Here is a 55,507-nt window from a genome sequence, read left to right on the forward strand (position 1 = left end):
GCAGGTATGCCCCACAAAAATGGCCGTGGCATGGGCCGACTCGATGGTGGCCAAAAAGCTCTCGGCAAAATCGACCTTGCACCGAAAGCGTCGCACAAATTCAGGGTCAGCTTCTTGCACGGCGTAATACTCGTCACCCGAAGCGACCAAAACAATCTTGACATGGACATCCACCGCCTCGGGCTCCAATGACACCGCGGCCATGGGGGCATACATCATGCCGGGCTCCTCGATCTGCAAGCGGCCATTGCGCATGAAGCGGCGCAGTTTTTCCCACACATGGGGATCCCCCAGCAAATCACGCAAATGCAACATGAGAAATCCCCCATGCGCCTTCAGCAAACTACCGGCGCGAATGCGGGAAAAATCCGTCACCAACTCGCCGTTGTCCGACTCGTATTCAATGCTGCCAAACAACATTCTGAACAAGGGGTTGTCCTCGCGAATGACAGGCGCACCCTGCAAAGCGTGGTTGTCCACCACCAGATTGACACGAAACAAGGACAACACCGCCGCCAACGCGTCGAGCCGCACATCCTCTTCTTCCCCTGGCTCAAAAAGTTCCAGGTTTTCAAGCACGCTGTTTTGAATCTGTTCCAGAAACGCACTCAGCTTGACCAGCTCCTGCACGGGCTGGTTCAGTGCAGATCGGATCAACTGCAACTCATGGTCCAGCATGGGCTTGAGTGTTTGCCTGCGCAACGCAGACAAGCCCTCATTCATCACCCGCTCCATGGCCCGCATTTTTTCGAGATAACGGCTGATTTCCTCCCGGAGAGACGCTTCTACGAGATCGATTTCGGCGCGCTGCTCAGGCCCCAAGGCCAAAGCCTTGCCCGCCGTGACCGGCTCACCCTGGTCGTCTTTCAAGGTAAACACCATGTGCCCCTGATCGCGCATCAAGGAAAAGCGGTGTGCCTCGGCATAGGCACTGAGCGCCAGATAACCGCGGTCTTCTTCGGTTTTGTAAGCGGCTTCGATCCGCTTGCTTTCAGCCTTGAAGTCGTCTTGCCCCAAACGCTTGGGCACCTCGACCTGCAAGCGCTTGGCCAACTGGATCATGGCTTGGCGCAGCACACGCCCCTGCCCCGCCTTGAGGCGCAAAGCACGCGGGCGTTCTGGCTCTTCAAAGTTGTGCAAATAACAAAGATCTGGGGGGACCGGGCACTTTTCGGCATGCCTGTGCATCATCTGGCTGAGCAATGTTGTGCGCCCGCTGCCGACCTCCCCCAATACAAACAAGTTGTAATCCGGCTCGGTCATGCCCATGCCAAACTCGGCCGCTTGTTTGGCGCGTTCCTGCCCGATCCAGGGCAAGGGTTCATGCAGCAACTCGGACGTGTCCAAAAAACCCAACGTCTGAGGCGCTACCGTTCTGCGCAGTTGGTCGGCCGTCAACTCAAAGCATTGGCCCATTGGCGCTGTCGCGGTCAGGTTCATGTCAAACGCTTTCATCGGTTACACCCAAGCCAAGATGCTGGTTTGCACGGGTGCCAATTTAGGACTGAACAGCACATCTTTCTGTTGGCTGCATCACCCAATCCAAACAAGGGACAATGACGGCATGCAACCTTCATCCCCTGACACCAAGCAAGTGCGCAACCCATTGCATGGCCTGACCCTTGAAGCCATCGTGACCCAGCTGGCCGACCATTACGGCTGGGACGACCTGGGCACGCGCATCCCGATCCGCTGCTTCACGCACGATCCCAGCGTGGGCTCCAGCCTGAAATTTTTGCGCAAAACGCCTTGGGCGCGCGACAAGGTGGAAAGCCTTTACCTGTTCATGCTGCGCGACCAAAAGCGCCAGCAACGCACAGACGACTGAGCGCTGGTGCGCCAGCCAACAGACGCACCCGTCTGTCGCTTTTATGGTGGATGCCTGTCTTTCATCCTCAACCCCCATTCAAGCGAGTTCACATGACCCAAGCACCATCCACCCAGGAAAAACTGAGCACGGTTGCCGCAGGCATCACAGGCACATTGCACGACGCCGCACAAGACGCCAAGCCGGTTTTTGAACGCACCGTTGATCGTCTTTCTGACAGCATCAGCGACATGGCCCATCACAGCCGAGATGCTGCCGTGGAAGCCAAAAAACTGCTGGAGAAAAAAACACAAAGAGTCACATCGACCGCAGAGCATTACATCCATTGCGCGCCGTTCAAGTCGGTGCTGATCGCCGCAGGCGTGGGTGCAGCGGCAGCCACAATCGTGAATTGGTTGACACGTTCACGCCCTCACTGATGTCCAGGCTTTTGCTCAAGCTGTTGCTGCTGCCACCGGCCCTGCTCAAAATGCATGTTCATGGTTATGCCGATCTGGCCTCGGAGGAATGGGAGCGGCAGCGCTGCATCTGGAAAACCCGGCTGCTGATCGGCGTCATGGCCACGGTCAGCGGGGTCCTAGGGCTCTTGCTGGCCGGGGTTTCCTTGCTGCTCTGGAGCGCATTGCCCGTGGTCGATGGTCGCAGCGCATGGGTCATGTGGTTTTTGCCTTTGACGTTGGGTCTGTTATCGCTGGTGTGTTGGGCGTGGGCCAGGCGCATCAAGATGTCACCCCCGTTTGACAAACTCAAAGCGCAAATCGCGCTGGACATTCTGGCCTTGCGGCAAAGCCAAGAAACATGAGCACACCACCGTCTCCCGAACAACGACTGGAGGTCTCGCGTGCGCTGTGCCTTCAGGCCTTGCGGCAACCCGCATGGCTTTTGCTGGTGCAGCGCGTGTGTGCCAAACCGGCACACAGCGCCAGCAACGCACCCGGCGACACACCTGGGCAAAGCCTTGCTGAGACACTTTTAAGTCAATGCGTAAAAGCGTTTCTTGACCAGCTCGACAACAAACACATACGCCAAGGTCAAAGCGATCATGCCCAGCATCAAGGGCCCCGGTAAAGGCACAAACCCGAAAACCACACTGAAGGGCAAATAAGGCAATGCCAGTGCCACCACCAGCACCACCAGCGTGCTGACCCACAACAGCCGGCCTGGCCGGCTTTGGTAAAACGGACGCCGGGTCCGCACCACCAGGGCAATGACCAACTCGGTCATGAGCGATTCGACAAACCAGCCCGTTTGAAACTCTGGCGCAGCGGCTTTGAATATCCACAACAAAGCCCCAAAGGTCAAGAAATCAAACACCGAACTGAGCAAGCCAAAAACCACCATGTAGTTGCGAATGAACCGGGTGTTCCAGTGCCGGGGTTTGGCCACCCACTCGGGGTCCACGCGATCGCCCGCAATGGTGGCGGCGGGAATGTCCGACAAAAAGTTGTTGAGCAAAATCTGGGAAGCCAGCAGCGGCAAAAACGGCAAGAAAACAGAAGCCACCGCCATGCTGACCATGTTGCCAAAATTGGCACTGATGGTGGTCAGGATGTATTTGAGTGTGTTGGCAAAGGTCACCCGCCCCTCGTCAATGCCCTGGCTCAAGATGCCCAGGTCCTTGCGCAACAGCACAAAGTCTGCGGCATCCTTGGCCACATCCACAGCCGTGTCGACCGAGATGCCCACATCGGCTGCATGCAGCGCCAGCGCATCGTTGATGCCATCGCCCATGTAACCCACCACATGCCCGGTTTTTTGCAAAGCGAGAATGATCCGCTCTTTCTGGTTCGGATCGACTTCGGCAAAAACAAGCGTGTTTTTTGCGGCATGCATGAGCGCGTCATCGGCCATGTCATTGAGCTCTCGCCCCGTCAAAATACTCCCCTCAGGGAACCCCACCACCTGCACCAAGTGCTTGGCCACCTGCCGGTTGTCGCCTGTGATGACCTTGAGCTGAACACCCCGCTGCGCCAAATCCTGCAGGGTCTGGCGCACATCGGGCTTTGGCGGGTCCATGAACAACAAGAACCCGTCAAAATTCAAGCCCGATTCATCCGTGCGCACATAAGGCGTGACGCGCTCGTCAATGGGTCGAGACGCCACACCCAGGACGCGATAACCCTGAGCGCTCCAGGCTTCAAACAAGGTGACCAAACGGGCGCGCTGGTCATCGTCCAGCGGGCTGCGGTCTTCACCCTGCGTGGTGCACAAAGACAGCACTTTCTCAAAGGCCCCTTTGGTGATCAGGGTGCACCGGCCAGGCCCTTCCGACACCACCACCGACAAACACTTGCGCACAAAGTCATAGGGAATTTCATCCACCTTGGTAACGACTGCAATATCCACCTGAGCTTGGCGCACCGCCACACCAATGGCATCGTCCAGCGCATTGGCCAAGCCCGACTGGTGCTGGGCATTGATCCCTGACAGACGCAACACTTTGGCCGATGCCACGCCCTGGGTGTCCAATGCCCCATCAAGGGCCACCACGCCAGCGGTCAAGGTGCCTGTTTTATCGGTACACAGCACATCCATGGCGCCCAGATTTTCAATCGCATTCAGCCGGCGCACGATCACCCCCAGCTTGGCCATGCGGTTGGCACCATGCGACAAGGTGATGCTGACAATCGCGGGCAGCAGCTCCGGGGTCAACCCGACCGCCAAAGCCAGCGCAAACAACAAAGAATCAATGGGAGGCTTGTTCAAAAAAACATTGATCGCCAAAACAAGCACGACCATCACCAGCATGACGCGGGTCAACAAATAGCCAAAACGATGAACACCCCGTTCAAAATCGGTCATGGGTGGACGCAAAGCCAGTTTGAGTGCGATTTTTCCGAACACACTGGCCTTGCCCGTCTGCACCACCAAAGCACGCGCTGTGCCGCTGCTGACACTGGTGCCCATGAACACGCAGTTGCTGCGCTCACTCAAACTGGCTGACTCCGCCACCACACCCGGCTTTTTCTCGACCGGAAAGGTTTCACCCGTGAGCACCGCCTGGTTGATGAAAAAATCTTTCGATTCCAAAACCACGCCATCGGCGGGTATCAAGCTGCCAGCGGACAACACCACCACATCGCCAGGCACTACGCTTTCGGATGGGATCGTTTTCAGCCGCCCATCGCGCAGCACCTGAGAGTGGATTTTCACTTTGGCACGCAAGCGCTTGATGGCGTTGCTGGCCACGTATTCCTGCGTGAACCCCAACAAAGTACTGCCGAGCACGATGGCCAACACCACACCCGCATCCACCCACTCGGCAGCCACCATCGATATGACCGACGCCACCATCAAAATCAACACCAGGGGATTTTTGAACTGGCTGATCAGCAAACCCAAAAACGTGGCCCCCTGTGTCGCATCCAGCACGTTGGCCCCCCAACGCCGGAGTCTGTCACTGGCTGTTTTTTGTGTGAGCCCCCCCGTTTTCGAGGCCATCTCCTGCGTCAAATCCTCTGCAGTCCGACTCCAATAGGCCCCCATGTCAGCCTGTGACGATGTGCTGGAATGGACACCATTTCTGGCATTGACCTTGAAGTGGGACACGGCTGCTCCTTGACGCCATTCATTCGCAAGCGGATCTGCTGAACGAGGCAAGCACGATCATGCGCAGCTCTTGCCGGGCAGCACATGACTTGGGTCAAGTTTTGAGTAGGGCCTTTTCTGGTTGGCCCGATAGGGTGGGGCCGATCTGGTCGGTGTTGAGCATCGTGCCCCGGCATTTTTTGGCACCGCAACGGCAGGCATAGCGGGCCTTGAGTGCGTCGGTCATCGGTTCGTCGCTGAACAGGCTGTAGTCAAACGTCAACTCTTCGCCCCGAAACACCGGCCTGCGCGTTTTGATGAAAATGCGCCCCTTCACCAGATCGGGCACGCAATTGGGTCGGCACGAATGGTTGATCCATTTGGAATCGTTGCCGCCATACAGCGCGTCGATCACGCGACCATCGTCCAGATGAAAATAAAACGTGTGGTCGGGGTTGTTGGCGTCGTGCGGATGGCGGCGAATCGCCTCGGCCATGGTGATCACCTCGCCCACGTATTCGATGACCTTTTCACCCGCCGCCATGTGGCGCGTGGCGAATACGCCTTTGCCATGCACATCGGAAGACAGCACCTCAATCGGACTGATGGCTGACGAATGACTCAAAACGGACTCACAAGAAGACAAGAAAAAGGGCGGAGTCTGACTATAAAGACTTTGTGCGGCATTTCTATCAGAGGAAGTAAAGTCTTCGATGGGAAAACATCATGAATCTTGCTGTTAAATTTCCCCAATTCAGGGACACCTTTGATGGTCTTTTTGATACCCGGAAAATGCCAACACGGAGCACTCATGAGTGCTGCCTTTAACTTTTGAGAGCACCTCTGCCATGACGATCTTGACCCCAGGCCCATTGAAAACCGATGCTGCGACCGGTCTTTCCTACCGCCTCATGCAACCACAACCCAACTCGGCACGCCGCTGCCTGGTGCTTTTACACGGCGTCGGCAGCAACGAATTGTCAGTGGCAAGTCTGGCTCAAGGGGTCACAGATGACACATTGGTGGTGCTGGCACAAGGACCGCTGACGCTAGGGCCGCAGCAGTTCGCCTGGTTTCAGGTTGCCTTCACTTCCAGCGGGCCGCGCATCGATTCCGAACAAGCTGAGCGCAGCCGCCTGGCCTTGGTTCAATTGCTGGCCGAATTGCAGCAGCAATTCGGTGTACTGCCCGAGCAAACCGTCATCGCGGGCTTCAGCCAAGGCGGCATCGTGAGCGCAAGCGTGGCTTTAACCTCGCCTGAGTCTGTGGCTGGGTTCGGTTTGCTGTCGGGGCGCATCTTGCCCGAGATCGAACCCTTTCTGGCCAGCAAAGAGCGCCTGTCGAATTTGAAGGGCTTTTTGGGCCATGGCGAGTACGACAGCAAGCTGCCGGTTGACTGGGCATACCGCGCTCACGAATGGCTGGACAAACTGGACGTGACTCACACCCTGAGCCTGTACCCCATCGACCATAGCATCAGTGAACAGATGCATGCTGACTTTCTGGGCTGGTGGACTCAATTGGGCTGAACGATCAGACGAGGCTCATCATGGAAAAAACCAGCATCGACGAAACCACCCTGCGCGCCGCTTATGCGAGAGCGCGGCGGCACTCGCCAGAATCACAAGCCATTGTGGTGTTGCAACTGGGCGATGACCGATCGATGCTGGCTTTGGGTACAAACGCGACGCCACTTCAGATGGCATCACTTGAACTTGGACTGCAAGGACTCGCACATCGACTCTTTCCAGGCGGACGCTTGAGTGAAATGGCCATTGAGCAAGCCATTGCCGAAGTCGAAGACATCGTGATGCCGTGGCACAACAAGCTGCCCCCTTCAGCACAATTGTTCACGGACGATGCCTCAATGGCTGAATTGGCACAGTGGGCCGGAATGCCCGACAAGGCCACGTCATGGCTGCTCACAACCGAAGCAGTCGAACACCTGTTCAATCGCTGGGTGTCTCTGGCACAAGGGCGTCCTGCGAGTCAGGACGCGCTACCCACCACGGGGCAGTTTTCCGCAACATTGCTGGTGCTGCGGGAATGGTTGCACCATCTGGGGTTTTTGGGCATCACGGTTTTATAAACGCGTCGCTGAACAACAGCCGTTTTGTGTTTCCTCAATTGCGTCAGAGGGTCGGCCAGCGTCACTCCACGGTGGCAGACACAACTCGCTTCTACCTTTTCCAGAACGACCGCCGAATTGGGCTCGCTCTTTGAGTCCTTCAAAGGTAAAAGCGAGATCACTCCACCGTCACGCTCTTCGCCAAATTCCTCGGCTTGTCCACATCCGTCCCCCTTGCGCAAGCCGTGTGATAGCTCAGCAACTGCAACGGCACCACATGCAGGATGGGTGAGAGCACGCCGTAGTGCTCAGGCATGCGGATGACGTTCACGCCTTCGCTGCTTTCTATTTTTGTATCGCCGTCGGCCAGCACATACAGCACGCCGCCACGGGCGCGCACTTCCTGCATATTGCTCTTGAGCTTTTCCAGCAGTTGGTCGTTGGGCGCCACCGTGACCACCGGCATGGCGCTGGTGACCAGCGCCAGCGGGCCGTGTTTGAGCTCGCCCGCCGCATAGGCTTCGGCATGGATGTAGGTGATCTCTTTGAGCTTGAGTGCGCCTTCGAGGGCGATGGGGTAGTGCGTGCCCCGGCCCAGGAACAGTGCGTTTTCCTTGCTGGCAAATTCTTCGGCCCAGCTGATGATTTGTGGCTCCAGCGCCAGCACGGCTTGCAGCGCGGCGGGCAGGTGGCGCATGGCTTTGATGTGCCCGGCCTCTTCTTCGTCAGACAGACGACCCTTGGTCTGCGCCAACGCCAGTGTCAGCAAAAACAAACCCGCCAGCTGCGTGGTGAAGGCCTTGGTCGATGCCACGCCGATCTCGGCCCCGGCGCGGGTCACATACGCATGTTTGCATTCGCGCACCATCGCGCTGGTGGACACGTTGCAGATGGTGAGCGTGTGCGTCATGCCCAGGCTTTGCGCGTGGCGCAGTGCGGCCAGGGTGTCGGCGGTTTCGCCGCTTTGGGTGATGGTGACGATCAGCGTGTTGGGGTTGGGCACCGATTCGCGGTAGCGGTATTCGCTGGCGATCTCGACCTGGCAGGGCACTTTGGCGATCGCCTCGATCCAGTACTTGGCCACGCAGCCGCTGTAATAGCTGGTGCCGCAGGCCAGGATCAGCACGTTGTCAATCGCCTTGAAGGTGCTGTAGGCGCCGTCGCCAAACAGCTCGGGCGTGATGCCTTCGACGCCTTCGAGCGTGTCGGCAATCGCGCGGGGCTGCTCGAAGATTTCCTTTTGCATGTAGTGGCGGTAAGGGCCCAACTCGGCCGCGCCGCTGTGGGCGTGCACGGTTTTCACGGCGCGGGTCACGGCCTTTTGGTCGCGGTCGACCACCCAGTATTTGCCCAGCTGGATGTCGACCACGTCGCCTTCTTCCAGATAGACGATCTGGTCGGTCACGCCCGCCAGTGCCATCGCGTCGCTGGCGAGGAATGTTTCGCCCTGGCCTACGCCCAAAATCAAGGGCGAGCCGGCACGCGCACCGATCACGCGCTGCGGCTCGTCCTTGTGGAACACCGCAATCGCATACGCACCGTGCAATTGGCGGATGGCGGTTTTGACGGCTTCAAAGATGTCGCCGTCGTACACGCTGTCCACCAAGTGGGCGATGACTTCAGTGTCGGTCTGGCTGGTGAACACATAGCCCTTGGCCTGCAGGGCGGCGCGCAGTTCTTCGTGGTTCTCGATGATGCCGTTGTGCACCAGTGCGACCTTGCCTGGCTTGGCGTCGGCCGCGCCTGTGCCGTGGCTGAAATGGGGGTGCGCGTTGTGCACAGCAGGCGCGCCGTGTGTGGCCCAGCGGGTGTGGGCAATGCCGGTGCCGCCTGTGATGTGGTCGGCGCTGACCTGGTCCATCAGCTCGGCCACGCGCGAGGTACTGCGGGCGCGTTGCAGGCCGCCTTTAGGCCCGTTCGCGCCGTTCAGGCTGGCCGCATGCACCGCCACGCCGCAAGAGTCATAGCCCCTGTATTCGAGCCGTTGCAGGCCTTGCACGAGAACAGGAACGATGTTGCGGGAAGAAACTGCGCCGACGATGCCACACATGGAGGGGCTCCTAAATAAGAGGGGATGGCAGCGATGTTAGGTATGCCTTTTAAAAATATCAGATCAATTTTTCTTTATTTATGGATTTTTATTTCACCAAACACAACAAATGGAATTTTATTTCAATAAAATTGAAACCATGGAACAAAATGAACTTGATGCCATTGACCTGCAACTGCTCGACAGCCTGCAGCGCGACGCCAGCCTGAGCAATGTGGCCTTGGCCGACAAAGTCAATGTCTCGCCACCCACCTGCCTGCGCCGCGTCAAGCGCCTGACCGAGGGTGGCTGGATAGAGCGGCAGGTGGCCGTGCTCAGTGCAGACCGGCTCGCCAACACGCTGGGCCATGGCCTGACGGCGCTGGTCGAGGTGTCGCTCGACAAGCAAGGCAGTGAACACCTGGATACCTTTGAAGCCCGCGCCGTGGCGCATGACGCGGTGCAGCAGTGCTGGCGCGTGTCGCCTGGGCCCGATTTCATGCTGGTGGTGCAGGCCCGCGACATGCCGCATTACCTGACGATCAGCCAAACGCTGTTCACGCAAGACGCCAACGTGCGCAACGTGAAGGCGTTTTTTGCGACCAAGCGGGCCAAGTTCACAACGACGTGGCCTGTGCTGAAGCTGGCTGCGGCCTGAACTCCGAAGGGGGGCTTTGTGGAGGCGTGCCCCCGCGCGCGAACATCAGCCGGAGCCACAGCACACATTCGGCCGCAGGGGCGGCCTCCCACAAAATTCAGCGCCGAGCTTGCTTATTTTTTCTTCTGCGGCCGCGTCCAGTTGGCGATGCTGATCTGCTTGCCGCGCGCCACGCTCAAAGCACCCGGTTCGGTGCTCTTGGTGATGGTGGAGCCACCGCCCACGGTGCCGCCTGCGCCAATGGTCACCGGGGCCACCAGCACGCAGTTGCTGCCAATGTGCACATCGGCCTCGATCACGGTGCGGTGCTTGTTGGCCCCGTCATAGTTGGCCGTGATGCTGCCCGCGCCGTAGTTCACGCGTTCGCCCACCGTAGCATCGCCCAGATAGGCCAGGTGGTTGGCTTTGGCGCCCTTGGCCATGGTGGAATTCTTGACTTCGACAAAGTTGCCGATGTGCACCTCGGCCCCCAGCTGCGCGCCGGGGCGCAGACGGGCAAACGGGCCGATCAAGGCGCCCTCGCCCACGGTCACGCCGAGTTTTTCGCCGTCGATGTGGGTGAAGGGGTTGATCACCGCGCCTACGGCGATGGTGCAGTTGGCGATGACGCAGTTCGCGCCAATCTGCACGCCTTCGCCCAGCGACACCCGCCCTTCAAAAATGCAATTCACGTCGATCTCAACGTCTTGCGCGCAGTCAAGCTGGCCGCGCAAATCAAAGCGGGCCGGGTCCTGCAGGCGCACGCCTTGCTCCATCAGACGGTGCGCCTGGCGCAGTTGGTGAGCACGCTCCAGCTCGGCCAGTTGCACCGGGCTGTTGATGCCAGCCACTTGCAACGCATCGGTGATCTTGTGCGCCACCACGGGCACGCCGTCGGCCACGGCAAACTTGACCACGTCGGTCAGGTAGTACTCGCCTTGGGCGTTTTGGTTGTCCAGCCGGGCCAGCCAAGCTTTGAGCCAGCGCGCAGGCACGGCCATGATGCCGCTGTAAACCTCGTTGATCTGGCGTTGGGCGTCGGTGGCATCTTTGTGCTCGACGATGGCTTGCACCACCGCTCCTGGACCTTGGCTCTGCCCCTCTCCACCGCGCACAATGCGGCCGTACCCGGTAGGGTCGGCAAAGTCGATGGTGAGCAGCGCCAGCTTTTCGCCGCCGCACTGGGCGATCAAGGCTTGCAGGGTGTCGGCCTGCGTCAGCGGCACATCGCCCGACAAAATCACCACCACCCCGTCATCGGCCAGCGCGGGCACCGCCTGCTGCACGGCGTGGCCGGTGCCCAACTGGGGCTCCTGGCGCACGCATTGCACTGCCAACGCCTGGCCCGGGGCCAACAGCACAGGCTCCACCTGGTCTGCCCCATGGCCGGTGATGACCACGGCCGAGCGGGCGTTCAGCTGAGCAGCGGTGTTCAGCACATGCTGCACCAGCGGCACGCCAGCCAACCGCTGCAAGACCTTGGGCAGGCGGCTTTTCATGCGGGTGCCTTTGCCGGCGGCCATCACGACAACGTCAACAGGGGACTGAACTGGGGTGGGCATGTGGTCAAACTTTCTCAAATGGCCACAGGTATGTGGCGGTCTTCAGATACAAATCAATTATCGCCGCCTGCGTCCCGCCTATGATCGCCCCACACTGGCACGTGGGCCATCACTGGCTAGGTGGGGCGTTCCGGACCTTTCTCATGGGCGATGCCATGACGGACACGGACACCCGGTTGCGGTCTCTCAGCCCATAAGGATTCAATGATTCGACAAATTGCTGCCATCCTGACCCTGCTTTTGCTGCAAGGCTGCAGCGCCATCAAGCTGGGCTACCAACAGTCACCCACGCTCGCCTATTTGTGGCTGGACAGCGCTGTGTCTTTCAATGAAGCGCAGACTGACCGTGCCAAAGAAGCTCTGAGCAACGTGCACCGCTGGCACAAAAACCAGGAACTGGCCTCTTACCTGGACCTGTTGCAGCGCAGTGCCGAACTGAGCCAAGGCCCCGTGCAGGCCAGCCAGGTGTGCAGCGCCTGGGCCGATATACAAACCACAATGGACCGCAGCATGCGGGTGGCCATTGCCCAAGCCGCCCCCGTGGTGCAAATGCTCGGGCCTCGGCAACTGAGCCACCTGGCCCGGCATCAGGAAAGCAAAAACGAGGACTGGGACAAGCAATGGCTGCAAGGCAGCGCCAGTGAAAGGCTCGAAAGACGCCTGGAAAAAACGCTGGAGCGCTACCGTTCTTTTTACGGCGACTTGAGCGCAGCGCAAATTGCACTGGTCAAAACCCAGGTGAGCCAGTCGGCGTGGAGCCCGGAGTGGGGTCGGCATGACCGGCTGCGGCGCGAACAAGACCTGCTGTCCACCTTGCGGCAAGTGACGCAGTCCAAAGCACCATCAGACCAGGTGGAGGCCGCGTTGATGGGTGTCTGGCAGCGCTGGTTCATGCCACCCGATGAAGCAGGCCGCGCTCTGGTGCAAAAAATGACCCAACAAGCCTGCGACAACCTGGCCCAACTGCACAACACCACCAGCACCGAGCAACGCCAGCGGGTGGCGCGCACGGTGCGTGGCTATGAGCGGGACATTCGCGACTTGATCAAGCCTTGAGTCCTGCTGCTGCATGCGGCCATGAAGACATTCGGCCGCAGGGGCGACCTCCCACAAGGGGCGGCAGCGCCTTGGCTCGGGCATTCGGCCGCAGGGGCAGCCTCCCACGGGGGGAGATGCCCCTTGCTGGAAGCTTCAGCTTTGCAGCGCTTTCCACATCTCCATATCGCGCTCGGCGGTCCAGATGCGGGGGTTCTTGATGCCACTGGCTTCGTCGTAAGCGCGGGTCACGTCAAACGGCAGGCAGTGCTCGTAAATGAACACATGGCCAAACACCGGGTCCATGCTCTTGCGGGTGTGGGCCATGGCGGCTTTCAGGTCCATCTTGGCGGCCACCGCTTCTTTGCCCGCTTGGAACAAGGTGGTCACCCAGCGCTGGGTGTAGTCCAGCGCCTTGTTGACGTTGGCGTTGCCTTTCATGGCTTCGCCGCGGCCGGGCACGATGTATTCGGCCTTCAGAGCGCGGAGAGCTTCCAGCGTGGCGGGCCACTCTTCGAGCTGGGCGTCGCCCGTGTACACACCGGCTTCGTACTCGACCAGGTCGCCCGAGAACAGCACTTTTTCTTCTTCGACCCAGGCAATCGTGTCGCCACGGGTGTGACCAGGGCCCGGATGCCAGATCTGCACCACCACGCCACCCAGGTTGATGCTCAGTTTGCCGGGCACTTCGCCTTTTGTGGGGTTGCCGCCGCCGACCACCATGGTCGGCCAGGTCAGGCCGGGCACGCTGTCAGCGCCACGGAACAGGCGCGGGAAACGCTCCATCTCGCTTTTCATGTCTTGCGCGCCGCGTTCCTGGATCAGGCTCAAGGTGCCTTCGCTGGCGATGATCTCGGTCGCCCCTTCGGCAGCGTAGGCATAAGCGCCCAGCACGCGGACCGCGTGGTAGTGGGTCAACAGCACGTATTTGATGGGCAGGTCGCTGACGGTGCGGATCTTCTTGATCAGGTCTTGCGCCATGGCGGGGGTGGCGGTGGCGTCGCTGACCATGATGAAACGGTCACCGATGATCACGCCCGAATTGGGGTCACCCTCGGCGGTGTAGGCCCAGCAGTGCTTGCTGAGTTGCTCGAAAGTGATCTTCTTTTCATCCAGATCGGCTTGGCTGGCGAAGGCTTTTGTGGGGGCTTGGGACATGTGAATGGCTCCGGTCAATGAATGAAGGGATTTTACCTAAACGAAATGCGTTACGCATTGTTGAATTTCAACAATGTCACATCCGCCTGTTCAAGTCACTTGCTGTGTGTAAGCCCTGGTGTTTTGTAGGAGCTTGCCTGCAAGCGATGCACCCGCAAACCACAACCGCCCCATCGCCAGCAGGGCTGGCTCCTACAGGACGCAGGGCCTGCGAGATCAGGGCCGATGCGTCAGCCCAGCCCCTTTTCCAGCATGGAGATGACTTCATCGGCAAAGGCCGCATAGCTGATCGGGCCGCCTGGGCGCAGCCAGGTGAAAGTCCAGTTGATCATGCCCAGCAGCATCATGGTCAGGGCGGTCTGGTTGGTCGGGGTCAGGCGCTCGGGGTAGGCGCGTTTCATGAAACGGGTCATGGCGGCCACGATGTCGCGCTGACGGTTGAGCACCAGTTCTCGCGGGGAGATGGGCTCTGCACCCAAGGCCGGATCGGGGGCATCGCTCAAGAACTGCGTGTCATTGAGCAAGGCCGCGTGCCGGGTCGCCGAGGTTTCGTACTCTTGCAAAAACGCCCGCACCAGCTCGTGCAGGGCGGCCCGGTCATTCAGGTCTTTGCGCTGTGCGGTGGCCTCGGTCTGCGCAATCAGCGCCAGCAGGCGCTGGGTGTGGCGGTCCAGCAGGTCAAACAGGATCGCTTCTTTGCTCTCGTAATAGTGGTACAGCCGCGCCTTGGACGTGCCGCAGGCGGTGGCGATCTCGTTCATGCTGGCGGCAGGGTAGCTGCGCTGCGCAAAACATTGCGCGGCGATGTCGAGGATCGCGTCGCGCTTGATGTCGTGGGTTGCTGATTTGGGTCGGGCCATGGCGGCATTCTGCCAGCCATGACTCTATTGCCCATTCGGGGGTCAGCCGGTCAAACGGGCGCGCACGGCTCAAACCGGCAAGTCACAGGCCTGCGGTGCACGCGAAAAAGGACGCCACAACCCACGCACCAGACGACCTGTCGCCCAACCCACCCCTCCCCAAGCTTGCAACCACTGCCACGCCAACTCGGGCAGACCATTGCCGAGCGACCGTTGTGGCGACAGACAAGGCGGCATTTCGCGCCAGTCAAAGTGCAGGGCTTCGTGGGCGTGACGCGCCTCCATGACCAAACGGGCTCCAGCAGGCACATCGATGATTTGCCCGGCTTCCAAAAAATGGTCCCCATCGCTTCGGGCCCCATGCCCGGTCGGTTTGTCCCAGGTGATCCATGCGCATCCCTGCACAATCAACAACTGGCTGTCTTTGCGGGGCAGCAGGCTCATGGCGCGCTGGGGAGCCAGATGCCAAGTACCTGTCCAGCGAACAGTTTTCAGTTTTTGACAGTTTTGCAAAGAAGTGCACAGATCGGGTTCGGCCATCGCTATCTCCTGGTTTCCATCGACACCGACAACATCGTCGGTACAGCCATGATGCAAGCCAAAGCATTCACCGTCCAATGAAAATACGCGCCCACATTGATGCATTCAAAGCATGAATTAAAAACCGCAGCCCCCGTATCATGGCCCTCACCATGCCACCGACCTCACCCCCATCCTCCACCCCTGCCCCTGCCCCTGCCCCTGTTTCTGCATCTGCTGCAACCACCCGCACCCGGCCCATCTCCATGAGCTACCTGCGAGCCTTCGACGCGGTCGCCCGGCACCTGAACTTCCGGGTGGCGGCAGAGGAAATGGCGCTGACCCAAAGCGCGGTCAGTCGGCAAATTCAGGCACTGGAGCACGAGGTGGGCACCTCGCTGTTTTTGCGGCACACCCGCTCGGTCGAGCTGACCAGCGCAGGCAACTTATTGCACCGATCGGCCAGCACATCGCTGGAGCGCATCGACTCGGCGGTGCGGCAAATCCGCCAAAGCACAGGCCGCAAAAGCGTGTCGATCACCACCTGGGCCTCGTTTGCCAGCATGTGGCTGATTCCCCGGCTGGAGGCGTTTCAGCGCGAACACCCGGACATCGACATCCGCATTGATGCCACCGATGCGGCCATCGACATGCACAACACCGATGTTGACCTGGCCCTGCGCTATGCAGCCCCGGCTCCTGCCACGGCGGGTGCAGAACGCCTGTTTGGCGAACAGCTCACGGCGGTCGCCAGCCCCTGGTTGTTGAAAAACCAGCCCATCCAGACCGTGACCGATCTCATGCGGTGCACGCTGATCGAGGCGGGCGACGCCTACCGCACCCAGCACATGGAATGGCTGAGCTGGCAGCGCTGGCTGGACACCTACGGCAGCGCAAGCCCGGCCACGAACAAGGCCCAAGGGCTTGTGCAGCAGCGAATGAATCAACGTGCAGGCGCGGGGCAGCCTTTGTCCCCGGCGCGCTGGCTGTATTTCAACTACGCCCACCAGATCGTGCAAGCGGCGCTGACCGGGCAAGGCGTGGCGTTGGCGCGGCTGCCGCTGGTGGCCGAAAGCCTGGCCAACGGGGGCTTGGTGGAGGTGTTGCCACAGATGCGGCTGACTTCGCCTCTGGCTTATTGGCTGCTGATCGCCCCGCGCAGCAGCGCACGCCCGGAAGTGCGCGCCTTTTGTGACTGGCTGCGCCAGCAAGCCTCAGAGACCCGCGAGGCCATTGGCGATGTGCCCGACCCGGAGACACTGGCAGCGCCGGACTGAGACACCCTGCTCAAGGCTCAAACCGGCCAAACCACCCCGTTGTCGTTCAGGATCGCGTCCAGCGGATGGTCGTGGTCTTCGGGCTCCAGATCGTCCACAAAGCCGTGGGTAAAACCCAAACCCACCGTGAACGGTTTGGGCTGCAAAGTGGCCAGCGTGCGGTCGTAAAAACCACCGCCATAGCCCAAGCGGTAACCGCCGGTGCCATAGCCCACACAGGGCACAAACAGCAAGGTGGGCACGATCAACTCGGTGTCTTTGGGCTTGGGAATGCCGTAGGCGTCTTCTTCCATGGCGCAGCCGGGGTACCAGGTGTGAAACGTCAGGGTTTTGTGCAGCTTGTTGACGACAGGCAGGCCAATGCGGCGGCGCTGAGGCTCGCCATTCAACTCGCCATCTTCCTTCCAGCGGTGCAGCACAGGCAGCGGGTCAAACTCGCCTTTGATCGGCCAATAGGCACCGATCACAGTGTCGGGTCGGTCAAACAGCCAGATGCGCATGACGCGCTGCAAGGCTTCGGCCCGCGCCAGGCGGTCGGGCAGGTTCAACCTTTCTTCAATCAAGGCTTTTCGTAAGGCTTTTTTAGCGTCAGCTTTGTCCATAATCGACCCATGAAATTCACTCAGATTCTGACACTGGTTGGCGCGTTGGCCATGACAGGCTTTTGGAGCCCCCACGCCCATGCCCAAACGCAGGCCTCCAACAAGGCCGACGAAGTCATCCTAGAGATGAGCCAAGCCTTCAAAAAAGGCGACAAAAACCGCTTGTCGGCCTTGCTGCCGCAAACCAGGGGCCATGTGCTGGAACCTTTGGCCGCCTACTGGGAAATGCGCACCCGACTGGACAACGCCCCTGAATCCGAGATTCGCAGCTTCTTGAGCACCTATGCTGGCAGCTATTACGAAGACCGCTTGCGCACCGACTGGTTGCTGCAACTGGGCAAGCGCCGCGACTGGGCCAACTTCACGGCCGAATACCCGCGCTACCGCATGCGCGACGACCGCGAGGTGCGCTGCTACGCCCTGGCCACCGAGGCCATGAACAGCAAGGCCAACGTGGCCGAAGAAGCCAAACGCCTGTGGTACGCCCTGCGCGAAGCCGACGATGGCTGCACTTACGTGGCCGAGCACTTGCACTCGGGCAAACAGATCAACGGTCTGGACTTGTGGCGCAAGGCGCGCTTGGCCATGGAAGCCAACCGGCCTCGCCCTGCCCAAACCGCCGTCGACACCGAAGCGCCGCGCTTGTCGGAGCAGGTGGCCTTGATCCACGCCGATCCTGAGCGGTATCTGGACAAACGCATCATCGCCATCACCAAGAGCCGCAAGGAGCTGGCCGTGCTGGCCCTGATCCGCCTGGCCGCCAACCAGCCTGACAAAGCCGCCGAGTTGCTCGACAGGCACTGGTCGATTCAGCTGAGTGCCGAAGAGCGCAACTGGACCTGGGGCGTGATCGGCAAACAAGCCGCGCAAAAGCTGCAAGACAACGCCAGCAGCTACTTTGCCAAGGTGCAAAAAGACAGCGACCTGAACGACGATTTGCTTGGCTGGAAAGTGCGTGCCGCTTTGCGAATGGGCCAATGGCGCCAAGTGCTGACGGCCACGCAAGCCATGAGCCCCGAATCGCAAAAAGACCCGGCCTGGGTTTATTGGCGTGCACGCGCCCTGACCGCCACAGCCCAGGACAATGCCCAAAAACTGGATGCGCAAGGCCTGCTGCGCAGCATCGCCAGCGTGAGGGGTTTTTACGAACAACTGGCACTCGAAGACTTGGGCCAAGCCATCACCCTGCCTGAACGCCCTCTGGCCCTGACCCCACAAGAAAAAGCCGCGGCACTGATCAACCCGGGACTGCAGCGCGCCTTGTACGCGATCAACCTGGGCCTGCGCCCCGAAGGCAACCGCGAATGGAACTACAGCACCAACCTGCACACGCCCGGCGGCATGAGCGACCGCGAGCTGCTGGCCGCCGCCGATCTGGCTTGCCAACGGCAGGTGTGGGACCGCTGCATCAACACCAGCGACCGCACCAAAGACGCGATTGATTTTGACCAACGCTTTCCGATGCCGCTGCGCGAGATCGTGGTGCGCCGCGCAGGCGAGATCAAACTCGACCCGGCCTATGTGTACGGCCTGATCCGCCAGGAAAGCCGCTTCGTCATGGACGCCCGCTCGCATGTGGGCGCGTCGGGTCTGATGCAGGTGATGCCCGCCACCGCCAAGTGGACGGCCAAGAAAATTGGCTTGACCAACTTCACGCCCGACCAGATCACCGACCGCGAAGTCAATGTGGCCATTGGCACGGGTTACTTGAAATTGGTATTGGACGACTTTGAAGGCTCGATGCCTTTGGCCACAGCGGCCTACAACGCCGGGCCTGGCCGGTCACGCACCTGGCGCAACGGCCCCGTGCTCGAAGCTGCCATCTGGGCCGAGAACATCCCGTTTCAGGAAACGCGCGATTACGTGAAAAAAGTGCTGTCCAACACCACCAACTACGCCGCCATCCTGACGCGCCAGCCGCAGTCGCTCAAAGCCCGACTGGGTTCGATCGGACCCCGCAACTCACCCATGGCCGAGGTGAACAAGGATTTGCCTTGAGATTTGCGGACGTTTGCTTGCAAGCGATGAACGGTCATCTGTAGGAGCTTGCCTGCAAGCGATGGGTGCATACCAACCCTCATCGCCAGCAGGCTGGCTACTACAGGAAAATCAGAGAGCGCCGAATCAGACCAAAGGCTCAGGCCCCAACAACTCGTTCAAGTTGGCCCGGATTTTTTCTTCGATCTTGCCGCTGTAGGCACCCAGCAAAAATCCCAGTTTCAGCTGCAGGTCAAAGCGTGTCTCGGTCACCGTCAGTTCACCGCTCACACCACTGCGGTCAAAGCGCATGCGATCGGTCGCCTCACCCGGCTCGCATTCGCAAGCCATGCCCCACTCCTGCTCGGCCTGCTCGCGCCAGCGTTCGGCCACAACGCGTGCCCCGGCCAGCCCCAAAGTGTGTTGGCGTTCAATTTTCAGTTCAGGCATGGGGCTCTTTCTGGGCTTGCCGGACGGTGAATTCGGCATCCAAGGCCACCTCCACCAAGCAGTCGTAAAACACGGGCGCACGGCCCAGATCGGTCAGGTGCTGGCTGGTCAGCTCGTTCACGTTGGTGCCGTTCAAGCCCAGCTTGCGCCACCAAATGCCCAGCCCATTGACCACACCGGGGCGTGCGCGTTGATTCACCCGCGCTTTGCAGTGGTAGGTGCCCCGGTCATTGAACACCCGCACCACCGCGCCATCGGCAATGCCCCGTGCCACAGCATCTTGCGGGTGCATTTCCAGCACCGGCTCGGCTTCGATGTCGCGCAGGCTTTGCACGTTGACAAAGGTCGAGTTCAAAAAGTTACGTGCAGGCGGCGAGATCATGGCCAGCGGGTAGCGGCCACCGGGCGCGGCCAGCTCGTAATTGGGCAAATGGTCGGGCAAACCGTCCAGGCCTTGGTCGGCCAGGCGCTGGCTGAAAAACTCGCAGCGGCCTGATGGCGAGGGGAAGCCGCCTTGCGCAAACGGCGCATCGGGCAGCGGCAGCGAGGCAAAGCCATGCGCCAGCAGCTGCTCAAAATCTTTCTCGTCACCGATGGCGCTGCGGCACAGGCTTTCGTCGGTCTCGGTAAAACAGGGGTCGTCAAAACCCATGCGTGCGGCCAGCGCCCGGAAGATATCAGTGTTGGTGCGCGCACCGCCCACGGGCGCAATGGCGGGCCGGTTCAGCAGCACGTCGGTGTGGCCGTAGCTGGTGTGGATATCCCAGTGCTCCAGCTGCGTGGTGGCAGGCAGGATGAAGTCGGCGTAGTCGGCCGTGTCGGTCTGAAAATGCTCCAGCACCACCGTGAACAAGTCTTCGCGGCCAAAGCCTTGCACCACCTTGCCCGACTCGGGCGCGATGGCCACCGGGTTGCTGTTGTAGACGATCAAGGCTTCAATTTGGGGGCCGAATGCAGGCGATGCCGGGCGCAACAAGTCGTCGCCAATGGTGGCCATGTTGACCGTGCGCGGGCGTCTGTCGCCCAGCAAATCGGGCCGCTGCAAAGCCGCGCGCCGCACCGGGAAATGCCCCGAACTGCTGAGCAACAAGCCACCCGCCCGGTGCCGCCAGGCCCCGGTGAGCGCAGGCAAACACGCAATCGCACGCACCGCGTTGCCACCGCCGCGCACGCGCTGCATGCCGTAATTCAGCCGGATGGCGGCAGGCTGGGTGGTGCCCCAGTCGCGGGCCAGTTGCTTGATCTGCTTAACTGGCACGCCGCACACGTCAGCCGCACGCTCCGGCGTCCATTGCAAAGCACGCGCTTTCAGAGCGTCCCAGCCCAGCGTGTAGCGGTCGATGTAGTCTTGGTCCAGCCAGCCATTGACGATCAATTCGTGCATCAAGGCCAGCGCCAGCGCAGCATCGGTGCCGGGGCGCAGGGCGATGTGTTCGTGGCATTTTTCGGCCGTTTCGCTGCGCCGGGGGTCGATGCACACCAGCTTGGCACCCTCGCGCTTGGCCGTCTGGGCGATGCGCCAGAAATGCAGGTTGCTGCCAATCGAGTTGCTGCCCCAAATGACGATGAGCTTGGATTCGGTAAAAAACTCGACCTTCATGCCCACCTTGTTGCCCAAGGTCTGCGTCAGCGCTTCGGCCCCAGCCGAGGCGCAAATCGTGCGGTCCAGCAGCGATGCACCCATTTGGTGGAAAAACCGGGCTGCAATTGATTCGCTTTGCACCAGGCCCATGGTGCCCGCATAGCTGTAGGGCAGGATGGCCTGGGGGTTGCGTGCGGCAATGCTTTTCAGGCGCTCAGCAATGGCGTCCAGCGCTTCGTCCCAGCCCACGGGTTCAAACTGGCCCGAACCCTTGGGGCCGACACGCCGCAAGGGCTGCAGCAAGCGATCGGGGTGGTAGGTGCGCTCGGCGTAGCGCGAGACCTTGGTGCACAACACCCCATCGGTCATGGGATGGGCCGGATTGCCCTGCACTTTGGTGGCGCGGCCATTCTCGACCGTGGTCAACAGGGCGCAGGTGTCAGGGCAATCGTGCGGGCAAGCGCCGCGCACCACGGTGGCAGGGGTGTCGTTCATGGGTCGATGGCAAGCAGCATGTCAAAAGCAGATTGTCGCGCAGGCCGGCCATTTGTGAGCGGTCAATGGATGTGGGAGGCTGCCCCTGCGGCCGAATGCGAGAACTGGCCCTGCACTCATTCGCGAGCAGGGGCTCGCTCCCACAAGAGTGAACCGTCACCTTTTCATCGAGACGGCACCCGCTGCCCGGCCACGCACTGCCCCACCGCCGCGTCGCCCCGCTGCCAGCAGGGGCTGGCGGCGCGGTCATCGCGTTCGGGCACACCGTCCATGCGGATTTGGGCCACCCGGGTGTCAAAAGCCCGCACACCGCGCTTGTCCAGCTCCAGGCGCAGCACCCAGCCTCGGCGCTGGTTGGCGTTGTCGGTTTCTTTCATCACGAAATTGCCCACGCTGTAAATCACGGGTTTGCCGTGGATGTGCTCGATGTCCTGCGTGACGTGCGGATGGCCGCCGATCACCGCATCGGCCCCGGCCTCGACCATCAAGCGGGCCAGTTGCCGCTGGCGGGCATTGGCCACCAACTCGTTTTCCCAGCCCCAATGCATGATGGGAATCACCAGATCCGCGCGGTGCACCTGACGCGCATGGCGGATGTCGTCCACCACTTGCTCGTCTTCGCTCCACGCGACGCCGGGGGCATCGTGGTCGGCCTCAAAACTGCGGGGCATGAATTCGTTGTAGCTCAGGAACGCGATCCGCAAACCGTTGCGCTCCACCACCCAAGGCACATGGGCTTCCGACAAATTGCGCCCGCCGCCCAGCTTGTCCAAACCCGTTTGTTTGAGCAAACCCAGCATTTCGGCAAAGGCCTGGCGGCCAAAATCGCCCGAATGGTTGTTGGCCAGCGCCACCGCGTCGAAATGGGTCTTGAGCACCGGCAAGACACGTGGATGCGCCCGGAAAGTGAAGTTTTTGTCGCCCGCACTGCCGCCTGTGGCCACCACGCATTCCAGATTGGCGATGCGGATGTCGGCAGCGGCAAACACCGCCGCAAAGTGGGCAAATGGGTCACCGCCACGCGCGATCAAGGCACCAGGGTCGTCGTCCAGCACCGTGTCCCCCGCGAACACCAAGCTCACGGGCTTGTCCAAGGCGGGCACCGACTGGGCCAACACAGGCCCGCTCAAGCACACGGCGACCCACAGCCCAAACAACTTCTTCATGGCGTCAACCCCTCCAGGGTGCAGCTGTAAATCAACTCCCGCTCCAGGGGCCCGGCATACACATGCTGCTGCCCCGTGATGGCCCACGGCTGCGAAGTGCGGGGGTAAGGCGGCAGGTATTTGGCTTGATGCACCAAGACCGGGTGGGGCTGGGCGTCCTGGTAGGCGTACAGCAAGATGCGGTTCACGTGGACGGCATCGCCCACCATGACTGCTTTGAACCAGAAGCGCCCCCCAATGTCCACAGAGGGCACAGGATAGGGGTCGGCCACCGGGCGGGCCACCGCGGTGTGCGTGGTTCCGGCATAGCTCACCTGGCAAGTGAGTTGGGGCGCGGCAGCCGCCACACCCACACAAAAGAGCGCCCCCAAGGCACTCACCACAGCACGCCAAAGCCTGGGAATCGTTGAATTACGCATACGGGTCATGAATCAATGTGTGCCCGATTTTGCACGCTGAACCAGCCGCCAAGGTGACAGTCGGGTCATTTGGGGCAACGGCTTGGCAAAGGTCTGCAAGTCCCGCTAGACTGTATTCATGAAAATCCTCGATTCCATCCTCACCGACGCGGCCAGCATCGCGGCCATTCGCAAAGACATCCACGCCCACCCCGAGCTGTGCTTTCAAGAAGTGCGCACGGCCGACGTGGTGGCCCAGCAACTGACCGACTGGGGCATTCCCATCCACCGCGGCATGGGCACCACGGGTGTGGTCGGCATCGTGCACGGGCATGACGGCGGCGCTTGCGGGCGCGGCATTGGTTTGCGGGCTGACATCGATGCCTTGCCGATGCAGGAATTCAACACCTTCGCCCACGCCAGCAAGCACCAAGGCAAGATGCACGCCTGCGGCCACGACGGCCACACGGCCATGCTGCTGGCAGCCGCCAAACACTTTGCCAAGCACCGCGACTTTGACGGCACGGTGTATTTGATCTTCCAGCCTGCCGAAGAAGGCGGCGGCGGTGCCCGCGAGATGATCAAGGACGGCCTGTTCGACAAGTTCCCGATGCAGGCTGTTTTCGGCATGCACAACTGGCCCGGCGCGGCCGTGGGCACCTTCGCCGTGAGCGCAGGCCCGGTCATGGCGTCCAGCAACGAGTTCAAGATCACCATCCGGGGCAAAGGCAGCCACGCTGCGCTGCCCCACAACGGCATCGATCCGGTGCCGATCGCCTGCCAGATGGTGCAGGGCTTCCAGACCATCATCACCCGCAACAAGAAGCCGGTGGACGCAGGCGTGATCTCGGTCACCATGATCCACGCGGGCGAAGCCACCAACGTGGTGCCCGACTCGTGCGAACTGCAAGGCACAGTGCGCACCTTCAGCATCGAGGTGCTCGACCTGATCGAGACCCGCATGAAGCAGGTGGCCGAATCGATTTGCGCGGCTTTTGATGCGAAATGCGAATTCGCGTTCGAGCGCAACTACCCGCCCACCATCAACAGCGCTGCCGAAGCCGACTTTGCACGGCAAGTCATGTCGGGCATCGTGGGGGCAGAGCATGTGATCGACCAGGAACCCACCATGGGCGCGGAAGACTTCTCGTACATGCTGCAAGCCAAACCCGGCGCTTACGTGTTCATCAGCAACGGCGATGGCGCGCACCGCGAAATGGGCCACGGCGGCGGCCCCTGCACGCTGCACAACCCGAGCTACGACTTCAACGACGACCTGATCCCGCTGGGCGGCACTTATTGGGTGGAACTCGCCACACAGTGGCTGGCCAATCCCACGCAAGCCAAATAACAGCCACGCCCAGGAGTTGCCATGACCGATATCCAAAGCGGCTTTTCCAAAAGCTATGCGCAAGCCCGTCAAAAATTCCTGAGTGCCGCACAGGCAGCGGGTCTGACGGTTGACTCGAACATTCACCCCCTCAAAGGCCGGGACGGCGAAGAACTCGCCATGGACGTGGTGTTCGATGGCGCGCCCGATGCCCAGCGCCTGCTGGTCATCAGCAGCGCCTGCCACGGGGTAGAAGGCTATTGCGGCTCGGGCGTGCAAATCCATGCCCTGAAAAACACCGCTTGGCGCGCAGCCGCCAAAGCGCAAGGCGTGGCGGTGCTCTACATCCACGCGCTCAACCCGCACGGGTTCTCGCATGTGCGGCGCGTGACCCACGAAAACGTGGACATCAACCGCAACTTTCAGGACTTCAGCCAGGCCCTGCCAGACAACTCGGCCTACCGCGAGATTCAACCCATCTTGCTGCCCGAAGTCTGGCCACCTGATGCGGCCAACGCAGCCGCAACGGCCCAATACATCGCCGAACGCGGGATGAAAGCCTTTCAGGCGGCCATCTCCAAAGGCCAGCACGAATTTCCGAACGGTCTGTTCTTTGGAGGACAAGCCCCCACCTGGAGCAATCTCACTTTGCGCAAGGTGCTGCAGAAATACGGCCAGGCGTGCAAAAAGCTGGCCTGGATCGATCTGCACACAGGCTTGGGCCCGAGCGGTGTGGGCGAGCGCATTTTTGCCTGTGCCGACGATGCGGCCGCCTACACCCGCGCCAAAGCCTGGTGGGGCCAGGGCATCACCTCGATTTACGATGGCTCCTCCAGCTCCCCCATGCTGACAGGGCTGATGTGGATGTCGGCCTACCAAGAGTGTCCACAGGCCGAATACACCGGCATCGCCATGGAATACGGCACACAGCCACCGGACAAAGTCATGTACGCCTTGCGTGGCGACCACTGGCTGCACCAGCACCCCGAAGCGCCTGCCGCGCTGCGCCAGCAGATCAAGCAAGACCTGATGGACGCGTTTTATGTGGACACCAACGAATGGCGCACCCAAATCGTGGACCAGGCCATGGACGCGATGCAACAGGCTGTCACTGGCCTGAACACCTGAATGAGCCAGCCGCGCGTTCTGGTGCTGGGCGGCACGGGCTTTGTGGGCCGCCATGTGTGCGAGCAACTGGCCCGGTTGGGCTGGCAGATCACGGTGCCCACGCGCCGCGCCATCCACGCGGCCAGCGTGCAAAGCCTGCCCGGCCTCACGGTGATCGAAGCTTCGGTCCACCAAGCTGCTGACCTGGCCCGGCTGATGCCCGGACACGATGCGGTGGTGAACTTGGTGGCCGTGCTGCACGGCAACGAAGAACGCTTTGAACACGTGCACGTCAGCTTGCCCGGTCTGATCGCGGATGCCATGCGCCAAGCAGGCGTGCAGCGGCTGGTGCATGTGAGCGCCTTGGGCGCAGACCCGCAAGGCCCGTCGATGTACCAGCGCAGCAAGGCGCGGGGCGAAACGGTGTTGCACAACGCCAGGCTTGCCCTCACGGTCTTGCGACCCAGTGTGGTCTTTGGTGCCGAAGACAAATTCCTGAACCTGTTTGCCGACCTGCAGGCTGTGATGCCCTTCATGCCGCTGGCGGGCAGTGGCACGCGCTTTCAGCCGGTGTGGGTGGCCGATGTGGCCCGCGCTGTGGTGGCCTGCCTGCAAAAGCCGGACACCATCGGCCAGACCTATGAGTTGTGTGGCCCGGATGTGTTGACGCTGGGCGAACTGGTGCAACGCGCAGGCCAATGGGCTGGCGTGAACCATGGCCGAGGCCGCCCGGTGATCGGCTTGCCGATGTGGATGGGTTGGCTGCAAGCCCTGGCCATGGAAATGGCCCCGGGCGAACCGCTGATGAGCCGCGACAACCTCGCATCGATGAAGGTAGACAACGTGGCAACGGGCCAGCTGCCGGTTCTTTCCGACTTGGGCATCAGCGCAGTATCTGCAGCGGGTGTAGCGCCCAGCTATCTGGGCCACCGCGGGCCACGCAGCCGCTTGAATATTTGGCGAGAACGCGCCGGGCGCTGAACCGGCATTCGCGAGCAGGGGCTCGCTCCCACAATGCGCCGTGCTTTGCGTCTCTGTGGGAGGTCGCCCCTGCGGCCGAATGTCAAAACCACCCGAAGGTCTGCAAAGCGTTGACGGTCAATGGCTCATGCCTTTGCGCGGTGGCTGCTGCACGCAAGAGCACCCGCCAAAGAACCCGAGCCAAGTCCCGTTAACATCTCTTTTTTCACCGGGAGATAAAAAATGATCCAGCTCTACATCGGCAACAAAAATTACTCTTCATGGTCCATGCGACCTTGGGTGCTGCTGCGCCAGGCAGGCATCGACTTTGAAGAGGTCTATGTCCGCTTTGACAGCTTCGCGTCCGAATCCAACTTCAAGGCCAGCCTCAAAGCGGTGAACCCGGTGGGTAAGGTGCCCGTGCTGGTGCACGATGGCTTAGCCGTGTGGGACACCTTGGCCATCGCGGAATATGTGGCCGAGCAATTCCCCGACAAACAGCTCTGGCCGCAAGACCGCGCTGCCCGTGCGCGTGCCCGCAGCATCTGCGCCGAAATGCACAGTGGCTTCACTGGCCTGCGCAGCGCCTGCCCGATGAACATCGAAGCACACTTGCCCGATGTCGGTGCGCTCGCCTTGCGCGACAAGCCCGCCGTGCGCGCTGATTTGGAACGCATCTGCAGCCTGTGGAGCGGCCTGCTCAAAGAGCACAGCGGCCCCATGCTGTTTGGCCACTTCACCGTGGCCGACGCCTACTTTGCACCGGTGGTCATGCGCCTGAAAACCTACGCCCTGCCCGTGCCTGCCGATGTGCAGGCCTACATGGACCGCGTGTGCGCCCTGCCTGGCGTGAAGGCCTGGATCGACGAGGCGTTGGCCGAGCAGGACTTCATCGACTTTGAAGAGCCCTTCAGGCTTGCGCGCTGAACAAAGCCAACACCATGAAAAGTTCTGTCGCATGAAGGTTTTTGTCGTCGGCGGTGCCGTGCGCGATGCCTTGATGGGTCTGCCCGTCAACGACCGTGACTGGGTGGTGGTGGGCAGCACGCCCGAGGTCATGACCGCGCAGGGCTATGTGCCCGTGGGCAAGGACTTTCCGGTCTTTCTGCACCCCAAAACCCGCGAGGAATACGCCCTGGCCCGCACCGAGCGCAAGACGGCACGGGGCTACAAAGGCTTTGCGGTGCAGGCCGCACCCGACGTCACGCTCGAAGAAGACCTGGCCCGGCGCGACCTGACCGTGAACGCTCTGGCCGTGCCCGAGGCACTGGCGCATGAGCCCACCAGCGCCTGGATGGACCAGATCGTCGACCCCTATGGCGGCCAGGCTGACCTGCAGGCCAAGGTGCTGCGCCATGTGACCGGGGCCTTTGCCGAAGACCCGGTCCGCATCCTGCGGCTGGCGCGCTTTGCAGCGCGCTTTGCCGACTTCACGGTGGCCGACGAAACGATGGCCTTGATGCGCCAAATGGTCGAAGACGGCGAAGTCGACCACCTGGTGCCCGAGCGCGTCTGGCAAGAACTGGCCAAAGGCCTGATGGCCGAGAAGCCATCGCGCATGTTCGAGGTGCTGCGCGAATGCGGCGCGCTCAAAGTCTTGCTGCCGGAGCTGGACCGCCTGTGGGGCGTGCCGCAGCGGGCCGAATACCACCCCGAAATCGATACGGGCGTGCACATGATGCTGGTGATGGACACCAGCGCGCGGCTGAATATGCCGCTGCCCGTGCGCGTGGCCTGCCTGATGCACGACCTTGGCAAAGGCACGACGCCCACCGATGTACTGCCCCGCCACATCGGGCACGAAGGCCGCAGCGTGAAGCTCTTGCAAAAGGTGTGCGAACGCCTGCGCGTGCCGACCGACTGCAAGGAGTTGGCCGAAGTCGTGGCGCGCGAGCACGGCAACATCCACCGCAGCGCCGAGCTCAATGCCGAAGCCCTGATGCGCCTGCTGGAGCGCTGCGATGCCATTCGTCAGCCCGAACGCTTTTCGCTCGTGCTGCAAGCGTGCGAATGCGATGCGCGGGGGCGGCTGGGCTTTGAAGAGGTGGCTTACCCGCAGGCCGCGCGCTTGCTGCAAGCACAGCAGGCTGCGTTGTCCGTCGAGACTGCGCCGATTGCCCAAGCTGCTGCAGCACAGGGCCTCAAGGGTCCACAAATTGGCGCGCAGATCACCCAAGCCCGAATCCAAGCCATCGCGCTGGCATCGCTGTAACGCTGTCTTTGTGGGAGCGAGCCCCTGCTCGCGAATGTTGGTGTACCGACATCGACTGTTTCAGCGGCTCCGCACATTCGGCATTCGGCCGCAGGGGCGGCCTCCCACATGAAACAGGCGCAGTTGCTGCAAGCTCTGCCCTACACGCCAGTCTTAAAGGTGCGAACGCGTCCATTCAGCAATGTCTTGCGCCGTGCGGAAAGCCCCCGCCTGACGAGCGACTTCCTTGCCGCCGACAAACAGGGCCAAAGTGGGGATGCTGCGGATGTTGAAACGGGCGGCGATGGCCTGCGCGTCTTCGGTGTTGAGTTTGGCCACCCGCACTTGGGGCTCCAAAAGGCCAGCGGCCTGCTCGTAAGCCGGGGCCATCATGCGGCACGGGCCGCACCAAGGTGCCCAAAAATCTACCAAAACAGGCACATGGCTGCGGCCAATGTGCTTGTCAAAGCTGGCTTGGTCCAGCGCCAGTGGATGGCCGTCAAAAAGGGCTTGGTGACATTGTCCGCAATCGGGTGCATTGCGCATATCCGCCACACGCACCCGGTTGGTGGTGTGGCAGTGCGGACAAACAATGTGCAAGGCGTCTGCTGAATCCGTCATGAAATCCCCTGTGTTGAAATTCACGTGGGGGTCATGCGCGGTGATTCAAGAGCCTCGCATGTTGACTCAAGTCAACAGGAGGAACTGGACCGAATCAACGGGCCGGTGGACGGCGTGGTGCCATTGGGGCACGACCAGCCAGGTGACGGAAGCTGATGCGGCCTTTGCTCAGGTCATAAGGCGAAAGTTCGAGCGTCACACGGTCACCCGCCAAAATGCGGATGTGGTTTTTGCGCATCTTGCCAGCGGAATAGGCGATCAATTGGTGGCCGTTGTCCAGCGTCACGCGAAAACGCGTATCGGGCAAAACTTCGTTCACCACGCCCATCAGTTCAATCAGTTCTTCTTTAGCCATTTAAAACGTCTTTCTCAAAGCAGGATCGGTTTGGAGGTCTGGCGCTCTACCCACAACATGCCTTCATCGAGGGCGTATTGGCTGGCGGCGGCAGGTGTTGCAAATTCGGGCACAAAACGCATCACGCGGTCTGTGCTGGCGCTGCCGCGGCCACTGGCCACGGACACTTGCGCGCCAAATGCGCCATTGGGCAAAGCCCTAGAGCACGGTTGAATTCGGAATTTTCCCATGGAGATGGGTTGGTGTGAACAGTATTGAATAGTCATGTATTTTAACGAAGGGGGTCGGGCCGCTTTTTTGACCCCTTTGGGGCTATGCGGCGGCACGGGTCTTGGCATGTCCTGCTGCCAAAAAACGCCCCCGATGTGCAGACCCGGGGGTCTGCCACAGAACATCACCGTGCAGAGGTGCGTCAAAAGGAAGCAAAAAATCGTCTGGGCCCAGCTCGAAATGAGCATGGCGGGCGATGTGCACAGTGGAGGACAAGACTGGCATCCCTCTGCCGGGATGCGCTATCGGCTCAGAAAGAGCGAATGGGCATAAGTCGCCAATGGCGTGCCGCACTGTACCACGTTCACGGTTTTGGTGCTTTTGCAAGCTTTCCAACTCACAACCACCGGGCCACCGCAGCGGCCAACATGCTCAACAGCAAGGTGCTGGTGATGGGGATAAACCACTCTCGCCCGAACAAGCTGAAGCGAAAATCCCCCGGCAAGCGGCCAAACCCCAGTTTTTGCAGCCAGGGCTGCAGGCCACTGAAAATGACCAGTGCCAGCAAAACGACGATCAGCCAACGCAACATGCCTTGCCTAGCTGCCGGTTACAGGCGGTGTGACCGGTCGCCCCGAGCAAAGCCCTGCGCCGCCCAACCGGACGATGTGGCGAACCCGATCACCTTGAACAATTCGCCCATTTCATGCTCGTTGATCAGGCGCTGGGCCTGGCTGCGTTCGGCCAATGTGGCAGCGGCCATGCGCTCGGCCAAACCCAAGTTCAACAAAAACCAGGCCTGGCTGGCATAACCCAAGACGTCCAGCCCGGCGTTTTGCCCAGCCAGCGCCACACCCGTGAAGTTGACGTGGGCCGTGATGTCTTTTTGGCCCACAGCCAGCAGCGGGTTGTCGTCGGCCTGGTGCAGTTGGTGGCACATGACCGTGCCCATGTGGCGCTGAGGGTGAAAGTACTCGCCCTCGGGAAAGCCATAATCCAGAAAAAACGCCGCCCCGCCCCGCCCCGCCAGCAGCCGCTCGGCCAGGCTGGCCACAAAGGCCTCAGCCTGGGGGTGAATTTCGGTCAAATAGTCGTGATCGCCTTCAATCTCGACTGAGGGCCGCAAGTCGGTCGGTCGGTCTTGCCAAGCGAAGCCCTCGCCGTCTTCTGCGCTGACCACGCCGCGCTCATGCCAGACGCCCCCTGTGCGCTGCAACAGCTGCACCGGCATGGCGTCCAGCACCTCGTTGCCGACCACCACACCCTCGATGGTGTCGGGCCAGCTGCCCTGCCAGCGCACTTTGTCGGCGTATTTCAGCAAGGTCTCGGCTTGGCGGGCACGCAAAGTGCCAGACAAATCGATGATGGTGTAACGGGCAAGGGCATCGCCCAAGCTGTCCAGCAGCTGCAGGGCCAGCGCGCCCGTGCCTGCGCCAAACTCCCAAACCTCGTCGGTGCCCGTGGCCTGCAGCGCCTCGCGCACCTGCACCGCCACGGTCTGGCCAAAAAGTGGCGACATGCCTGGCGCGGTCACGAAATCGCTGCCCGACGAGGGCATGGCCCCGAACTTTTGCAGGGCGTTGGTGTAGTAACCCAGGCCCGGCTCGTACAAGGCCATGGCCATGAAACGGTCAAACGGCAGCCAGCCACCGGCTTGCGCGATGGCATGGTGGATGCGCTGGTTCAGTTCGGATGCGGGGTTGAGGTTCGGCGTGGTCACGGGGTGATTGTCGCCGAAGGCGTTCAGGGTTTTGGCGGCTTGCCGGGGCCCAAACCCATGGCTTGCCCGATAATCCAACCCTTTGTCTCCCTTTGATGTTCCTGCGCAGTCCGTTCTGCCCAGCCCCCCATTCATGAAACAAGTTCTGGTCACCGGAGGCGCTCAACGCCTGGGCGCCGAGATCGTCCGCCAATTTGCGGCGGCGGGCTGGCGCGTGTGGTGCCATTACCAGCGCTCGGCATCGGCCGCATGGGCACTGCAGGCCGAGCTGCGGTCACAGGGGGCGCACGTGGAACTGGTGCAAGCCGACCTATCGCAAAGCGCCGAAGTCGAACGCATGATGGCCCACATCGCGCAAAGTCACGGACCGCTCGATTGCCTGGTGAACAACGCCTCGCTGTTCGAGCCCGACACTGGCACCGACATGGACCTGGGTGGCACCCGCCAGCAGCTCGAAGTCAACCTGATCGCGCCGCTGACTTTGGCCTCACTGATGGCACAGCAAGCCGCACCTGACACGGCACCCGGCCAGCGCAGCGTGGTCCACATCCTGGACCAGAAGGTGTTCAACCTGAACCCGGACTATTTTTCGTACACCGTCTCCAAACTGGCGCTGGAGCGCTCGGTGGCCTTGCAGGCCCAAGCACTGGCCCCTTTGCGTGTGTGCGGCGTGGCCCCGGGTTTGATGTTTTTGAGCGGCCCGCAAACCCAGGACAACTTTGACCGCGCCAGCCGCGTGAACCTGCTGCGCCAGCCGATCGACCCGGCGCAGGTCGCGGCCACATGCCTGTTCCTGGCGCAAAACCCCTGCATCACCGGCACCACGGTCTGCGTGGACAATGGCCAGCACCTGGTGCCGTTGGAACGTGACGTGATGTTTTTGGCCGACACGAAAGCTGCCTCATGAGCGATGCTCTCAGTCAACTGGCGCTCAACTGCCGCCGCCTTTTCTTGCGCAACCACACGGTGGACGTGCGCATCGGCGCGCACGACTTTGAAAAGCTCGGCCCCCAGCGCATCGTTTTCAATGTAGAACTGTTTGTGCCCTACAGCGCCTCCACACCCACGCAAGACGATCTGGCCGAGGTGGTGGACTACGACTTCATCCGCGAGGTGATCGCCCGCCGCATCGCCCAAGGCCACATCGTGTTGCAAGAGACTTTGTGCGACGACCTTATGCGCGAGCTGATCGCGCACCCGCAGGTGCAGGCGGTGCGCCTGTCCAGCTGCAAACCCGATGTGTACCCGGACTGCGAAGCCGTCGGGGTTGAAATTTTCCAAATCAAACCCGCACCATGAAAACACCCGCAGGACACCAAACCCTGGAGCTGACAGGTTTGCGCTTTGACGCCAACCTGGGCATCCTTGAGCACGAAAAAATCGACCCCCAGCCGATCCAGGTCGATGCCGAGCTGAACCTGGGCACGCAGCCCCTGCTGCCCAGCGACGACGACATCAACCATGTGCTGGACTACCGCAAGGTGCGCAAAATCATCATCGACGAATGCACGGCCGAGCACATCAACCTGCTCGAAACGCTGATCGGCAAACTCTCGAACCGTCTGATGCAACTGCCCGGCGTGCTGGGCGTGCGCGTCAAGATTGCCAAACTTGAAATTTTTGAAGACTGCGAAGTGGCCATTCGCATGGAAACCGGACAGTGGTGAACATGAACACAACAACTGAAAACACCTGGGTGGACGCTGAAAGCCAAGCCGAAGCGGCGGCCAAGGCCGTCAAGATCGAACGCGAAACCCACAAGCTCGAAAAGCGCCTGTGCCGCCAGATGGGCCAAGCCATCAGCGACTTCAACCTGATCGAAGCGGGCGACCGCATCATGGTCTGCATGTCCGGCGGCAAAGACAGCTACGGCATGCTGGACATCCTGCTCAAGATGAAGGCCCGCGCCCCGGTCGACTTCGAGCTGGTGGCGGTCAACCTGGACCAAAAGCAACCCGGCTTTCCCGACCACATCCTGCCCGCTTATCTGAAAGAGCTGGGCGTGGAATTTCACATCGAGACGCAAGACACCTACTCGATCGTGAAAGACAAGATCCCTGAAGGTAAAACCATGTGCAGCCTGTGCTCGCGTCTGCGCCGGGGCATTTTGTACCGGGTGGCACGAGAGCTGAAATGCAACAAGCTGGCGCTCGGCCATCACCGCGACGACATGCTGCAGACCTTCTTTTTGAACATGTTCTTTGGCGGCAAACTCAAGGGCATGCCCCCCAAGTTGGTCAGCGACAACGGCGAGTTCATGGTGATCCGCCCGCTGGCCTATGTGGCCGAGACCGACCTGATCCGTTGGGCAGAGCACCGACAGTTCCCCATCATCCCCTGCACACTGTGTGGCAGCCAGGAAAACCTGCAACGCCTGCAGGTGGGCAACATGCTGCGCGAGTGGCAAAAGAAGCACCCCGGCCGCATTGAAAACATGTTTGCGGCTTTGCAAAATGTGGTGCCTTCGCACCTGATGGACGCCAAGCTGCACGGCTTCAAGGACCTGAAGATCACCGGCATGGCGGACGAGGCAGGCGATAAGGCTTTCGACGAAGAAGAGTTCAAGGAAGCCTCCTTGCCGGGCATTCAGGTCATCTCGATGTAAACCTCAAGAGGTACATTCATGCGCACAACAACTCGGCAGCTCACGCGGTGGTTTTCGATGGCCTTGGCCACTCTGGCCTTGACCGGGTTGACAGGCTGCGCCTCCACGCGCCTGATCGACAGCGATGTGGTGTCCGTGGCTGCTGTGCCGCCGGGCATGAGCTTGCAGGGTGCCAAGTACCGTTTTGAACGCCTGCCGTCACAAGTCAACAACCCCGAAGCTGGGCTGGCCGAGCAACAAGCGCAAGCCGCCATGACGGCGGTGGGCTTGGTGCGCGACGATGCAGGGGCGCAGATCAGCGTGCTGGTGAGTTTTGCAGGCACGCAGTACCTGGCCGACCCTTGGGGGCGACCACTGCCACCGGGCTGGACACCTTATGGCGACGTGTTCATTGGCAGTGGCTTGGGGCCCCGTGTCGGCTTGGGCGTAGGGATGGGCATGCGTTTTCCGCCACCCACGCATTACCACCGCGAAGTGGGCTTGATCATGCGCGACCTCCAAACGGGCCAGGTGGTGTACGAAACCCGCGCCTCTCATGACGGACCGTGGCGGGACAATGCCACCATTTTTGCGACGCTGTTTCAAGCCGCACTGGCCAACTTCCCCAACCCGCCCGCAGGCCCGCGCAGGGTCAACATCGAACTGCCCCGCTGAGACCCAAATACTTCATGGAACCCACCCGCATTCTGGCCATTCGCCACGGAGAAACCGCCTGGAACGTCGACACCCGCTTGCAGGGCCATCTGGACATCCCGCTCAACGATGTGGGCCTGCGGCAAGCCAAGCACCTGGCCCAAGCGCTGGCAGAGCGTGAAGTGGTCGACGCGATTTACGCCAGCGACCTGTCACGCGCTCACACAACCGCCAGTGCGATCGCACAGGCCATGGGACACACGGTGAGTCAACATGCGGGCTTGCGCGAACGGCACTTTGGAGAGTTTCAGGGCCGCACCTTTGCCGAGATCGAAGTCGAGCTGCCTGAACAGGCCTGGCACTGGCGCAAACGCACGCCCGACTGGACGCCCCCGGGCGGCGGTGAATCGTTGATTGCGTTGCGCGAGCGGATTGTGACCACCGTAGACGAACTGGCCGCCCGTCACCCCGGCCAACAAATCGTGCTGGTGGCACACGGCGGCGTGCTGGACATCCTTTACCGCGCAGCGACGCGGCTTGAGCTGCAAGCCCCGCGCACTTGGCAACTGACCAACACCGCCGTCAACCGGCTGCTGTGGACGCCGCAAGGGCTGTCGCTGGTGGGCTGGGGCGATACCTCGCATCTGGATGCGCTGGGTAAAGACGAAACGTCAGCCTGAATTTGCAAGTGCTCACAACTTGTGAGCGAATCGGTCACTGAGGGCAAGCCTGCATTCGCGAGCAGGGGCTCGCTCCCACAAACATCCAAGCCCTATGACTCTGTGGGAGGCCGCCCCTGCGGCCGAATGACGGCTCTCGCTGAGCGACATTCGCGAGCGGGGGCTCGCTCCCAGAAAGACACAACAGCTTCGGTCTTTACATCCGTTCGCCAAACGACTTGGGCGGTGTCACGCCCAAATGCTTGAACGCGGCGAGCGTGGCCATGCGGCCGCGTGGCGTGCGCTGCAAATAGCCTTGTTGGATCAAATAAGGCTCGATGACATCTTCAATCGTGTCGCGCTCTTCGCCAATGCTGGCGGCGATGTTGTCCAGCCCGACCGGGCCGCCGTCAAAACGGTGGATCACGGCTTCGAGCAGTTTGCGGTCCATCAGGTCAAAGCCTTCGGGGTCCACGTCGAGCATGACCAGGGCTTTTTGCGCCAGGCCTTTGTGGATGGTGCCGTCACCTTTCACATCGGCGTAGTCGCGCACCCGGCGCAGCAGGCGGTTGGCGATGCGCGGCGTGCCGCGTGAACGGCGGGCGATCTCGAACGAGCCTTCCGGGTCAATCGGGGCCTTCAGCAAGCCCGCACTGCGGGTCACGATGCGGGTTAATTCTTCGGGGGTGTAAAACTCCAGCCGCGACACGATGCCAAAACGGTCGCGCAAAGGGTTGGTGAGCATGCCCGCCCGGGTGGTCGCGCCCACCAGCGTGAAGGGCTGCAGGTCGAGCTTGATGCTGCGCGCCGCCGGGCCTTCGCCGATCATGATGTCGATCTGGTAGTCCTCGAGCGCGGGGTACAAAATCTCTTCGACCACGGGCGACAGACGGTGGATCTCGTCAATGAACAGCACATCGTTGCGCTCCAGATTGGTGAGCAACGCTGCCAAATCTTTGGGCTTTTCGAGCACCGGGCCGCTGGTCTGGCGCAGGTTCACCCCCAGCTCGGCGGCAATGATGTGGCTCAGTGTGGTCTTGCCCAGGCCCGGCGGGCCAAACAGCAGCACATGGTCCAGCGGCTCTTCGCGCATCTTGGCGGCGCTGATGAAAATTTCCAGCTGCTCACGCACCTTGACCTGCCCGACATATTCGTCAAGCAGCTTGGGGCGCAGGGCGCGCTCAATCGCTTCTTCCTGGTGGGACACGGGGGCCGCAGAAATGACCCGAGGTTCGGGCTGCGGGGCAAAGTCGTCGGTGCGGATGCTCATGGCTCAGTTCGTCCTCATTTGTTCAAGGCTTTGAGGGCCAGCTTGATGCCGTCACTCACGCCCACATCCACAGGCAGGCTTTTGAGCGCAGCTGCAGCCTCCTTGTCGCTGTAACCCAGCGCCAGCAAGGCTTGCTGGATGTCGCTTTGCGCGTCGGGGGTGTTCACGGCAAACAAGCCGCCCAAGTCACCGCCCAGTTTGCCCTTGAGTTCCAGCAGCAGGCGTTCGGCGGTTTTTTTGCCGATGCCGGGCACTTTGACCAGCCGACCCACCTCTTGCGTGGTGATGGCCTGCGCCAAATCGGTCACGCTCATGCCCGACAACACGCTGAGCGCGGTGCGAGGGCCGACGCCCGAAATCTTGATGAGCTGGCGAAAGGCTTCGCGCTCGGACAAGGTGGCAAAGCCGTAGAGGATTTGCGCGTCTTCGCGCACCACAAAGTGCGTGACCAAGCTGACTTTTTCGCCGGTGGCAGGCAAGTTGTAGAAAGTGCTCATGGGCACATTGACTTCATAGCCCACGCCGTGGCAGTCCACCACCACTTCGGGTGGGTTTTTGTCGCTCAGGATGCCGGTGAGTTTGCCAATCATGGGGGGCCTTTGGGTTGCATGGATATGGAGGAGAATCGGGGCTCCTTGGCCTGCAAATCACCAGCGAAACCACCCTCGGACAGGATTATCCCCTTGATCGTCAGACACACCTTCACCCCACACAACAACACCCGCCTGTCGCACCTGTGCGGGCCCATGGACGCACACCTGCGCACCATCGAGGCGGGCCTGCAGGTGAGCATTGCGCACCGCCATGAGCAGTTCAAGGTGGATGGCCCCAAGGCCGTGGCCATGCGGGCCATGGAAATTTTGCAGGCGATTTACGAACGTGCCGACCGCCCGATTGCCCCCGACATGGTGCAGCTCATGCTGGTGGGCGACAGCGGGGGCGAAGAAGCCGACCTTCCCAGCCTGCAAACCCGCCGCGCCGACCTGAAGGCCCGCACTCCGGTGCAGGCGGCCTATCTGGAGAGCATCGCCACACACGACATCAGCTTCGGCATCGGCCCGGCTGGCACAGGCAAGACCTACCTGGCCGTGGCCTGCGCGGTGGACGCGCTGGAGCGCGCCAGCGTGCAACGGATTGTGCTCACGCGCCCTGCGGTGGAAGCCGGTGAGCGGTTGGGCTTTTTGCCCGGCGACCTGTCGCAAAAGGTGGACCCGTATTTGCGCCCGCTGTACGACGCGCTGTACGACCTGATGGGCTACGACAAGGTGCAAAAGGCGTTTGAGCGCAACGCGATCGAGGTCGCCCCACTGGCCTTCATGCGCGGACGCACGCTGAACAACGCCTTTGTGATCCTGGACGAAGCGCAAAACACCAGCACCGAGCAGATGAAGATGTTCCTGACCCGGATCGGCTTTGGTGCCAAGGCGGTGGTCACGGGCGATGTGAGCCAGATCGACCTGCCCAAAGGCCAGCTGAGCGGCCTGATCGATGCTGAGCGGGTCTTGAAGCGGGTCAAGGGCATTGCCTTCACGCGCTTCAGCAGCGCCGACGTGGTGCGCCACCCGCTGGTGGCCCGCATTGTGGATGCCTACGATGCACAGGGCAGTGCCGTATTAAGAGCGGGCGTTACCACCCGCCGCAAGCCCTTACCCACCGACGATTGACCTGCCAGCGGCACCCAGGCCCTTTTGACGCTGGCCACGCCGCCCCTCTTTGACCACACCTCCACAAGAACAACATGGCCCTGAAACAACTCCAACTGTCGCTGCAATTTGGCGACATTCCCTATGCAGCCCGTCACCGCGCCGCCCTGCCCCGCCATGCGGTGACCCGGGCCATCCGGCACGCGCTGGCTGACGATGCAGAAATCACGGTGCGCATCGTGGGCGAAGAAGAAGGCCGCGAGCTGAACAAGAGTTACCGCAAGAAGGACTACGCCACCAATGTGCTGACCTTCGACTATGCGCAAGAACCCGTGGTGATGGCCGACTTGGTGCTGTGCGCCCCAGTGGTCGCGCGCGAGGCCAAGGAGCAAGGCAAGACGCTGGCAGCGCACTACGCGCATTTGCTGGTGCACGGCGCTTTGCACGCACAGGGTTGGGACCACGAGACCAGCGAGGCCGATGCGCAAGAGATGGAGGCCTATGAGGTGGTCATTTTGGCGGGCTTGGGGTTGAAGAACCCTTACCTCTAAGTTCTTTTGCTCTGGCTTGTGCGGTGAGGCCTGGAATGGGGTGGGGCCGGGCTCCTCATGACGGGGTACCGAAAATCGTCACCCGGCCCCACCCCATTCCAGGCCGTTGTGCATTTTTAAAACCCAGTGAGCATCCAAAGCGCGTCGAACCTGCAGACCTCTGAGCGAAAACCAGTCAGCAGCAGCCGATCTCTTGCTCGAATGACCACTCAGGTGAGTGAGGGGATGCGGCGGGTGACGATTTTCGGTACCCCGTCATGAGGAACCCGCCGCATCCCCTCACTCACCGCCCAAGCAAACGGCACAGACGTCAGAGCAAGCGAACCTTCACACTCTTGCCCTTGATCTTGCCGTGCGACAGCTGCGTCTCGACCTTGCGAGCCAACTCGGCCTGCACCGCCACATAGGTCGAAAACTCGTTCACGTTGATCTTGCCGACCTGCTCACGGGTCAATCCGCACTCACCCGCCAGAGCGCCCATCACGTCGCCTGCGCGGATTTTTTCCTTGCGGCCACCCACAATTTGCAGCGTGCGCATGGGGGGCTGCAACGGACCGCCAGCAGCGGGCGTCAGGCCAGACAGTGGCTCCCATTTGGACTCGCGGCCTTGCATCACCTCGATCTTGCCGACCGAGCCCATTTCGTCCATGCTGGCCAGCGTGAGCGCCAGGCCTTCGGCATCGCCGCGACCGGTGCGGCCAATGCGGTGGATGTGGATTTCTGCGTCAGGCGTCACGTCCACGTTAATGACGGCTTCCAAGCCCTCCACGTCCAGCCCGCGAGAGGCCACATCGGTGGCCACCAGCACCGAGCAGCTGCGGTTGGCAAACTGCACCAACACCTGGTCTCGCTCGCGCTGCTCCAGCTCGCCAAACAGCGCCAGCGCGCTGTAACCCTGCGCCTGCAGCACGGCCACAAGATCACGGCACTGCTGCTTGGTGTTGCAAAACGCCAGCGTGCGCTCGGGGCGGAAATGCGCCAGCAGTTTGGACACGGCGTCCAGACGCTGGCTTTCACTCACTTCGTAATAAATCTGGCGGATCTTGTGCGCGCTGTGCTGTGCCTCGACCTTGACGGTTTGCGGTGCGCGCATGAACTGCGCGGCCAGCTTGGCGATGCCTTCGGGGTAAGTGGCCGAAAACAGCAGGGTTTGGCGGTCTTTGGCGCATTGGCGCACCACCTTGGCGATGTCGTCAAAAAAGCCCATGTCCAGCATGCGGTCGGCCTCGTCCAGCACCAGCGTGTTCACACCCGCCAGGCTCAGCGAACCGCGCTCCAAGTGGTCGAGAATGCGGCCGGGCGTGCCCACCACCACATCGGCACCGTGCTCCAGGCTCACCGTCTGGCCTCTCAAAGCCACGCCGCCGCACAGGGTGACGACTTTCACGTTCTGGCGGGCACGGGCCAGGCGGCGGATTTCCTGCGTCACCTGGTCGGCCAGCTCGCGTGTGGGGCAGAGGATCACGGCCTGAATGGCGGCGCTGGGCGAGCCCGCGCTTTGCAGGCGCTCGATCAGGGGCAGGCCAAAGGCGGCGGTTTTGCCGCTGCCGGTGCTGGCCTGGGCGATCAGGTCTTGCCCGGCCAAGGTCAGCGGCAAGCTGGCCGCCTGGATGGGCGTCATCTGGGTGTAGCCCAGTTGTTCGAGGTTTTGGAGGGTGGCGGGGGCCAGCTGGAGCTGGTCAAAGCGAGCGGCGCTCGCGGCGGGAGAAGTTGCAGTCATCCGGGGATTATCGTTCCCGGACAACACCGCATCAACGCCCGGCGTCTCGGTAAAAGCCCACAGAGTAGCCACCGACCATCTCACGCCCTTGGCTGGTGGTCACGATGGTCTTGCCATCCGGGCTCACGGCCAAGCCAACAGTGAAGGGGTCCACTTCGCTGCGCGCGACCACAGACCACGAGGCCAGATCGACTTTGACCAGTCGCGCATCGTTGTTGATGGCGGCATACAGGCTGCGCTGGTCCGGGCTCAGCTCGATGGTGCGAACGCCCATGCCCACACTCAGGCTGCGGCCACCTGGCCCTGCAACACGCTGAGCACCTGCAGTCTTGAGGGCCTGCACCACGGCCGCGAGGTCGTAACGCCCGACCAGACCACTCTGGTTGCCGCTGACATACAGCGTTCGGCCGTCATGGCTGATCACGATGTGCCGGGGATTGGGCACGATGTCGGTGACCGTACCAAGGTAACGCCCGGTGGCAGCCTCAAAGCCAGCCACGCCGCCGCCGCCCATGCGGGCCACCAGCACCGTCTGGCCATCTGGCGTGTAGACCGTGCCGCGCAAGCAAAAGCCGCAATTGCTGTCCCGGTTGCCCTTGATGCCCTCGGTGGGCAATTTGCGCTCCACCACCCAGTGCCCGTTGTAGCGAAAGTCACGGGGATGGTCTGCACTGATGTCCAAGACCCCCAGCGTGTTGTCGCCCCAGTGGGTCACCACCGCCTGGCGGGAATCGGGGGAAATGGCCACGTATTTGGGCAAGGGCCCTGTGGGCATGACACGCACCACTTTGTCGGTCTGCATGTCAATGATGGCCAACGCCGAGGGCGACGAGGCGTTCAGGTCAAAGCTGCGCCGGTAATAAGGCACCCAGAGGTATTTGCCGTTGTGCGACATCGCCATTTCGACGGGCTTGCCCAGAAAATGGTTGTACTGTCCCGACTTGCCATGGAAATAGGGGTAGCCGAAGACCGTGGTTTCGTTTTGAAAGAGCGCAGCGTCTGCGGGGCCGAATGTGTGGTCAATCGACCTCAGGGGCTGCAGGTCTGGAAAACTGTAAACCAGCGTTTGCCCGCCCTCCAGGGCATTGATGTAGAGCTTCTTGCCGTCTTGAGAAAACATCGCGGACTTAGGGGATTGAATCCGCACGTCATAGATGTCTTGGGGCGCATTGGTTTTGCCCAGTGCCTGAATACGCGCCACGCGCACCAGCGGCTCTTGCGCCTGCGCACCCGACACCCAAAGCATGCCGGCCATGCATCCGGTCCAGAAAAGTTTTTTCATTTTGAAGAACTCACAAAAATCAGCGATCCATTTTTCTCACTCACGCCCCAGGCGCGCGCAGGGTCATGGGGATCGTCACTGGACCGTCGTTGACCAAAGCGACCTTCATGTCGGCAGCAAAGCGGCCCGTTTGCACCACCGCATGCTCCTGCCGGGCTTGGGCGACAAAGTACTCGTAAAGTCGCCGACCTTCTTCGGGTGCTGCAGCCCCCGAAAAGCCTGGACGGGTCCCCGAAGAAATGTCTGCGGCCAAAGTGAACTGACTCACCACCAGCAGACCACCCGCTGTGTCCTGCACACTCAAATTCATCTTGCCTGCGTCGTCCCCGAAGATGCGCATCTTGAGGATCTTGGCGAGCATCTTGTCCGCCACCGCATCGGTATCGCCCTTTTCTGCGCAAAACAGCACGAGTAAACCTGCACCGATCTGGCCGATCACTTCGCCATGGACCCGCACACTGGCTTCGCTCACGCGCTGCAACACGACGATCATTTCAAGTCCCGGGCATCGTGAAAATGCGCTTCCACATCGCTGGGCAACAGCTGGATGGTGGCGCGCAGGCCGGGCACTTCGCTCATCAAAGCCTGCTCGACGCTGCCTCGCAGCGCGGCAGCCCGGCCCAAAGTCCAACTGGCGGGCATGTGCATGTGCACATCGACAAAGCGGCGCTGGCCGGCTTTGCGGGTGTGCAGGTGGTCAAAACGAATGATCTCGGTCTCGCCGCGCTGGTGGGCAAAGCTGTCCAGCACTTTTTGAACCTCGGTCAACACCTCTGGCTCCAGAGCTTCGTCCATCAGCCCTTGCGAAGACACCCAGATCAGGTGCCAGCCTTCTTTCAGAATGTTCAGGGCCACGCCGATGGCCACCAGCGCATCCAGCCACAACCAGCCGGTCACACTGACCAAGCCAATCCCGATCACCACCCCGGCAGATGTCCAGACATCGGTCACCAGATGGCGGGCATCAGCCTCCAGCGCCAGGGAGCGGTGCTGCTTGGCGGCGCGAAACATCAGCCAGGCCAACAAGCCGTTCAGGGCAGAACTGCCCACTGACAAGGCCAAGCCCAAGCCCACTTTCTCAATGGGTTGTGGGTCAAAAATGCGATGGGTAGCCGCCCAAATGATGCCCAAAGCGGCGACCAAAATGAGGATGCCCTCAAAACCGGAAGAAAAGTACTCGGCTTTGTGGTGCCCGTAAGGGTGGTCTTCGTCAGCAGGCATGGCGGCCACGGTGACCATCATCAAACCAAAAATGGCACTGGCCAGGTTGACCAGTGACTCCATCGCGTCTGACAACAAGCCGACCGAGTCGGTCAGCAACCAGGCCAGTGTTTTCAGTCCAATCGTGATCAACGCCACCACCACCGAGGCCCATAACATGCGTTTGGGCGTCATCCAGGAATCAAGTGTTTTCATGCGCTGAGGATACCTTTGAGAAATGAACCCGAGATGAACGCCTGCAGGCCCACGTGCCTGGTCAAGCCAGCGTGACTTTGGCAAACTTGCGCTTGCCGACTTGCACAATGTAAGTGCCCGCTTCGAGTTTCAACCCCTTGTCGCTGACCACACTGGAGTCCACACGCACACCGCCGCCGTCCACCAGCCGCCCGGCTTCGGTGGTCGATGGGGCCAGACCGGCCGCCTTGAGCAGGGCACCAATGCCCATGGGTGCACCGGACAAAGACACTTCAGGAATGTCGTCGGGCACGCCGCCCTTGCTGCGGTTGATGAAGTCCTGCTCGGCCGCTTCGGCCGCAACTGCGCTGTGAAAACGCGCTGTGATCTCTTTGGCCAGCATGACTTTGGCGTCTTTGGGGTTGCGCCCGCCTTCGACTTCCTTCTTCAAAGCCTCGATTTCGGCCATGGACTTGAAGGACAGCAAGGTGAACCAGCGCCACATCAGCACATCGGAAATGCTGAACACCTTGGCAAACATGGTGTTGGGCTCTTCGGCAATGCCGATATAGTTGTTTTTGGATTTGGACATCTTGTCCACGCCGTCCAGGCCTTCGAGCAACGGCATGGTCAAGATGCATTGCTGTTCTTGCCCGTATTCGGCCTGCAGGTGACGGCCCATGAGCAGGTTGAACTTCTGGTCGGTCCCGCCCAACTCCAGATCAGACTTGAGAGCCACCGAGTCATAGCCCTGCATCAGCGGGTACAAGAACTCGTGCACGCTGATGGGCGTGCCCGCGTGGAAGCGGTCATGGAAGTCGTTGCGCTCCATCATGCGGGCCACGGTGTACTTGGCGGCCAGCTGGATCATGCCCATGGACCCCAAAGGCAAACTCCATTCGCTGTTGTAACGAATCTCGGTCTTGGCCGGGTCCAGCACCAGGCTGGCCTGTTTGTAATAAGTCTCGGCATTGAGCTTGATTTGCTCTGGCGTGAGCGGCGGGCGGGTGCTGTTGCGGCCTGACGGATCGCCGATCAGACTGGTGAAGTCACCGATCAAAAAGATGACCTGGTGACCCAGATCCTGCAGCTGACGCATCTTGTTGAGCACCACGGTGTGACCGATGTGGATGTCGGGTGCCGTTGGGTCCAGACCCAGCTTGATGCGCAAGGGCACGCCCGTGGCCTCAGATTTGGCCAGTTTTTGCAGCCAATCTTCCTTTGGAATCAGCTCTTCACAGCCCCGCAAGGTGACTTCCAAAGCATGACGGGTCTTGTCCGTGACCGGGAATTTTGTAACAAGCGCTTGATTCATAAGGGTTTTTTCTAAAGTCAGATGGATATAGACCGGTACAATGGCCCATTTTCTCCAAGTCGTCCATTTTAGGGGCGACCTGACATTGCCCATCACACCACCTCATCGCACGATGCATGAGGCCTGTGAAACACCCCGAATTGATGCCATTTTTCTCTTCCATCCAGTCACGACTGGCCTCCCTGTTCATCGGCTTTCTGTTCCTGTGCACCGCTGTGCTGGGTGCGGGTTTGATCGCCACCCAACGCGTGCTCGCTTGGCTGGATGGACAGCATCCTCAATTGACCCGCGCTCTTCAAGCAAGTGTCCGTTGGTTGAGCCGACATCCCAAAACCATCAGCGCCACACTCGCGTCCGTTTTGCTGGCAGGCGGTGGCGGTGCCTTCGCCATTGCCAACCTGGGGCCCGACATTTCAGACCAACCGATCGTCACAGTGACGACGCCTGTCGAAATTGCTGGCCTGCAAGACCAGGCGAAATCCCTCGATCTGGTCAACATCAACCTCACGCGCACCGACAGCACACGGGCATCGGACACGCCTGAAAGCTTGTTGCGCCGCCTGGGCCTGGTCGATCCACGCGCCGCTGACTTCTTGCGCAGCAACCCGCTGGTCAAGCAAGCCTTGAAGCAGGCGGGGCGATCGGTCCTGGCAGAAGCAGACAGTCAACAACATTTGCGCCAACTGAGTGTTCGCTGGCTCAACAACGAGTCAGACAGCTTCTTCCAGCACTTGGTCGTCACGCGCACGCCCCAAGGTCTGCACGCGGCACTGGAAACCTCCCCCATGAACACCAGCATCCGCATGACGGGTGGCACGGTGGCCAGTTCTTTGTATGACGCCGCCGACGAGGCACGACTGCCAGATGCCGTCATCGGCCAATTGACCCAGATTTTTTCAAACCAGATCGACTTTCACCGCACGCTGCGCAAAGGGGCTCGGTTCTCTGTGGTCTACGAAGTGTTGGAAGCAGATGGCGAGCCTGTCCGGACCGGCCGCGTGTTGACAGCCGAATTCAACAACGACAACAAGACTTATCAGGCTGTCTGGCATCAGACACCCGGACAAAAAGGCAACTATTACAGCCTGGACGGCAAAAGCCTCAGCCGCGCTTACCTGGCATCGCCCGTGGCTTTCTCTCGCAAGACCAGCGGCTTCAGCATGCGCTTGCACCCCATCTTCCAAACCATGAAAGCGCATTTGGGCGTGGACTATGCAGCACCAACAGGCACGCCTGCGCAAACCGTTGGCGATGGCGTGGTTGAATTTGCCGGCGTTCAAGGCGGTTTTGGCAATGTGGTGATTGTTCGCCATGGCAGCAACCATTCCACGGTTTATGCCCACCTCAGCCGCATTCTGGTTCGGCCTGGCCAAAGCGTTCAAAAAGGCCAACCGATTGGTGCCGTCGGATCAACCGGTTGGTCCACCGGCCCGCACCTGCATTTTGAATTCCGAGTCAACGGCGTGCACATGGACCCTGACAAAGTCATCCAGCAGGCTCAAGGCACCCCACTCAGCCCGTCGGCCATGGCAAGCTTCAGATCCACGGCGGCAGAGGCCAGAGCACAGCTCCAAGCCGCAGCGCAAATGCGCGAAGGCGCTTCGCAGTGATCCTCAAGGGCCGCAAGGCCCTTTTTTGATGCTGCGCTCTGCATCAGCAAGCCGCAAAGCCAACAAACCCAAGCCACATCTTTGACCGACTCTTCACATGACTGAGCACTTCATTGGCCTGATGTCGGGCACCTCACTCGATGGGGCCGATGGCGTCCTGGCCAGCATCGATTCACACGGGCAGACGCAGGTCAAAGCCCACGCCTTTATGGCTTTTGATGCGCCCTTCAAAGCCACGTTGATGGCGCTCAACCAAAGCGGGCCCGATGAATTGCACCTCAGTGCCTTGGCGGGGAACCGGATTGCACGCCACTATGCTGAAGTGGTTCATGACCTGCTGCTGCAAAGTGGTTTGCACGCGCATGACATCTCCGCCGTCGGTGCTCACGGACAAACTGTGCGCCACCGCCCGCTGGCTTTTGATGGCGATGCGGCTAAGCAGCAAGCCGCCGTGGGCTACACGCTTCAGCTGAACAACCCCTCCTTGTTGGCCGAACTCACAGGCATCGACGTGGTGGCCGACTTCCGCAGCCGCGATTTGGCGGCGGGCGGCCAAGGCGCACCGTTGGTGCCCGCCTTCCACCACGGCGTGTTTGCGCAACCAGACGCCTGCGTGGCCGTGCTCAACATCGGCGGCATCTCCAACATCAGCGTGCTGCAACCAGGCGCTGCGGTGACTGGCTGGGACTGCGGCCCCGGCAACGCCTTGATGGACTTCTGGTGCGCCACCCACACAGGCCAGCCCTTTGACCGGGATGGCGAGTGGGCGGCGGCAGGCCAGGTCAATGCATCCTTGTTGAGCGCTTTGATGACCGAGCCCTTCCTTCATGGCACGCCCCCCAAAAGCACTGGCCGGGACTTGTTCAACCCGGCGTGGCTGGCGCAACACGTTCAAAAACAGTCCGACTTGTCGGCCATTGACGTGCAGGCGACCTTGACCGAATACACCGCCTTGGCCTGCGCCAACGACGTGAAACGGCACGCCAACGAAGCCGCATCTTTGATCGTTTGTGGTGGTGGTGCCTTGAACGGGCACCTGATGCAGCGACTGGCCCACCATTTGCCCACGCTGCAGGTCATCAGCAGCGAAGCGCGGGGCTTGCCGCCCTTGCAGGTTGAGGCTGCGGCTTTTGCCTGGCTGGCTTGCAAGGCCATGCGACGCGAGACAGCAAGCCTGCCAAGCGTCACGGGCGCCAGAGGCGCCCGTGTGTTGGGGGCAATTTACCCCCGCTGATGTTTTGCGAGCCCTGCCCGCAGCCTCATCCGATCAAGTCGAGAAAGAAGAACCGCATCCGCAAGTGGATGTGGCGTTCGGGTTCTTGATCACAAACTGCGCGCCTTGCAGGTCTTCTTTGTAATCAATCTCAGCCCCAATCAGGTACTGGTAGCTCATGGCGTCAATCAACAATGACACGCCATTTTTGCTCATGGTGGTGTCGTCTTCGTTGGTGATTTCGTCAAAGGTGAAGCCGTACTGGAAACCCGAGCAACCGCCACCTTGTACAAACACGCGCAGTTTCAGGTCAGGGTTGCCTTCTTCAGCAATCAGGTCAGCCACTTTGGCTGCGGCGCTGTCGGTGAAGACAATCGGGGCAGGCATTTCGGTCTGGATATTTTCAGCAACAGCGCTCATGGTGTTTCTCCGGGTCAATGGAAATAGTATAGCGGTTTGCTCGGGAATTACCCGCCCAAACGCCCAGTAACGCTGTTCACAGTGGGGTTGTTCTGCAACCCCACTGTGACTCAGTCGACCTTGATGCCGTACGCCTTGATGACCGGCCCAAAGAGCTCCACTTCGGCTTGCACCAAGGACCGGACCTCGCCGGGACTCATCGGGACTGCCTCGGCGCCCACATCGGCAAATCGGCTTTTGATGGCCGGCAGGGCCAGCAGACGGTTGATCTCACGGTTCATGCGTGCAACGTGGGCGGCAGGCATCGCCGACGGGGCATAAATGACAAACGGCGTGTCGACATACACCTTGCCAAAGCCCTCTTCTTCCACCGTGGGCGCGCTCGGGTAGTTGCTGGTGCGCTTGCGGGTGGCCACCGCCAGCAGCTTGAGCTTGCCCGCCTTGACACTCTGGAAGACCGTGCCCGGCATGAAGCCATAGTCGATCTGGCTCGCCATCAGGTCCTGGATCGCCGGAGCTGCACCGCGGTAGGGCACATGGGTGGCGGCCAGCCCTGTGGTCTGCTTGAACAATTCCCCACCGATGTGAGGCGTGGTGCCATTGCCCGCCGAGCCGTAGCTCAATTTACCCTGGTTGGCTTTGGCAAAGGCCACGAACTCCTTGAGGTTGTTGGCCGGCAAGGTCGGCCGTGTGACCAGGAACAGCTGCGTGTTGGCCAACAAGGCCACATGTTGCAGGTCCTTGTTCGGATCGAATGGCATCCGTTCAATCATCAAGGGGTTGGCCGACTCGATGGTCGACACGTTGGCCATGAAGGTGTGGCCATCGCCGCCGTTGCGCACCATCTCGACGGCCGCCAGGTTGCCACTCGCCCCGCCCCGGTTGTCAATGACCACCTGTTGTCCCAGCGCTTCGCTCAATTGAGGAGCCAGCATTCGCGCCAGCACATCGGCCAAGCCACCCGCAGGGAATGCCACGACCAAGCGCACAGGCTTGGTCGGCCAGTTGTCCGCCGCCGACTGCGCCAAGGCCAGGCCACAGCCCGACAACGCCAGCGCTGCGGCCAAGAGGGCGCGACGCTGAAAAAAAGGTGCAAGCAAAGAAAGACGCATGGCGGTTCTCCTGAAAACAGTGGATGAAAAAAGAAAACTCAATCGATCGCGGTTGAACCCGGGTTCGCGTGCAGCAAGATGATCTCGCGCAGCGTGTTCTTCAAGGACTCGGCCCGCTCATGGCCAAAGGGCTCCAGCACGCGCGACTCATGCGCCTTGGCCTGAAGCACCAGGTCGTTGATGATCTTGCGTCCGATCGTGGTGATGCGCACCACCGTCATCCGCCGATCCCCATCGTGCGCACTGCGCTCGACCAGGCCTTTTTCAACCATGCGGTCCAGCAAACGGGTGACTGTGGGCTGCTTGGTGACAGAGACCTGAGCCAACTGACCAATGCTCATGCCCGGCTTGTCGGTGAGGGTCGCCAGGACGCGCCACTCGGTGACAGAAAAACCACTGCGCTTGACGATGAGGTGGAACTCCTGGGAAATCAGGGTGCTGGCCTGCGCCAGCAAAGCCGCCAGATAGTCATCGACAAACGGCACAGAATCGATTTTGCGTTGCATGCTCGGATGATAGTGCCCATCTTTTGCATCAAGCACCAAATACCTTGGGTTTCAAGGGTAAACCATGATTATGAATATGTTTACGCTTCAAGTTTATCTGTTTAGACTCCATCAGAAATCATGGAAATTGGGGTCCCACGATCCCGCGCCAAAGGAATTGCATGGCTGAACGCTCGTTCGTAGAGGAAGTGAAAAAACTCACGCTGGGTGCTGGTGAGGTGTTTCATGGCGAGGGCATTCTGGCCGTCACCAAAGCCTTGCTGGAATCAGGCGTGGCCTATGTGGCGGGCTACCAGGGCTCCCCCATTTCCCACCTGATGGATGTGCTGGCCGATGCCCAGGACATCCTGACTGAACACGGCATCCGTTTTGAAAACAGCGCCAGCGAAGCCACCGCCGCCGCCACGCTGGCCGCATCGGTCAACTACCCGCTGCGCGGTGCCGTGACCTTCAAGGCCACAGTGGGCACCAATGTGGCCTCCGACGCCTTGGCCAACCTGGCCTCGGGCGGCGTCACAGGTGGTGCCTTGATCATCGTGGGAGAGGATTACGGCGAAGGCTCGTCCATCATGCAAGAGCGCAGCCATGCGTTTGCCATGAAATCGCAGATCTGGATGCTGGACCCCCGCCCCAACCTGCCCTCGATCGTGGCAGCGGTCAAAACCGGATTCGAGCTCTCCGAAGCCAGCCAGACACCGGTGATGCTTCAACTGCGCATCCGCGCCTGCCACGTTCATGGCAGCTTTGTCGCCAGCGACAACAGGCGTTCCCCATTCACGCTGCAGCAGGCCCTGGAGCAACCCCAACGGGACGTCAGCCGCATCGTTTTGCCACCGGCGAGCTTCCAGCACGAACAAGAAAAAGTGAAGCAGCGCTGGCCCGCCGCCGTGCGCTTCATCGAAGAGCGGGGCCTCAACGAATTCTTTTCAGAAGACGCCAGCGACATCGGCATCATCGTACAGGGTGGCTGTTACAACACGGTCGTGCGCTGCCTCGAACGGTTAGGTCTGGCCGATGTCTACGGCCACACCCAGGTGCCGCTGTATGTGATGAACGTGGCTTACCCAGTGATCAACAGCGAAGTCCAGCGCTTTTGCCAAGGCAAACGCGCCGTGCTGGTGATTGAAGAAGGTCAGCCTAACTTCGTCGAACAAAACATCAGCGCCATCCTGCACCAGGCAGGCATCACCACCCGACTGCACGGCAAGGACATCCTGCCTGTGGCCGGGGAGTACACCAGCGCCGTGGTGCTCAAGGGCTTGCGCCAATTCTTCGAATCCACCAGGCCCGCCTCCAGCCCGGCCCCGACCAGCCAGCGGGTAATTCCACTGATGGCGTTCCAGGAGCCCGCCGCCGCAAGCGCCGAGCTCAACGCACAGGTCCAAGGCCGCCCGCCAGGTTTTTGCACCGGTTGTCCCGAGCGCCCCATCTTCACGGCCATGAAACTGGTGGAACGCGAACTGGGCGAACACCATGTGAGTGCCGACATCGGCTGCCACCTGTTCTCGATCCTGCCGCCCTTTAACCTGGGCAACACCACCATGGGCTACGGCCTGGGCACGGCCGGCTCGTCGGCACTCAGCGTGCCTGCCGGCAAGCGGGCCATTTCAGTCATGGGTGATGGCGGCTTCTGGCACAACGGCCTGACCAGCGGTATCGCCAACGCGGTGTTCAACCGCAGCGACAACCTGACCATCGTGGTCGACAACAGCTACACCTCGGCCACCGGTGGGCAGGACATCCCGTCCTCGACCGCGCACAACCCGACCCGCAGCACCAACCACGCCATCGAACAGGCTGTGCGCGGCGTTGGCGTGAACTGGGTCAAGACGGTGCGACGCACTTACGACCTCAAGGCCATGGTGAACACACTGCGCGAAGCGCTGACCACGACCGACAAAGGCCCCAAAGTCCTGATCGCACAGAGCGAGTGCATGCTCAACAAGCAGCGCCGCGTCAAGTCGGAAGTCAAGCAATCCATCGCCGCCGGACACCGCGTGGTGCGCGAGCGTTTCGGAGTGGACCCCGACACCTGCACCGGCGACCACTCCTGTATCCGCCTGTCGGGTTGCCCTTCGCTGTCGATCAAACCCAACCCCGATCCGCTGCGACCCCATCCGATCACCACCGTGCTCGACAGCTGCGTGGGTTGCGGCCTGTGTGGCGAACTTGCGCACGCGGCCGTGCTCTGCCCGTCGTTTTACAAGGCCGAGATCGTCAGCAATCCGACCCGCTGGGACCGCCTGCGTGAGCGCGTGCGCCGCGCTGTGATCCAGTGGCTGCAAGCGCGCGACCAGCGCCGTCTGGACCGTTATGCCTTTTGAAAGCCCTCGCATGAACGCGCAACCGATCAAGATCGCCATTCTCGCCATGGGCGGCGAAGGCGGCGGGGTGCTGGCCGACTGGATAGTGGATCTGGGTGAACGCAATGGCTACCTGGCCCAGACCACCTCGGTACCCGGGGTTGCACAACGCACCGGGGCCACCATCTATTACCTGGAGCTTTTCCCCCAAGCACAAATTAGCGCCGGACAGCGCCCACCGGTGCTGGCGCTGATGCCATTGCCCGGAGACGTGGACGTGGTGCTGGCGTCCGAACTGATGGAAGCAGGTCGAGCCGTTCAACGCGGCCTAGTCACCCCCGACCGGACCACGCTGATCGCGTCAACCCACCGGGTCTATGCGATTGCCGAAAAAATGGCCCTCACCGATGGCCGCGTGGACAGCGCCACCCTGCTGGCACAAACCGCTCGGGCGGCCAAACGCACGGTACGCTTTGACATGGCGCAGACCGCCGAAGAAAACGGCAGCGTCATCAGCGCTGTGCTGTTTGGGGCCCTGTGCGCTGCAGGGGTGCTGCCGTTCAACCGCGCCCAGTTTGAAGCCACCATTGCAAACGGCAGTGTGGGCGTACAGGCCAGTCTGCGGGCTTTTGCCGCTGCCCACACCCGTGCCGATCAAGGCGATGCCCCAGCCACTGCGCCGTTGAACACGAACGCGTCGGCCCCTGCTCCCCGCGACCCCGCCGTGCGGGCCTTGGTCGCACGCATGCAGGCCGAATTTGCTGCCGCCGTTCAGCCCACCGTCACGGAAGGTCTGCGCCGCATCATCGACTACCAGGACCCGGTCTATGGCCACCTGTACCTGGATCGGCTGTCCGAGGTGCGTGACGCGACTGGGTCTCAAAACGAGAAACTGCTCAGCGACACAGCACGCCACCTGGCCTTGTGGATGAGTTACGAAGACACCATCCGCGTGGCCGACCTCAAAACGCGCCAGACCCGTTTCGAACGTGTGCGTCAGGAGGTGCATCTGGACGCCCAGCAGCAATTGGCCATCAACGAGTTCATGCACCCACGGCTTGAAGAAGTCTGCGAAACCCTGCCTGCTGCGCTGGGGCGCTGGTTGATGCGTCCTCATGCTGTGCATCGCTGGCTGAACCGCTTCATGCAAAAAGGCCGCGTGGTCCAGACCAGCTCGCTCGGTGGATTCCTGCTGCTGTGGGGGCTGGCGCGCCTGCGCGCCTGGCGCCGCAGCACCTTGCGCTACGCGCTTGAGAACGAACGCATCGAACGCTGGCTGGCTTGTATCCACGAGGCCAACCGGATCAACCCGGCACTAGCCATCGAAGTCGCTCTATGCCAAAGTCTGGTCAAAGGCTATGGCGACACCCATGCACGTGGCCTGGGTCACTTCAACACCTTGATGCACATCGTCCAGCAGCAAGGTCGGCATCTGGCACCGGCGACCTTGCAAGAGCTGCGCAACGCGGCACTGGCCGATGAACAAGGCCGTCAGCTGCAAAAAGCCTTGCAGCGCCATGCCCTGGCCTGAGAGGACATTTTGATGAACACGACGTCCCCCACCACCTCCGCCCCCCGCTTGCAGCTGCAGGTGCAGCAAGCCCACATGCTCAACCCGCTGATCCGCTGGTTGCGTCTGGCTCCCGCCGATGGTGCCACACTGCCCGGCTTCAGCGCCGGCGCGCACATCAAGGTGCAGGTTCAACTGCCCGATGGCCGCAGCGATGAACGTCACTATTCACTCATCGAGCTGGACACGGTCGCCTGCGCTGCCCCCAAAAGCTATGCCATCGCCGTGCGACTGGAAGATGCCGGCCGTGGCGGCTCGCGCTGGATGCACCAGGCGTTGCAGGTCGGCGACCTGCTGCACATTGAGCCACCGCGCAACGACTTTGCCTTGCACCCCGCTGCAGGTGGCTGCACCGTGCTGGTGGCCGGGGGCATTGGTGTGACGCCATTGATGGGCATGGCCGCACAGTGCCTTGCGGAAAATCACCCCGTGCGCATGCACTACGCCGGACGCAGCCGGGCACTCATGGCCTTTTTGCAGGAATTGAACCAGCTGCTGGGCGACGACCTGCATGTGCATGTAGACGAAGAAGCCGGCGCCTCCTTGGATGTGCCTGCCCTGATGGACGGCTGCGCCGACAACGACCGCCTGCATGTCTGCGGCCCGCAGGTCATGCTTGACGCCATCCTGGCAGAAGCCACCCGGCGCGGTTGGGCACCGGAGCGTGTACGCTTCGAATTGTTCGCAGCCCCGCTGGCGCAAGCGGGTGACACGGCTTTTGAAGTAGTGCTGGCCAGCAGCGGCCGACGCCTCACCGTCAGCCCTGAACAGACCTTGCTGGCCGTGCTGGAAGACGCCGGATGCGACCCGATGTTCGACTGCAAACGCGGTGAATGTGGCGTGTGTGCCGTGCCCGTGATCAGCGGCGAAATCGACCACCGGGACCATGTGCTGACCCCGCGTGAAAAGGAAGCGGGCAATGTGATCCAGACCTGCGTGTCACGCTGCAAGAGTGCCACACTGGTGCTGGATCTTTGATAGAGGAAACCTTCCCGTGAGCAAATACCAAGGTTCACCCCAAACCATCAACGACATGCTGGCCGCGCTGGTGCGCGACCGTGAGGTGCACAAAGACCTCTACACCAGCCAGGAACTGTTCGAGTTGGAAACCACCCGTCTGTTTGCCAATACCTGGGTATATGTGGGTCACGCCAGCCAGGTGCCAAAAAGTGGCGACTACTTCACCACCACCGTAGGCACCCAACCCGTGGTGATGGTGCGCCACAGCGATGGCAACATCAAGATGCTGCACAACCGCTGCCCGCACAAGGGTGTCAAGGTCGCTGGCGAGGTGTGCGGCAACACCGGGAAATTCTTCCGCTGCCCCTACCATGCCTGGACTTTCAAGACCGATGGCAAGCTGTTGTCCATCCCCTTGAAAAAGGGCTACGAAGACACCGGTTTCGAAACCTGTGAAGCGTCCCAGGGCATGGCAGCGGTCGAGGCGGTCAAGGTGTACCGCGATTTCGTGTTTTGCCGCCTCAACCCGCATGGCGAATCGTTCGAGGCGTTCTTTGGCGAGTCGCTCTCAACCATTGACAACATGGTCGACCGCTCGCCCGAGGGGCGACTAGAAGTCGCAGGGGGCGTGCTGCGCTACATGCACAACTGCAACTGGAAGATGCTGGTGGACAACCAGACCGACACCTGCCACCCGATGGTGGCGCACGAGTCTTCGGCGGGCACTGCAGTCAAGGTCTGGCGGGAAGCCCCCGAGGGCACCCCAAAGCCCATGGCGGTCGAGCTGTTTGCCCCGTTCATGAGCCCTTATGAGTTTTTCGAGAACATGGGCATCCGGGTCTGGGAGAACGGCCATGGTCACACGGGTGTGGCCGACTCCATCCACGCGGCCTATTCGGGTGTGCCTGGCTACTGGGAGCAGATGGTGACCACCTACGGTGAAGAACGTGCCCAGGCCATTCTGGGTGAAGTTCGGCACAACACGATCTACTTCCCCAACATCATGGTCAAGGGGCCAATTCAAACCCTGCGCCTGTTCAAACCGATTTCAGCCAACAAGACCCTGGTGGAAAGC

Annotated in this window: 56 protein-coding genes (2 of these 56 running past the window's edge); 28 read left to right on the plus strand and 28 right to left on the minus strand. The window is 61.2% G+C overall.

What is annotated here, in order from left to right:
- Positions 1-1,440 carry the 5' portion of a Lon protease family protein gene (locus tag ACZ5VE_RS12450; RefSeq protein WP_464455471.1) on the minus strand. It extends 1,029 nt beyond the left edge of the window, so the window shows 1,440 of its 2,469 coding nt (coding positions 1-1,440); it begins with the start codon at positions 1,438-1,440; the stop codon falls past the left edge of the window.
- A 124-nt stretch (positions 1,441-1,564) separates the two neighbouring features.
- On the opposite strand from ACZ5VE_RS12450, the gene ACZ5VE_RS12455 reads away from it, so the two are divergent.
- The 3 genes from ACZ5VE_RS12455 (at position 1,565) to ACZ5VE_RS12465 (ending at position 2,630) form a co-directional block, all read left to right on the plus strand.
- A complete protein-coding gene (locus ACZ5VE_RS12455; protein WP_464455472.1) occupies positions 1,565-1,828 on the plus strand; it encodes a VF530 family protein in 264 nt (87 codons plus the stop codon).
- A gap of 92 nt (positions 1,829-1,920) precedes the next feature.
- Positions 1,921-2,247 carry a hypothetical protein gene (locus ACZ5VE_RS12460; protein WP_464455473.1) on the plus strand — a complete coding sequence of 109 codons (327 nt, stop codon included), beginning with the start codon at positions 1,921-1,923 and terminating at the stop codon, positions 2,245-2,247.
- Positions 2,247-2,630, plus strand: a complete 384-nt coding sequence (locus ACZ5VE_RS12465; protein WP_464455474.1) for a hypothetical protein — start codon at positions 2,247-2,249, stop codon at positions 2,628-2,630. Before ACZ5VE_RS12460 ends, ACZ5VE_RS12465 begins: the two co-directional genes overlap by 1 nt.
- 170 nt (positions 2,631-2,800) lie before the next feature.
- Here ACZ5VE_RS12465 and mgtA read toward each other — a convergent pair whose 3' ends face one another.
- Entirely contained in the window at positions 2,801-5,269 is a 2,469-nt protein-coding gene (gene mgtA / locus ACZ5VE_RS12470; RefSeq protein ID WP_464455475.1) for a magnesium-translocating P-type ATPase, read from the minus strand.
- Between the two features lie 202 nt (positions 5,270-5,471).
- Positions 5,472-5,981 (minus strand): SET domain-containing protein, encoded by a 510-nt coding sequence (locus ACZ5VE_RS12475; protein ID WP_464455476.1) that lies wholly within the window; start codon positions 5,979-5,981, stop codon positions 5,472-5,474.
- Between the two features lie 223 nt (positions 5,982-6,204).
- On the opposite strand from ACZ5VE_RS12475, the gene ACZ5VE_RS12480 reads away from it, so the two are divergent.
- A complete protein-coding gene (locus ACZ5VE_RS12480) occupies positions 6,205-6,885 on the plus strand; it encodes an alpha/beta hydrolase (protein ID WP_464455478.1) in 681 nt (226 codons plus the stop codon).
- A 20-nt stretch (positions 6,886-6,905) separates the two neighbouring features.
- Positions 6,906-7,445, plus strand: coding sequence for a hypothetical protein (locus ACZ5VE_RS12485; RefSeq protein WP_464455479.1), 540 nt, complete (start codon positions 6,906-6,908; stop codon positions 7,443-7,445).
- Between the two features lie 157 nt (positions 7,446-7,602).
- Here ACZ5VE_RS12485 and glmS read toward each other — a convergent pair whose 3' ends face one another.
- The gene (gene glmS / locus ACZ5VE_RS12490) at positions 7,603-9,474 is read right to left on the minus strand and encodes a glutamine--fructose-6-phosphate transaminase (isomerizing) (protein ID WP_464455480.1); all 1,872 of its coding nucleotides are present in this window, start codon (positions 9,472-9,474) and stop codon (positions 7,603-7,605) included.
- A gap of 139 nt (positions 9,475-9,613) precedes the next feature.
- Between glmS and ACZ5VE_RS12495 the strand changes: the two genes are divergently transcribed.
- Positions 9,614-10,111: an Lrp/AsnC family transcriptional regulator gene (locus tag ACZ5VE_RS12495; RefSeq protein ID WP_464455481.1), complete on the plus strand. Its 498-nt coding sequence runs from the start codon at positions 9,614-9,616 to the stop codon at positions 10,109-10,111.
- A gap of 113 nt (positions 10,112-10,224) precedes the next feature.
- Here ACZ5VE_RS12495 and glmU read toward each other — a convergent pair whose 3' ends face one another.
- Positions 10,225-11,652, minus strand: coding sequence for a bifunctional UDP-N-acetylglucosamine diphosphorylase/glucosamine-1-phosphate N-acetyltransferase GlmU (gene glmU / locus ACZ5VE_RS12500; protein ID WP_464455482.1), 1,428 nt, complete (start codon positions 11,650-11,652; stop codon positions 10,225-10,227).
- 204 nt (positions 11,653-11,856) lie between these two features.
- On the opposite strand from glmU, the gene ACZ5VE_RS12505 reads away from it, so the two are divergent.
- Positions 11,857-12,708: a DUF6279 family lipoprotein gene (locus ACZ5VE_RS12505; protein ID WP_464455483.1), complete on the plus strand. Its 852-nt coding sequence runs from the start codon at positions 11,857-11,859 to the stop codon at positions 12,706-12,708.
- 135 nt (positions 12,709-12,843) lie between these two features.
- On the opposite strand, the gene ACZ5VE_RS12510 is transcribed toward ACZ5VE_RS12505, so the two are convergent.
- The 3 genes from ACZ5VE_RS12510 to ACZ5VE_RS12520 all read right to left on the minus strand — a co-directional run bounded on the left by ACZ5VE_RS12510 (position 12,844) and on the right by ACZ5VE_RS12520 (position 15,245).
- Positions 12,844-13,845, minus strand: coding sequence for an MBL fold metallo-hydrolase (locus tag ACZ5VE_RS12510; protein WP_464455484.1), 1,002 nt, complete (start codon positions 13,843-13,845; stop codon positions 12,844-12,846).
- A 230-nt stretch (positions 13,846-14,075) separates the two neighbouring features.
- Positions 14,076-14,705: a TetR/AcrR family transcriptional regulator gene (locus tag ACZ5VE_RS12515; RefSeq protein ID WP_464455485.1), complete on the minus strand. Its 630-nt coding sequence runs from the start codon at positions 14,703-14,705 to the stop codon at positions 14,076-14,078.
- A gap of 69 nt (positions 14,706-14,774) precedes the next feature.
- A complete protein-coding gene (locus ACZ5VE_RS12520) occupies positions 14,775-15,245 on the minus strand; it encodes a DUF2917 domain-containing protein (RefSeq protein WP_464455486.1) in 471 nt (156 codons plus the stop codon).
- A 245-nt stretch (positions 15,246-15,490) separates the two neighbouring features.
- Here ACZ5VE_RS12520 and ACZ5VE_RS12525 point away from each other — a divergent pair, with 245 nt between their 5' ends.
- On the plus strand, positions 15,491-16,501 hold the full coding sequence (locus ACZ5VE_RS12525; protein WP_464455487.1) for a LysR substrate-binding domain-containing protein: 1,011 nt from the start codon (positions 15,491-15,493) through the stop codon (positions 16,499-16,501).
- Positions 16,502-16,518: 17 nt separating this feature from the next.
- On the opposite strand, the gene ACZ5VE_RS12530 is transcribed toward ACZ5VE_RS12525, so the two are convergent.
- Positions 16,519-17,103, minus strand: a complete 585-nt coding sequence (locus ACZ5VE_RS12530) for a 5-formyltetrahydrofolate cyclo-ligase (protein WP_464455488.1) — start codon at positions 17,101-17,103, stop codon at positions 16,519-16,521.
- Between the two features lie 9 nt (positions 17,104-17,112).
- Here ACZ5VE_RS12530 and ACZ5VE_RS12535 point away from each other — a divergent pair, with 9 nt between their 5' ends.
- Positions 17,113-19,101, plus strand: a complete 1,989-nt coding sequence (locus ACZ5VE_RS12535) for a lytic transglycosylase domain-containing protein (RefSeq protein ID WP_464455489.1) — start codon at positions 17,113-17,115, stop codon at positions 19,099-19,101.
- Positions 19,102-19,227: 126 nt separating this feature from the next.
- Here the strand turns inward: ACZ5VE_RS12535 and ACZ5VE_RS12540 are convergent, their stop codons facing one another.
- The 4 genes from ACZ5VE_RS12540 to ACZ5VE_RS12555 all read right to left on the minus strand — a co-directional run bounded on the left by ACZ5VE_RS12540 (position 19,228) and on the right by ACZ5VE_RS12555 (position 23,201).
- Positions 19,228-19,530 (minus strand): polyhydroxyalkanoic acid system family protein, encoded by a 303-nt coding sequence (locus ACZ5VE_RS12540; protein ID WP_464455490.1) that lies wholly within the window; start codon positions 19,528-19,530, stop codon positions 19,228-19,230.
- Entirely contained in the window at positions 19,523-21,607 is a 2,085-nt protein-coding gene (locus ACZ5VE_RS12545; protein WP_464455491.1) for a molybdopterin-containing oxidoreductase family protein, read from the minus strand. The genes ACZ5VE_RS12540 and ACZ5VE_RS12545 overlap by 8 nt, the downstream gene beginning before the upstream one ends.
- A 164-nt stretch (positions 21,608-21,771) precedes the next feature.
- Complete coding sequence (locus ACZ5VE_RS12550) at positions 21,772-22,773, minus strand: CapA family protein (RefSeq protein WP_464455492.1); 1,002 nt, start codon at positions 22,771-22,773, stop codon at positions 21,772-21,774.
- Positions 22,770-23,201: a hypothetical protein gene (locus ACZ5VE_RS12555; protein WP_464455493.1), complete on the minus strand. Its 432-nt coding sequence runs from the start codon at positions 23,199-23,201 to the stop codon at positions 22,770-22,772. The genes ACZ5VE_RS12550 and ACZ5VE_RS12555 overlap by 4 nt, the downstream gene beginning before the upstream one ends.
- A 109-nt stretch (positions 23,202-23,310) precedes the next feature.
- On the opposite strand from ACZ5VE_RS12555, the gene ACZ5VE_RS12560 reads away from it, so the two are divergent.
- From ACZ5VE_RS12560 to ACZ5VE_RS12580, 5 genes are all read left to right on the plus strand, one after another.
- Complete coding sequence (locus tag ACZ5VE_RS12560; RefSeq protein WP_464455494.1) at positions 23,311-24,522, plus strand: M20 aminoacylase family protein; 1,212 nt, start codon at positions 23,311-23,313, stop codon at positions 24,520-24,522.
- Between the two features lie 21 nt (positions 24,523-24,543).
- Positions 24,544-25,629 carry a M14 family metallopeptidase gene (locus tag ACZ5VE_RS12565; RefSeq protein WP_464455495.1) on the plus strand — a complete coding sequence of 362 codons (1,086 nt, stop codon included), beginning with the start codon at positions 24,544-24,546 and terminating at the stop codon, positions 25,627-25,629.
- The gene (locus tag ACZ5VE_RS12570) at positions 25,630-26,589 is read left to right on the plus strand and encodes a complex I NDUFA9 subunit family protein (RefSeq protein ID WP_464455496.1); all 960 of its coding nucleotides are present in this window, start codon (positions 25,630-25,632) and stop codon (positions 26,587-26,589) included.
- Between the two features lie 222 nt (positions 26,590-26,811).
- A complete protein-coding gene (locus tag ACZ5VE_RS12575) occupies positions 26,812-27,495 on the plus strand; it encodes a glutathione S-transferase family protein (protein ID WP_464455497.1) in 684 nt (227 codons plus the stop codon).
- A gap of 31 nt (positions 27,496-27,526) precedes the next feature.
- Positions 27,527-28,780, plus strand: a complete 1,254-nt coding sequence (locus ACZ5VE_RS12580) for a multifunctional CCA addition/repair protein (protein ID WP_464455498.1) — start codon at positions 27,527-27,529, stop codon at positions 28,778-28,780.
- A 153-nt stretch (positions 28,781-28,933) separates the two neighbouring features.
- On the opposite strand, the gene trxC is transcribed toward ACZ5VE_RS12580, so the two are convergent.
- The 5 genes from trxC to ACZ5VE_RS12605 form a co-directional block, all read right to left on the minus strand.
- Positions 28,934-29,380: a thioredoxin TrxC gene (gene trxC / locus ACZ5VE_RS12585; protein WP_464455499.1), complete on the minus strand. Its 447-nt coding sequence runs from the start codon at positions 29,378-29,380 to the stop codon at positions 28,934-28,936.
- Between the two features lie 94 nt (positions 29,381-29,474).
- Entirely contained in the window at positions 29,475-29,735 is a 261-nt protein-coding gene (gene infA, locus ACZ5VE_RS12590) for a translation initiation factor IF-1 (RefSeq protein ID WP_019426546.1), read from the minus strand.
- A 14-nt stretch (positions 29,736-29,749) separates the two neighbouring features.
- Positions 29,750-29,965, minus strand: coding sequence for a hypothetical protein (locus ACZ5VE_RS12595; protein WP_233253626.1), 216 nt, complete (start codon positions 29,963-29,965; stop codon positions 29,750-29,752).
- 377 nt (positions 29,966-30,342) lie between these two features.
- A complete protein-coding gene (locus ACZ5VE_RS12600) occupies positions 30,343-30,537 on the minus strand; it encodes a DUF2905 domain-containing protein (RefSeq protein WP_464455500.1) in 195 nt (64 codons plus the stop codon).
- 18 nt (positions 30,538-30,555) lie between these two features.
- Positions 30,556-31,665, minus strand: coding sequence for a class I SAM-dependent methyltransferase (locus ACZ5VE_RS12605; RefSeq protein WP_464455501.1), 1,110 nt, complete (start codon positions 31,663-31,665; stop codon positions 30,556-30,558).
- 133 nt (positions 31,666-31,798) lie between these two features.
- Between ACZ5VE_RS12605 and ACZ5VE_RS12610 the strand changes: the two genes are divergently transcribed.
- Genes ACZ5VE_RS12610 through ACZ5VE_RS12635 form a run of 6 tightly spaced genes read left to right on the plus strand, consistent with a single transcriptional unit; the run spans position 31,799 to position 35,583 of the window.
- A complete protein-coding gene (locus tag ACZ5VE_RS12610; RefSeq protein ID WP_464455502.1) occupies positions 31,799-32,572 on the plus strand; it encodes an SDR family oxidoreductase in 774 nt (257 codons plus the stop codon).
- Positions 32,569-32,964, plus strand: a complete 396-nt coding sequence (locus ACZ5VE_RS12615) for a dihydroneopterin aldolase (protein WP_464455503.1) — start codon at positions 32,569-32,571, stop codon at positions 32,962-32,964. The genes ACZ5VE_RS12610 and ACZ5VE_RS12615 overlap by 4 nt, the downstream gene beginning before the upstream one ends.
- Positions 32,961-33,332, plus strand: a complete 372-nt coding sequence (locus tag ACZ5VE_RS12620; protein ID WP_464455504.1) for a dihydroneopterin aldolase — start codon at positions 32,961-32,963, stop codon at positions 33,330-33,332. The genes ACZ5VE_RS12615 and ACZ5VE_RS12620 overlap by 4 nt, the downstream gene beginning before the upstream one ends.
- A gap of 2 nt (positions 33,333-33,334) precedes the next feature.
- Positions 33,335-34,270, plus strand: a complete 936-nt coding sequence (ttcA, locus tag ACZ5VE_RS12625) for a tRNA 2-thiocytidine(32) synthetase TtcA (protein WP_464455505.1) — start codon at positions 33,335-33,337, stop codon at positions 34,268-34,270.
- 18 nt (positions 34,271-34,288) lie between these two features.
- The gene (locus ACZ5VE_RS12630; RefSeq protein WP_464455506.1) at positions 34,289-34,924 is read left to right on the plus strand and encodes a DUF4136 domain-containing protein; all 636 of its coding nucleotides are present in this window, start codon (positions 34,289-34,291) and stop codon (positions 34,922-34,924) included.
- 14 nt (positions 34,925-34,938) lie between these two features.
- Positions 34,939-35,583: a histidine phosphatase family protein gene (locus ACZ5VE_RS12635; protein ID WP_464455507.1), complete on the plus strand. Its 645-nt coding sequence runs from the start codon at positions 34,939-34,941 to the stop codon at positions 35,581-35,583.
- Positions 35,584-35,779: 196 nt separating this feature from the next.
- Here ACZ5VE_RS12635 and ruvB read toward each other — a convergent pair whose 3' ends face one another.
- The gene (gene ruvB, locus ACZ5VE_RS12640; RefSeq protein WP_464455508.1) at positions 35,780-36,832 is read right to left on the minus strand and encodes a Holliday junction branch migration DNA helicase RuvB; all 1,053 of its coding nucleotides are present in this window, start codon (positions 36,830-36,832) and stop codon (positions 35,780-35,782) included.
- A gap of 14 nt (positions 36,833-36,846) precedes the next feature.
- Positions 36,847-37,422, minus strand: a complete 576-nt coding sequence (ruvA, locus tag ACZ5VE_RS12645) for a Holliday junction branch migration protein RuvA (RefSeq protein ID WP_464455509.1) — start codon at positions 37,420-37,422, stop codon at positions 36,847-36,849.
- 93 nt (positions 37,423-37,515) lie between these two features.
- Here ruvA and ACZ5VE_RS12650 point away from each other — a divergent pair, with 93 nt between their 5' ends.
- Both ACZ5VE_RS12650 and ybeY read left to right on the plus strand, forming a co-directional pair.
- Positions 37,516-38,496 carry a PhoH family protein gene (locus ACZ5VE_RS12650; protein WP_464455510.1) on the plus strand — a complete coding sequence of 327 codons (981 nt, stop codon included), beginning with the start codon at positions 37,516-37,518 and terminating at the stop codon, positions 38,494-38,496.
- 74 nt (positions 38,497-38,570) lie between these two features.
- Entirely contained in the window at positions 38,571-39,026 is a 456-nt protein-coding gene (gene ybeY, locus ACZ5VE_RS12655; RefSeq protein ID WP_464455511.1) for an rRNA maturation RNase YbeY, read from the plus strand.
- A 310-nt stretch (positions 39,027-39,336) separates the two neighbouring features.
- Here the strand turns inward: ybeY and dbpA are convergent, their stop codons facing one another.
- The 5 genes from dbpA to tyrS form a co-directional block, all read right to left on the minus strand.
- Entirely contained in the window at positions 39,337-40,746 is a 1,410-nt protein-coding gene (dbpA, locus tag ACZ5VE_RS12660) for an ATP-dependent RNA helicase DbpA (protein WP_464455512.1), read from the minus strand.
- Between the two features lie 31 nt (positions 40,747-40,777).
- Entirely contained in the window at positions 40,778-42,028 is a 1,251-nt protein-coding gene (locus ACZ5VE_RS12665; protein ID WP_464455513.1) for a YncE family protein, read from the minus strand.
- 40 nt (positions 42,029-42,068) lie between these two features.
- The gene (dtd, locus tag ACZ5VE_RS12670) at positions 42,069-42,521 is read right to left on the minus strand and encodes a D-aminoacyl-tRNA deacylase (protein ID WP_464455514.1); all 453 of its coding nucleotides are present in this window, start codon (positions 42,519-42,521) and stop codon (positions 42,069-42,071) included.
- Positions 42,518-43,444 carry a cation diffusion facilitator family transporter gene (locus tag ACZ5VE_RS12675; RefSeq protein WP_464455515.1) on the minus strand — a complete coding sequence of 309 codons (927 nt, stop codon included), beginning with the start codon at positions 43,442-43,444 and terminating at the stop codon, positions 42,518-42,520. Before ACZ5VE_RS12675 ends, dtd begins: the two co-directional genes overlap by 4 nt.
- Before the next feature lie 61 nt (positions 43,445-43,505).
- Positions 43,506-44,738 (minus strand): tyrosine--tRNA ligase, encoded by a 1,233-nt coding sequence (gene tyrS / locus ACZ5VE_RS12680; protein ID WP_464455516.1) that lies wholly within the window; start codon positions 44,736-44,738, stop codon positions 43,506-43,508.
- A gap of 143 nt (positions 44,739-44,881) precedes the next feature.
- On the opposite strand from tyrS, the gene ACZ5VE_RS12685 reads away from it, so the two are divergent.
- Complete coding sequence (locus ACZ5VE_RS12685) at positions 44,882-46,348, plus strand: peptidoglycan DD-metalloendopeptidase family protein (RefSeq protein WP_464455517.1); 1,467 nt, start codon at positions 44,882-44,884, stop codon at positions 46,346-46,348.
- A 97-nt stretch (positions 46,349-46,445) separates the two neighbouring features.
- Positions 46,446-47,582 carry an anhydro-N-acetylmuramic acid kinase gene (locus ACZ5VE_RS12690; RefSeq protein ID WP_464455518.1) on the plus strand — a complete coding sequence of 379 codons (1,137 nt, stop codon included), beginning with the start codon at positions 46,446-46,448 and terminating at the stop codon, positions 47,580-47,582.
- Between the two features lie 33 nt (positions 47,583-47,615).
- On the opposite strand, the gene erpA is transcribed toward ACZ5VE_RS12690, so the two are convergent.
- The 3 genes from erpA to ACZ5VE_RS12705 form a co-directional block, all read right to left on the minus strand.
- A complete protein-coding gene (gene erpA, locus ACZ5VE_RS12695; protein ID WP_090137811.1) occupies positions 47,616-47,981 on the minus strand; it encodes an iron-sulfur cluster insertion protein ErpA in 366 nt (121 codons plus the stop codon).
- Between the two features lie 110 nt (positions 47,982-48,091).
- Positions 48,092-49,093, minus strand: a complete 1,002-nt coding sequence (locus tag ACZ5VE_RS12700; RefSeq protein WP_464455519.1) for a Bug family tripartite tricarboxylate transporter substrate binding protein — start codon at positions 49,091-49,093, stop codon at positions 48,092-48,094.
- A gap of 38 nt (positions 49,094-49,131) precedes the next feature.
- Positions 49,132-49,599: a MarR family winged helix-turn-helix transcriptional regulator gene (locus ACZ5VE_RS12705; protein WP_464455520.1), complete on the minus strand. Its 468-nt coding sequence runs from the start codon at positions 49,597-49,599 to the stop codon at positions 49,132-49,134.
- 161 nt (positions 49,600-49,760) lie between these two features.
- On the opposite strand from ACZ5VE_RS12705, the gene ACZ5VE_RS12710 reads away from it, so the two are divergent.
- The 4 genes in view from ACZ5VE_RS12710 to ACZ5VE_RS12725 are tightly spaced (at most 55 nt apart) and all read left to right on the plus strand, a layout consistent with a single transcriptional unit that may run on beyond the window.
- Entirely contained in the window at positions 49,761-51,923 is a 2,163-nt protein-coding gene (locus tag ACZ5VE_RS12710; RefSeq protein WP_464455521.1) for a thiamine pyrophosphate-dependent enzyme, read from the plus strand.
- A 10-nt stretch (positions 51,924-51,933) separates the two neighbouring features.
- The gene (locus tag ACZ5VE_RS12715) at positions 51,934-53,433 is read left to right on the plus strand and encodes an indolepyruvate oxidoreductase subunit beta family protein (RefSeq protein WP_464455522.1); all 1,500 of its coding nucleotides are present in this window, start codon (positions 51,934-51,936) and stop codon (positions 53,431-53,433) included.
- 12 nt (positions 53,434-53,445) lie between these two features.
- Complete coding sequence (locus tag ACZ5VE_RS12720; RefSeq protein WP_464455523.1) at positions 53,446-54,450, plus strand: PDR/VanB family oxidoreductase; 1,005 nt, start codon at positions 53,446-53,448, stop codon at positions 54,448-54,450.
- 55 nt (positions 54,451-54,505) lie between these two features.
- Positions 54,506-55,507: the 5' portion of an aromatic ring-hydroxylating dioxygenase subunit alpha gene (locus ACZ5VE_RS12725; RefSeq protein ID WP_464457500.1), read on the plus strand. It continues 285 nt past the right edge of the window; only the first 1,002 of its 1,287 coding nucleotides appear in the window; its start codon is at positions 54,506-54,508; its stop codon lies off the right edge, out of view.

Source organism: Limnohabitans sp. INBF003 (assembly GCF_055396645.1).

Coding starts and splice junctions, on each gene's coding strand:
- ACZ5VE_RS12455 (WP_464455472.1), top strand. CDS start 1,565: ATGCAACCTTCATCCCCTGACACCAAGCAAGTGCGCAACCCATTGCAT.
- dbpA (WP_464455512.1), bottom strand. CDS start 40,746: ATGACTGCAACTTCTCCCGCCGCGAGCGCCGCTCGCTTTGACCAGCTC.
- glmS (WP_464455480.1), bottom strand. CDS start 9,474: ATGTGTGGCATCGTCGGCGCAGTTTCTTCCCGCAACATCGTTCCTGTT.
- ACZ5VE_RS12610 (WP_464455502.1), top strand. CDS start 31,799: ATGAAACAAGTTCTGGTCACCGGAGGCGCTCAACGCCTGGGCGCCGAG.
- ACZ5VE_RS12620 (WP_464455504.1), top strand. CDS start 32,961: ATGAAAACACCCGCAGGACACCAAACCCTGGAGCTGACAGGTTTGCGC.
- ACZ5VE_RS12510 (WP_464455484.1), bottom strand. CDS start 13,845: ATGTCCCAAGCCCCCACAAAAGCCTTCGCCAGCCAAGCCGATCTGGAT.
- ACZ5VE_RS12705 (WP_464455520.1), bottom strand. CDS start 49,599: ATGCAACGCAAAATCGATTCTGTGCCGTTTGTCGATGACTATCTGGCG.
- ACZ5VE_RS12495 (WP_464455481.1), top strand. CDS start 9,614: ATGGAACAAAATGAACTTGATGCCATTGACCTGCAACTGCTCGACAGC.
- ACZ5VE_RS12515 (WP_464455485.1), bottom strand. CDS start 14,705: ATGGCCCGACCCAAATCAGCAACCCACGACATCAAGCGCGACGCGATC.
- ACZ5VE_RS12685 (WP_464455517.1), top strand. CDS start 44,882: ATGCCATTTTTCTCTTCCATCCAGTCACGACTGGCCTCCCTGTTCATC.
- ACZ5VE_RS12520 (WP_464455486.1), bottom strand. CDS start 15,245: ATGGCCGAACCCGATCTGTGCACTTCTTTGCAAAACTGTCAAAAACTG.
- ACZ5VE_RS12560 (WP_464455494.1), top strand. CDS start 23,311: ATGAAAATCCTCGATTCCATCCTCACCGACGCGGCCAGCATCGCGGCC.
- ACZ5VE_RS12595 (WP_233253626.1), bottom strand. CDS start 29,965: ATGGGAAAATTCCGAATTCAACCGTGCTCTAGGGCTTTGCCCAATGGC.
- ACZ5VE_RS12555 (WP_464455493.1), bottom strand. CDS start 23,201: ATGACCCGTATGCGTAATTCAACGATTCCCAGGCTTTGGCGTGCTGTG.
- erpA (WP_090137811.1), bottom strand. CDS start 47,981: ATGAGCGCTGTTGCTGAAAATATCCAGACCGAAATGCCTGCCCCGATT.
- ACZ5VE_RS12715 (WP_464455522.1), top strand. CDS start 51,934: ATGAACGCGCAACCGATCAAGATCGCCATTCTCGCCATGGGCGGCGAA.
- tyrS (WP_464455516.1), bottom strand. CDS start 44,738: ATGAATCAAGCGCTTGTTACAAAATTCCCGGTCACGGACAAGACCCGT.
- ttcA (WP_464455505.1), top strand. CDS start 33,335: ATGAACACAACAACTGAAAACACCTGGGTGGACGCTGAAAGCCAAGCC.
- ACZ5VE_RS12600 (WP_464455500.1), bottom strand. CDS start 30,537: ATGTTGCGTTGGCTGATCGTCGTTTTGCTGGCACTGGTCATTTTCAGT.
- ACZ5VE_RS12465 (WP_464455474.1), top strand. CDS start 2,247: ATGTCCAGGCTTTTGCTCAAGCTGTTGCTGCTGCCACCGGCCCTGCTC.
- ACZ5VE_RS12720 (WP_464455523.1), top strand. CDS start 53,446: ATGAACACGACGTCCCCCACCACCTCCGCCCCCCGCTTGCAGCTGCAG.
- ACZ5VE_RS12565 (WP_464455495.1), top strand. CDS start 24,544: ATGACCGATATCCAAAGCGGCTTTTCCAAAAGCTATGCGCAAGCCCGT.
- ACZ5VE_RS12545 (WP_464455491.1), bottom strand. CDS start 21,607: ATGAACGACACCCCTGCCACCGTGGTGCGCGGCGCTTGCCCGCACGAT.
- ACZ5VE_RS12635 (WP_464455507.1), top strand. CDS start 34,939: ATGGAACCCACCCGCATTCTGGCCATTCGCCACGGAGAAACCGCCTGG.
- ruvB (WP_464455508.1), bottom strand. CDS start 36,832: ATGAGCATCCGCACCGACGACTTTGCCCCGCAGCCCGAACCTCGGGTC.
- glmU (WP_464455482.1), bottom strand. CDS start 11,652: ATGCCCACCCCAGTTCAGTCCCCTGTTGACGTTGTCGTGATGGCCGCC.
- infA (WP_019426546.1), bottom strand. CDS start 29,735: ATGGCTAAAGAAGAACTGATTGAACTGATGGGCGTGGTGAACGAAGTT.
- dtd (WP_464455514.1), bottom strand. CDS start 42,521: ATGATCGTCGTGTTGCAGCGCGTGAGCGAAGCCAGTGTGCGGGTCCAT.
- ACZ5VE_RS12530 (WP_464455488.1), bottom strand. CDS start 17,103: ATGGACAAAGCTGACGCTAAAAAAGCCTTACGAAAAGCCTTGATTGAA.
- ACZ5VE_RS12540 (WP_464455490.1), bottom strand. CDS start 19,530: ATGCCTGAACTGAAAATTGAACGCCAACACACTTTGGGGCTGGCCGGG.
- ACZ5VE_RS12675 (WP_464455515.1), bottom strand. CDS start 43,444: ATGAAAACACTTGATTCCTGGATGACGCCCAAACGCATGTTATGGGCC.
- ybeY (WP_464455511.1), top strand. CDS start 38,571: ATGGCCCTGAAACAACTCCAACTGTCGCTGCAATTTGGCGACATTCCC.
- ACZ5VE_RS12550 (WP_464455492.1), bottom strand. CDS start 22,773: ATGAAGAAGTTGTTTGGGCTGTGGGTCGCCGTGTGCTTGAGCGGGCCT.
- ruvA (WP_464455509.1), bottom strand. CDS start 37,422: ATGATTGGCAAACTCACCGGCATCCTGAGCGACAAAAACCCACCCGAA.
- ACZ5VE_RS12630 (WP_464455506.1), top strand. CDS start 34,289: ATGCGCACAACAACTCGGCAGCTCACGCGGTGGTTTTCGATGGCCTTG.
- ACZ5VE_RS12710 (WP_464455521.1), top strand. CDS start 49,761: ATGGCTGAACGCTCGTTCGTAGAGGAAGTGAAAAAACTCACGCTGGGT.
- ACZ5VE_RS12535 (WP_464455489.1), top strand. CDS start 17,113: ATGAAATTCACTCAGATTCTGACACTGGTTGGCGCGTTGGCCATGACA.
- ACZ5VE_RS12615 (WP_464455503.1), top strand. CDS start 32,569: ATGAGCGATGCTCTCAGTCAACTGGCGCTCAACTGCCGCCGCCTTTTC.
- ACZ5VE_RS12460 (WP_464455473.1), top strand. CDS start 1,921: ATGACCCAAGCACCATCCACCCAGGAAAAACTGAGCACGGTTGCCGCA.
- ACZ5VE_RS12690 (WP_464455518.1), top strand. CDS start 46,446: ATGACTGAGCACTTCATTGGCCTGATGTCGGGCACCTCACTCGATGGG.
- ACZ5VE_RS12570 (WP_464455496.1), top strand. CDS start 25,630: ATGAGCCAGCCGCGCGTTCTGGTGCTGGGCGGCACGGGCTTTGTGGGC.
- ACZ5VE_RS12505 (WP_464455483.1), top strand. CDS start 11,857: ATGATTCGACAAATTGCTGCCATCCTGACCCTGCTTTTGCTGCAAGGC.
- trxC (WP_464455499.1), bottom strand. CDS start 29,380: ATGACGGATTCAGCAGACGCCTTGCACATTGTTTGTCCGCACTGCCAC.
- ACZ5VE_RS12525 (WP_464455487.1), top strand. CDS start 15,491: ATGAGCTACCTGCGAGCCTTCGACGCGGTCGCCCGGCACCTGAACTTC.
- ACZ5VE_RS12575 (WP_464455497.1), top strand. CDS start 26,812: ATGATCCAGCTCTACATCGGCAACAAAAATTACTCTTCATGGTCCATG.
- ACZ5VE_RS12485 (WP_464455479.1), top strand. CDS start 6,906: ATGGAAAAAACCAGCATCGACGAAACCACCCTGCGCGCCGCTTATGCG.
- ACZ5VE_RS12480 (WP_464455478.1), top strand. CDS start 6,205: ATGACGATCTTGACCCCAGGCCCATTGAAAACCGATGCTGCGACCGGT.
- ACZ5VE_RS12580 (WP_464455498.1), top strand. CDS start 27,527: ATGAAGGTTTTTGTCGTCGGCGGTGCCGTGCGCGATGCCTTGATGGGT.
- ACZ5VE_RS12665 (WP_464455513.1), bottom strand. CDS start 42,028: ATGAAAAAACTTTTCTGGACCGGATGCATGGCCGGCATGCTTTGGGTG.
- mgtA (WP_464455475.1), bottom strand. CDS start 5,269: ATGGCCTCGAAAACGGGGGGGCTCACACAAAAAACAGCCAGTGACAGA.
- ACZ5VE_RS12700 (WP_464455519.1), bottom strand. CDS start 49,093: ATGCGTCTTTCTTTGCTTGCACCTTTTTTTCAGCGTCGCGCCCTCTTG.